The 57671-nt window shown below is 34.8% G+C and carries 43 protein-coding genes and 1 pseudogene (1 of these 44 running past the window's edge); 31 read left to right on the forward strand and 13 right to left on the reverse strand.

The annotated features are described in order from the left end of the window. Positions 1-624 (forward strand): annotated as a pseudogene (locus tag ACUSJC_RS13025) (hypothetical protein); the annotation flags it as partial. A gap of 365 nt (positions 625-989) precedes the next feature. Here ACUSJC_RS13025 and ACUSJC_RS13030 read toward each other — a convergent pair. Next, positions 990-2816 carry a T9SS type A sorting domain-containing protein gene (locus tag ACUSJC_RS13030; protein WP_449270004.1) on the reverse strand — a complete coding sequence of 609 codons (1827 nt, stop codon included), beginning with the start codon at positions 2814-2816 and terminating at the stop codon, positions 990-992. A gap of 314 nt (positions 2817-3130) precedes the next feature. Between ACUSJC_RS13030 and ACUSJC_RS13035 the strand changes: the two genes are divergently transcribed. Both ACUSJC_RS13035 and ACUSJC_RS13040 read left to right on the forward strand, forming a co-directional pair. Further along, the gene (locus ACUSJC_RS13035; RefSeq protein WP_449270005.1) at positions 3131-7759 is read left to right on the forward strand and encodes a GEVED domain-containing protein; all 4629 of its coding nucleotides are present in this window, start codon (positions 3131-3133) and stop codon (positions 7757-7759) included. 253 nt (positions 7760-8012) lie between these two features. Then, complete coding sequence (locus ACUSJC_RS13040; protein WP_449270006.1) at positions 8013-9659, forward strand: hypothetical protein; 1647 nt, start codon at positions 8013-8015, stop codon at positions 9657-9659. Here ACUSJC_RS13040 and ACUSJC_RS13045 read toward each other — a convergent pair whose 3' ends face one another. Further along, positions 9660-9986, reverse strand: a complete 327-nt coding sequence (locus tag ACUSJC_RS13045) for a hypothetical protein (RefSeq protein ID WP_449270007.1) — start codon at positions 9984-9986, stop codon at positions 9660-9662. 27 nt (positions 9987-10013) lie between these two features. Between ACUSJC_RS13045 and ACUSJC_RS13050 the strand changes: the two genes are divergently transcribed. The 3 genes from ACUSJC_RS13050 to ACUSJC_RS13060 all read left to right on the forward strand — a co-directional run bounded on the left by ACUSJC_RS13050 (position 10014) and on the right by ACUSJC_RS13060 (position 12830). Beyond that, positions 10014-10190, forward strand: coding sequence for a DUF5522 domain-containing protein (locus tag ACUSJC_RS13050; protein ID WP_449270008.1), 177 nt, complete (start codon positions 10014-10016; stop codon positions 10188-10190). A gap of 63 nt (positions 10191-10253) precedes the next feature. Further along, positions 10254-12239: a urocanate hydratase gene (locus tag ACUSJC_RS13055; RefSeq protein WP_449270009.1), complete on the forward strand. Its 1986-nt coding sequence runs from the start codon at positions 10254-10256 to the stop codon at positions 12237-12239. Between the two features lie 69 nt (positions 12240-12308). Then, complete coding sequence (locus ACUSJC_RS13060; RefSeq protein ID WP_449270010.1) at positions 12309-12830, forward strand: DUF4136 domain-containing protein; 522 nt, start codon at positions 12309-12311, stop codon at positions 12828-12830. A 53-nt stretch (positions 12831-12883) separates the two neighbouring features. On the opposite strand, the gene ACUSJC_RS13065 is transcribed toward ACUSJC_RS13060, so the two are convergent. The 4 genes from ACUSJC_RS13065 to ACUSJC_RS13080 are packed head-to-tail and all read right to left on the reverse strand — an operon-like array spanning position 12884 to position 16140. Beyond that, entirely contained in the window at positions 12884-14482 is a 1599-nt protein-coding gene (locus tag ACUSJC_RS13065) for a tyrosinase family protein (RefSeq protein WP_449270011.1), read from the reverse strand. A gap of 16 nt (positions 14483-14498) precedes the next feature. Beyond that, the gene (locus tag ACUSJC_RS13070; RefSeq protein ID WP_449270012.1) at positions 14499-14972 is read right to left on the reverse strand and encodes a hypothetical protein; all 474 of its coding nucleotides are present in this window, start codon (positions 14970-14972) and stop codon (positions 14499-14501) included. 10 nt (positions 14973-14982) lie between these two features. Next, a complete protein-coding gene (locus ACUSJC_RS13075) occupies positions 14983-15405 on the reverse strand; it encodes a hypothetical protein (RefSeq protein ID WP_449270013.1) in 423 nt (140 codons plus the stop codon). Between the two features lie 24 nt (positions 15406-15429). Then, positions 15430-16140 (reverse strand): DJ-1/PfpI family protein, encoded by a 711-nt coding sequence (locus ACUSJC_RS13080; RefSeq protein WP_449270014.1) that lies wholly within the window; start codon positions 16138-16140, stop codon positions 15430-15432. 495 nt (positions 16141-16635) lie between these two features. Between ACUSJC_RS13080 and ACUSJC_RS13085 the strand changes: the two genes are divergently transcribed. The 16 genes from ACUSJC_RS13085 (at position 16636) to ACUSJC_RS13160 (ending at position 39000) form a co-directional block, all read left to right on the forward strand. Beyond that, positions 16636-17523 carry a branched-chain amino acid transaminase gene (locus ACUSJC_RS13085; protein WP_449270015.1) on the forward strand — a complete coding sequence of 296 codons (888 nt, stop codon included), beginning with the start codon at positions 16636-16638 and terminating at the stop codon, positions 17521-17523. After that, complete coding sequence (gene ilvD, locus ACUSJC_RS13090) at positions 17523-19199, forward strand: dihydroxy-acid dehydratase (protein ID WP_449270016.1); 1677 nt, start codon at positions 17523-17525, stop codon at positions 19197-19199. Before ACUSJC_RS13085 ends, ilvD begins: the two co-directional genes overlap by 1 nt. 12 nt (positions 19200-19211) lie before the next feature. Next, on the forward strand, positions 19212-20960 hold the full coding sequence (ilvB, locus tag ACUSJC_RS13095; protein ID WP_449270017.1) for a biosynthetic-type acetolactate synthase large subunit: 1749 nt from the start codon (positions 19212-19214) through the stop codon (positions 20958-20960). A 6-nt stretch (positions 20961-20966) separates the two neighbouring features. After that, complete coding sequence (gene ilvN / locus ACUSJC_RS13100; protein WP_109569610.1) at positions 20967-21554, forward strand: acetolactate synthase small subunit; 588 nt, start codon at positions 20967-20969, stop codon at positions 21552-21554. Between the two features lie 27 nt (positions 21555-21581). Then, positions 21582-22625, forward strand: a complete 1044-nt coding sequence (gene ilvC, locus ACUSJC_RS13105; RefSeq protein WP_449270018.1) for a ketol-acid reductoisomerase — start codon at positions 21582-21584, stop codon at positions 22623-22625. Positions 22626-22629: 4 nt separating this feature from the next. Beyond that, the gene (ilvA, locus tag ACUSJC_RS13110; RefSeq protein WP_449270019.1) at positions 22630-23874 is read left to right on the forward strand and encodes a threonine ammonia-lyase IlvA; all 1245 of its coding nucleotides are present in this window, start codon (positions 22630-22632) and stop codon (positions 23872-23874) included. 116 nt (positions 23875-23990) lie between these two features. After that, positions 23991-26924, forward strand: coding sequence for a hypothetical protein (locus ACUSJC_RS13115; RefSeq protein WP_449270020.1), 2934 nt, complete (start codon positions 23991-23993; stop codon positions 26922-26924). A 50-nt stretch (positions 26925-26974) separates the two neighbouring features. After that, on the forward strand, positions 26975-28735 hold the full coding sequence (locus tag ACUSJC_RS13120) for an aromatic amino acid hydroxylase (protein WP_449270021.1): 1761 nt from the start codon (positions 26975-26977) through the stop codon (positions 28733-28735). Between the two features lie 56 nt (positions 28736-28791). Then, complete coding sequence (locus ACUSJC_RS13125; RefSeq protein ID WP_449270022.1) at positions 28792-29100, forward strand: rhodanese-like domain-containing protein; 309 nt, start codon at positions 28792-28794, stop codon at positions 29098-29100. A 263-nt stretch (positions 29101-29363) separates the two neighbouring features. Next, entirely contained in the window at positions 29364-30614 is a 1251-nt protein-coding gene (locus ACUSJC_RS13130; protein ID WP_449270023.1) for a site-specific integrase, read from the forward strand. 76 nt (positions 30615-30690) lie between these two features. Next, positions 30691-31695: a PDDEXK nuclease domain-containing protein gene (locus ACUSJC_RS13135; protein ID WP_449270024.1), complete on the forward strand. Its 1005-nt coding sequence runs from the start codon at positions 30691-30693 to the stop codon at positions 31693-31695. 32 nt (positions 31696-31727) lie between these two features. Next, entirely contained in the window at positions 31728-33008 is a 1281-nt protein-coding gene (locus tag ACUSJC_RS13140; RefSeq protein WP_449270025.1) for an SIR2 family protein, read from the forward strand. After that, entirely contained in the window at positions 32995-34779 is a 1785-nt protein-coding gene (locus tag ACUSJC_RS13145) for an ATP-binding protein (RefSeq protein ID WP_449270026.1), read from the forward strand. The genes ACUSJC_RS13140 and ACUSJC_RS13145 overlap by 14 nt, the downstream gene beginning before the upstream one ends. Continuing rightward, positions 34776-34997, forward strand: a complete 222-nt coding sequence (locus ACUSJC_RS13150; protein ID WP_449270027.1) for a KTSC domain-containing protein — start codon at positions 34776-34778, stop codon at positions 34995-34997. The genes ACUSJC_RS13145 and ACUSJC_RS13150 overlap by 4 nt, the downstream gene beginning before the upstream one ends. Beyond that, entirely contained in the window at positions 34998-36023 is a 1026-nt protein-coding gene (locus ACUSJC_RS13155) for a hypothetical protein (protein WP_449270028.1), read from the forward strand. Positions 36024-36036: 13 nt separating this feature from the next. Next, positions 36037-39000, forward strand: a complete 2964-nt coding sequence (locus ACUSJC_RS13160) for a TOTE conflict system archaeo-eukaryotic primase domain-containing protein (protein ID WP_449270029.1) — start codon at positions 36037-36039, stop codon at positions 38998-39000. A gap of 18 nt (positions 39001-39018) precedes the next feature. On the opposite strand, the gene ACUSJC_RS13165 is transcribed toward ACUSJC_RS13160, so the two are convergent. Both ACUSJC_RS13165 and ACUSJC_RS13170 read right to left on the reverse strand, forming a co-directional pair. Continuing rightward, a complete protein-coding gene (locus ACUSJC_RS13165; RefSeq protein WP_449270030.1) occupies positions 39019-39300 on the reverse strand; it encodes a helix-turn-helix domain-containing protein in 282 nt (93 codons plus the stop codon). Then, positions 39297-39593 (reverse strand): helix-turn-helix domain-containing protein, encoded by a 297-nt coding sequence (locus tag ACUSJC_RS13170; protein WP_185210453.1) that lies wholly within the window; start codon positions 39591-39593, stop codon positions 39297-39299. Before ACUSJC_RS13170 ends, ACUSJC_RS13165 begins: the two co-directional genes overlap by 4 nt. A gap of 344 nt (positions 39594-39937) precedes the next feature. On the opposite strand from ACUSJC_RS13170, the gene ACUSJC_RS13175 reads away from it, so the two are divergent. After that, positions 39938-40432, forward strand: coding sequence for a ClbS/DfsB family four-helix bundle protein (locus ACUSJC_RS13175; RefSeq protein WP_115169824.1), 495 nt, complete (start codon positions 39938-39940; stop codon positions 40430-40432). A 304-nt stretch (positions 40433-40736) separates the two neighbouring features. On the opposite strand, the gene ACUSJC_RS13180 is transcribed toward ACUSJC_RS13175, so the two are convergent. Then, positions 40737-41195, reverse strand: a complete 459-nt coding sequence (locus ACUSJC_RS13180) for a DUF3408 domain-containing protein (protein ID WP_449270031.1) — start codon at positions 41193-41195, stop codon at positions 40737-40739. A 538-nt stretch (positions 41196-41733) separates the two neighbouring features. Between ACUSJC_RS13180 and mobA the strand changes: the two genes are divergently transcribed. Both mobA and mobB read left to right on the forward strand, forming a co-directional pair. Beyond that, a complete protein-coding gene (mobA, locus tag ACUSJC_RS13185; RefSeq protein WP_449270032.1) occupies positions 41734-42168 on the forward strand; it encodes a conjugal transfer protein MobA in 435 nt (144 codons plus the stop codon). 4 nt (positions 42169-42172) lie between these two features. Further along, complete coding sequence (gene mobB / locus ACUSJC_RS13190) at positions 42173-43435, forward strand: conjugal transfer protein MobB (protein WP_449270033.1); 1263 nt, start codon at positions 42173-42175, stop codon at positions 43433-43435. A gap of 5 nt (positions 43436-43440) precedes the next feature. Here mobB and ACUSJC_RS13195 read toward each other — a convergent pair whose 3' ends face one another. Further along, positions 43441-45699, reverse strand: coding sequence for an ATP-binding cassette domain-containing protein (locus tag ACUSJC_RS13195; protein ID WP_449270034.1), 2259 nt, complete (start codon positions 45697-45699; stop codon positions 43441-43443). 48 nt (positions 45700-45747) lie between these two features. On the opposite strand from ACUSJC_RS13195, the gene ACUSJC_RS13200 reads away from it, so the two are divergent. The 4 genes from ACUSJC_RS13200 to ACUSJC_RS13215 all read left to right on the forward strand — a co-directional run bounded on the left by ACUSJC_RS13200 (position 45748) and on the right by ACUSJC_RS13215 (position 50148). Further along, on the forward strand, positions 45748-46170 hold the full coding sequence (locus ACUSJC_RS13200; RefSeq protein WP_449270035.1) for a MarR family winged helix-turn-helix transcriptional regulator: 423 nt from the start codon (positions 45748-45750) through the stop codon (positions 46168-46170). A 75-nt stretch (positions 46171-46245) separates the two neighbouring features. Continuing rightward, positions 46246-47085: an RteC domain-containing protein gene (locus tag ACUSJC_RS13205; RefSeq protein WP_449270036.1), complete on the forward strand. Its 840-nt coding sequence runs from the start codon at positions 46246-46248 to the stop codon at positions 47083-47085. 262 nt (positions 47086-47347) lie between these two features. Beyond that, complete coding sequence (locus ACUSJC_RS13210) at positions 47348-48898, forward strand: type I restriction-modification system subunit M (protein ID WP_078796963.1); 1551 nt, start codon at positions 47348-47350, stop codon at positions 48896-48898. Between the two features lie 47 nt (positions 48899-48945). After that, positions 48946-50148 carry a restriction endonuclease subunit S gene (locus ACUSJC_RS13215; protein WP_449270037.1) on the forward strand — a complete coding sequence of 401 codons (1203 nt, stop codon included), beginning with the start codon at positions 48946-48948 and terminating at the stop codon, positions 50146-50148. Positions 50149-50151: 3 nt separating this feature from the next. Here ACUSJC_RS13215 and ACUSJC_RS13220 read toward each other — a convergent pair whose 3' ends face one another. Continuing rightward, positions 50152-51390 (reverse strand): restriction endonuclease subunit S, encoded by a 1239-nt coding sequence (locus ACUSJC_RS13220; protein WP_449270038.1) that lies wholly within the window; start codon positions 51388-51390, stop codon positions 50152-50154. A gap of 101 nt (positions 51391-51491) precedes the next feature. On the opposite strand from ACUSJC_RS13220, the gene ACUSJC_RS13225 reads away from it, so the two are divergent. Both ACUSJC_RS13225 and ACUSJC_RS13230 read left to right on the forward strand, forming a co-directional pair. Then, positions 51492-52418 carry a tyrosine-type recombinase/integrase gene (locus ACUSJC_RS13225; protein WP_449270039.1) on the forward strand — a complete coding sequence of 309 codons (927 nt, stop codon included), beginning with the start codon at positions 51492-51494 and terminating at the stop codon, positions 52416-52418. A 90-nt stretch (positions 52419-52508) separates the two neighbouring features. Further along, entirely contained in the window at positions 52509-55376 is a 2868-nt protein-coding gene (locus ACUSJC_RS13230) for a type I restriction endonuclease subunit R (RefSeq protein WP_449270040.1), read from the forward strand. A 263-nt stretch (positions 55377-55639) separates the two neighbouring features. On the opposite strand, the gene ACUSJC_RS13235 is transcribed toward ACUSJC_RS13230, so the two are convergent. After that, a complete protein-coding gene (locus ACUSJC_RS13235) occupies positions 55640-56965 on the reverse strand; it encodes a hypothetical protein (protein ID WP_449270041.1) in 1326 nt (441 codons plus the stop codon). After that, positions 56962-57671, reverse strand: the 3' portion of a protein-coding gene (locus tag ACUSJC_RS13240; protein WP_449270042.1) for a hypothetical protein. 598 nt of this gene lie beyond the right edge of the window; 710 of the gene's 1308 nt are visible here — the last part of the coding sequence; its start codon lies beyond the right edge, outside the window; the stop codon is at positions 56962-56964. Before ACUSJC_RS13240 ends, ACUSJC_RS13235 begins: the two co-directional genes overlap by 4 nt.

Raw genomic sequence — 57671 nt, forward strand, 5'->3', positions numbered from 1 at the left:
GCTCTAATCGGATATGATTTAGAAGCCACAAATTCTATTGACAGATTATATGATGCCATGGCTTTAGGTGTTAAAACAAATTTTGAAATATATTCATTATGCAACAATCAAAGACTTTCTATACAGGGAAGAACTTTCGATCAAAGCGACATCGTTCCTATTGGTTTAAAAGCAGATCAGACAGGTATTTACACTATAGCTATTAATGCTGTAGACGGAATATTTTCTGACGCAAACCAAAATATCTATTTAGAAGATCTAAACTTAGGAATAACACACGATTTAAGAAGTACTCCTTATAGTTTTACTGTTGATGCTGCGGGAGTAATTGACAATAGATTTAACTTAAGATATACTTCTAATGATGTTTTAAACAATCAGACTTTTTCTTCTTCTGAAAACGCAGTGAAAATTTACCCATCAGGAAATCTGCTACAATTTGATTCTTCTATTAACAATATCAAAGAAATTGTAATATACGATGTTTTAGGCAAAATACTTTTCAATAAAAACTACACCGAAAAATCAACAACTGTTGATTCTATCACTAAAACGAATTCTACAATTGTAATTAAAGTTATTCTGGATGATAATTCAACCGTTACTAAGAAAGTGATTTTCTAAAGAAACATTGTAAAAAATATTCATACTATAAAAAGAAGCTGTAAATACAGCCTCTTTTTTTTGCTTTACTTTAATTGTATCAATGATAGAACCTAAAAAAAGAAGATTCCATTTCACTCAAAAACCAATATAAACCCTCTTTAAAAATTAAAGAGTAATCATCATTCAAAATAATGCTACCTACACAAATCATATTTTATTAATTCCTGAGCTAAATGACTATCTTTTTAAGATTAGATTCTTTATTCTAGAGAGCACATCTAATTCATTTTCAATCATAATTGCTTTAAACAATAAAAAAACAGGTACAAAAAAAGAAGTCGTTGTAAACAAGGACTTCTTTTATAAAGAATTTTTATTTTTTGTTATCTCATGATAGAGACTTTCTTACTTACTTCTAATCCATCAGCAGTTTTCAACTTAACGATATAAACACCATCTGCCAAACCAGATGTTGAAACCTCTATTCTATCATTTTCCCCTAAATTCTCTTTAGAAACAACTTTCTTACCCGTTACATCATACAAATCCAATAAACTAACTTCTTTTTTAGATGTATTTAAGACAGTTAACATTGCTACTTTATTATTTTGATATACTTCAAAGCTTTCCGCTACCAACTCATTAGTAGCCAAAACAACTTCATTTGTATTTTTAAACGTAATCTCAAAACGAGATCTATTATCTCCAGCAGGCAAATCAATCTCAAAGAAATTATCTTTTACATCAAAATAAATCCCTGTCTGTTTGTCATAAATATACACTTTTTGATTCTCATCAAATCCATACAATGCATCTGTAACCTTTACTTTAAAGTTGGTTTGCACATTATTTCTAAAACCTACAGGTATTCTCTTATTAACATCAAAATCAACTACATCAATAATATATTCATAAGGCATTTGATCTACAACATAATAAAATCCAATAGGACTAGATTCCGAAGCTGAACGCCCATCAAAACCATAATCAAAACCATCTGTCGCATTTTCATCGAATCCTAAAGTAGAAACACTAACAACATTATTATTATACACTGTAGTTACTTTCAACTGCGGAACATACCCTTTCTTTATAGTTGTATAGTCAATATTAGCGACATTAGGAATTGCTTCAAAATATTCGCTCTCACCACCTAAACTATGATTAGGAGAAACTGTTCTAGCAAATTGAGATTGATTAGTCGATCCTTCTTTTCTAAAAACTCTATACGAATTTTTCATCATTACAGAACCATTTGTTACCCCTCTAACCATAAAGCCTTGTCCAACCGGAGCAAATCTTCTTTCTGCTGAAGTTCCATTAGTTCCTAAATTTGTTTCATATTCCCCCGCTCCGCTATAATTCCAAAAAGCTGCAGGAGTGTACCCCACTCCCGGAGTATAAACACCATAACCTCCATCATAATCTGTTACATAGTGAGTAGTAGAGCTTTGCTCCCAGAATAATGCTGTACCATCAATTACCGCATTATTATCCAACAGAAAAGAATTCAAATCTATTGCACTCGGATAAGGATTCCCTACTAACGTCAAATTTCCTGAAGAAACTAAACTTGAAATATTACCATCATTTGGTTTACCTCTAAAATCATAACGTTGAGCACTTCCGGGATTGTTTACTATCCCATCATTTGCATCTGCAATAGTACTGTCTGTACCTGAAGTCCCTTTCATCGTAAAACCCAAACCAGGAGCTATTGTTGATGCTGAACCAATATAATTCCATTGCGCATAAGCATTAGATGTAGTAAAAGTATATATCCAACGTTGTGCGATAGACAAAGTCGACGCAACTCCGTCATAAGAATTGTAAGGCAAAACGTTAGCTACAGTACTAGTTGTTAAACCCGTAGGCCTATTCAACAAAGCAATACCAAAATTAGTATTTCCAAGACTTGAACTAGGTACACCTACAGGAGAACACCAATAGTTATATCTAAAATTATCACTCGTTCCTTCTTGAAACACAGACAAAGAACCTAAACCCGAATTTTGTCCTAACCCTGAAGTTCCTTGCAATAACTGGGACTGATTTCTTAAATAAACATTCCCTCCTGTATTCAATTCAACCGATTGCGTCACATAAATGAATTGATCATTTGAATAAACATAACCTCCGGTTCCCACATAAAGTTGTGCTTGGATTCCAAATCCAGTTAATAGCACCAAAGCAAGTAGAATCTTTCTCATAATTTTAATACTTTATCAACTACAAATGTAAAATTAAATACTTTATAACCATAAAATTATCGACAAAAATATCTTTTCTATTGATAAAATAACTCAAGAAGAAAAAACATAATAGTATTTTTCTTAAAAATATTCCAGATACAAAATCTAAAAAAAACAAAAAAACAGATAATTTAACTATAAATATAAATTTAGTAAAAAAAAACAATTAATACATTATCTTTTTGCTAACAATTAAACAATATTTTGTTTGATTTTAAACAAAAAAAAATACATTTGTAAAAAATTCAATCAACCTCTTTAACTATAAAACCATGAAAAAGAAGCTACTAGATAGCACTAGAAAATCTTTTGCTCAAAAAGAAAAAGTTAACTTTTTGTTAATGCTTTTTTTTATTTTTTTCTCCTTAACAAATAATTTATTTTCACAAGGCACTACATGTGACACAGCAACATCTATCACTATAAACGGAGCATGTATCACTAGCTCAACAGCTAACATTACAGACGCAACCCAAAACACACCAACAGCAACAGGCTGCTCTATTGGCACTTTTAGAAGAGAAGGCTGGTATACTTTTACCATTACAGGCGGACCTTTAGATATTACTATCACAGCAGAATCTAATAATAGAAATCTTTTTCTACAATTAATCTCATCTACATCTGCTTGTACCGGATTGACACAAATTGCTTGTGCTAACGACGATACCGCTAATAATAGTGCACAAACAGAAACTATTACACAAACTTTAAGTAATGGTATATATTATATCAAAGTTTTAAATGTCGGAGGTGACAACAATATGAGACTGAATAGCATATGCGTAACAGGTAGTGCAGCTTCTGGTTATTGTACACCATCTTCAACAAATACTAGCGATTACATATCAAGTTTTACAACTACCGGCGGTGTTACAAATATCAATAATAATAGTGGCGGTTTATCAGGTACTGGGTATGGTGATTTTTATACAACACATTCTACTAGTCAATATCCTGGTTCTTCTTTAAATTTTACAGAAACTTACAATGGCGGAAGCCATGGCTTTAATATCTGGGTAGATTGGAACAACGACGGAACATTTGCTACAACCGAAAAAGTTTTTGCTTCTACCTCTACAGACACAGGACATTCAGGTAGTTTTACAATTCCCGGAGGACAAGCAGCTGGTGACTATAGAATGAGAATAAGAGGCTGGTGGAACAATAACAATCCTGATCCTTGTACTAGTATTTCATATGGTGAAGCTGAAGATTATAAACTTACTGTATTAGCTTTACCTTCTTGCAGTGGCACACCTACAGCAGGCACCACCACAACCTCTCCAACAAACGGAGCCCCGGGTTCTAGTTATACTGTTTCTGCAAGTGGTTTTACCAATGCTTCAGGACTAACCTACCAATGGCAATACAGTACAGATGGCGGATCTAGTTGGACTAATGAAGGAACAACTACCAGTTCGTATTCTAATTATACTGCAACTGCTCCCTCTGCAGGAACAACTGTTACTTGGCAATTAATTATCACTTGTACTGGTAGCAGTCAAACAGCAACTTCTACTACTGCAACATTTACTTCAGTATCTTCAATAAATGTCCCAGCAACCGGAAACAACTCTCTATCTTGTGGAACTAACACATTATTATATGACAACGGAGGGCCTTCTGGGAATTATGCTAATAGCTCTAGCGGCTATACCGTATTACAAGCTGGCGCAGCCGGAATAATCAATATTAGTGGAAGTTATACAACTGAAAGCGGATATGACTATATTCGAATTTATAATGGTACAGGTACAGGAGGGACACTATTAGCCTCTTACTCTGGAACAGGTTCTATAAATTATACCGGAACGGCCGGACAAACACTTACTGTTCAATTTTATTCTGATAGCTCTTCAAACTATTCTGGTTTTTCACTTGCTGTATCGTATGGAGGAGCGTGCACTTTATCTCCTTGTACTGGCACACCTACAGCAGGCACAGTAACAACCAACCCTAACACAGATTGGCCTGGAGCTAGTTATACAGTATCTGCAACAGGTTATTCTCTGGCTACTGGATTAACATATCAGTGGCAATATAGTATTAATGGAGGAACTACATGGATCAACGCAGGAAGCGCTACAAGCTCTTATGCCAATTATAATGCTACAGCTCCTGCTAGCGGGGAAGTTCAATGGCAATTAGTAGTTACTTGTACTAACAGTGGACAAGTAGCAACCTCTGCTATTGGAGTTTTTACAACAATGGAAGTAAGTGATGTTGCTACAGGTTGTCCAAATGTTGTATCTGGCGGTTTAGGCTTAAGCGGTGCCGACCCTAGTCCTTTTAATTGTTCTGATACATCAACATGTGTAGATTTAGAAGCTACCTATTTAGATTTAGGAGACACCACTAGTTACATAGTTGAACCTATAGCATATAATCCTCCATTTGCATTTAACAATTTAGCAAACCCGGTAAGTGTTAATGTAGATGATGTTTGGTCACCAACTGTTAACTTACCATTCAACTTTTGTTTCTATGGAAACACTTACACACAATGTTTAATTGGCTCAAATGGAGTTATTACATTCGACACTATAAATAATACAGCTGGTGGAACATGTAGCTGGTCATTTGACGCTAATTTACCTGTTGCAGGTGATACTGCTTTGGTTGAAAATGCTATTTTTGGAGTATTTCACGATATAGACCCTGGAGTTGGAGGCGAAGTTGGATGGGAATTAATTACATTACCTTCTGGCTGTAGAGCTTTAGTTGCATCTTGGTATAACGTTCCTTTATTTGGCGATAATTCAAAAATTTATACCGGAATGATGGTTTTATATGAAAATTCAAATGTAATTGAAGTATACATTAAAAATAAGCCAATTGATCCGGATGATTGGAACGATAATAATGCTGTAGTTGGAATACAGAACGCTACCGGAACCCTAGCATCGGTAGCTCCAGCAAGAAATGGTTTAGACACTGATTGGGTCACAGCTAATGAAGCATGGCGTTTTGTTCCCAATGGAAATTCAATCGCTTCTTTAACTTGGCATGAAGGATCAGGTGTTTCTGGGCCTGTGATAGGCACAACTGACATCTTAAACGTTTGCCCAACAGTTACAACTACTTATACCGCGGAAATAACTTATACTCTTTGTGATGGAAGAACAATTACCGAAGTAGACGAAACAACTGTAACCGTTAACGGGTCAAAAGTATGGAATGGTTCTGTTAGTACTGATTGGAACAATGATAACAACTGGACTCCTACAGGGAAACCAACAGCTCTTGACTGCGTTGTCATTCCTGACACATCTAACGACCCTATAATCTCTGGTAGCGGATATAACGGTTTAGGACTTAATATGAGCATTCTCAACAACGCTGCTTTAACAGTAAACTCTAACAATGCAGTAACTATAACAGACTGGGTTAACATAAATACTACCGGCAATTTAGTTTTAGACAATGCTGCCAGCTTGGTACAGGTTAACGATATCGCTAATCTAGGATCAGGAACTATGCAAATGGATAGAGGCGTAAACATTCGTAAATTAGACTACGTTTACTGGTCTTCTCCCGTTACATCCTTTACTTCTAGTGCTATTTCCCCAAATACTTTAGGCTATATCTATAAATGGAATCCTACTATTACTACCAACCTTAATGGCTTCGGAAACTGGGTTTCAGGAACAGAAAATATGGTTATAGGGAAAGGATATATTGTAAGAGGACCTAATAATTACACTAGTTCTTTACAAAATTTCACAGCTACATTTACAGGAACCCCAAACAACGGTACATTGACCACTCTTATATCAAGAGGCTCATATACTGGTGCTGATTATACTACTTGTACAACATGTACATTAGCCACCAAAGATGACGACAATTGGAATTTAGTTGGAAATCCTTATCCTTCAGCAGTTAATGCTATTAATTTTTTAACCGATAACACAAACATTGCTGGATTCATAAAATTATGGACTCATGGTACTTTACCTTCTTCTGCCATAGCAGACCCATTCTATGATAGCTATGTTTATAATTATACCCCAGGTGATTATTTAACATATAATATCACAGGTACTTCATCAGGACCTGGCATATTTAATGGTTATATTGCTGCCGGTCAAGGGTTCTTTGTTTTAATGAACGACACAGGAGCTTCTTCTCAAAATATAACCTTTAATAACAATATGAGAGATCACTCTTATAATAATGGTGAGTTCTTCAGAACTTCAAATACTAGATCAACTACTAATAAAAATAGAATTTGGCTCGACTTAGTTTCTCCAAACAATGCTTCTGTAAGAACCCTTATAGGATATGTCGATGGGGCTACCGATGGCGAAGATAGATTATATGATGCTATTACGGATAGAAAATTAGCATTAAACTTATTCTCTCTAATTGAAAACGAAAAAATGTCTATTCAAGGAAGATCATTACCTTTTAACAATAACGATCAAGTACCTTTAGGAATTACCATTCCTGAAGACGGAATATATTCCATTGCTATTGGAACCTTAGATGGACTATTTGAAGAATCTCAAGATATTTATTTAGAGGATTTAGCAAACAATATTATTCATGATTTAAGAGCTGCTCCTTATTCTTTTAATGCAGCCGTAGGAACTTATGATAATAGATTTGTATTACGTTACACTAATACCAACAATAGTACTTTAAGCACTGAAGCTATATCAGATGCTAACAACAATGTCTGGACAATTACTCAAGAGCAACTAAAATTACAATCTAATAATTTTAAAATTAAGTCTGTAAAAGTTTTTGATGTACTTGGACGATTGATAGAAGATAAAAATGATATAAATGATTCAAAAGTGGTTTTTGATTCATTACTAAAAAGCAATACAACTCTTCTACTTCAAATCGAACTTGAAAACGGAGTTAGTATAAACAAAAAAGTAATTTTTTAGACTAATTAAAAACATACTTGTAATAAAAGACTGCTTTTTAAGCAGTCTTTGTTTTTTACACCCAAACAATAACATTCTATTTTACAAATACTTGACATATTACCCATTATTTTAAAGTGTTTTTTTTAACTTTTTATTCACAAAATTATAGGGATAATAAAATTATTTTATACTTTTAACGGCATTTTTATACGACATATCGATTTTTATGTTAATGAAATGTTAACAAAACTTAAATTTAACACTCAACACTATGAAAAAACTATTAACCACGCTAATCATTAGCTTATCAACTATTTATAGTATGGAAGCTCAGGTCGGAGTCGGAACAACAACTCCAAGAGGAGCTTTAGAAGTAAATTCTACAACAAATGGTTTCTTAGCTCCACAAATTGCTTTAGCTAACACTACAACTTCTACCCCTGTTGTAAACCCTCAAGGAGGTGCGCTTCCTGCCGGTACAATTGTTTACAATACTGCAACAGTTGCTGATGTAACTCCAGGTTATTACTACTGGAATGGGACTATCTGGGTTAGAATGGCTACTGCTACATCTAACAACGATTGGTCATTAACAGGAAATTCAGGCACAACACCCGGGACCAACTTTCTTGGAACTACAGATAACGTTGAATTAAGATTAAGAACTAATAATAACGATAGAGTTAGAATCGGAAATACTGGTAATGTTGGTATAAATACAGCTCCTCCAGCTTCATACAAGCTTGAAGTCAATGGAGGTACAGACGATGCCATCTATGGTCATTCTTCAAATGTAGGAGGAATTTTAGGGTATGAATCTAACATCACCTTAGGTTCTCCAACACAAACCTTATCTGGTGCTGGCGTATATGCAAATAACCCTGCCTCTGGATATACTAGTGTATATGCGCAATCTACTGGTGCGGCAGATGTAGCTGCAAATATTGCCTACTCTGACGTATGGATTGCCAGCTATAATTATACCCAAAACGGTTCTGGCACATATAATCCTCCTGCTTCTTACCACCAGCTAAATGTTACTAACAGTTCTCTTGGCGGAACACAAGCCGCTATTAGAGCATATAATAACAGAGGAACCACATCTGGAAACCCAGGTACTTCTGTAGGTGTTCAAGCTACTGCTAATTCAAGAAATCAAGATGCTATTGGCACTATGTCTTCTGCTTATACAGATGCTAACTTAAGTTTCGGAGGTTTTTTTGCAGGTTACCAATACAACACCGTACGATACGCTTATGCTTATGTAGGAGGAACAACCAACGGAAGTACAGCTCGAAAAATAACCGGGACGGGTTCTGTATCAGAAATCATCCCAACTGAAGATCATGGTCGTATTACTTTAACATGTCCTGAATCTCCTGAATACTGGTACCAAGATTACGGAACAGTGGAAATAAAAAATGGAAAAGCAACAATAAAATTAGATCCAATTTTAGCAGATATTATTGTAGTAGATGATGAAAATCCCATAAGAGTTATTTGTACTCCGGTAGGAATGCCTTATTTCAATGGTGTAACTATTATGTCACAAACCAAAAATTCGGTTGAGTTATTAGAGTTAAACGGAGGCGCTCACTCTGGAAAATTACAATATCAATTAGTTCTTAAGCCAAAAACTAATTATGGTGAAGGTAGATTTCCTCAAGCTCCCGGTCCTGCTTACTTAAAATCAGACAAAGAGCCTTTAGCTGCTAAAGCTAAAAATCAACCAAATGACGGTAGAACAATATTTCAATGGCCTGCTGACCATGTTGTTTACAAATACAATCCAGAAGACCACATAGCTCCTGGAGATGTTGTACCTACAGGTCCTAATGCCGGAAAAGTATTTTTAGGCAATGGGAAATATAGTGAGGGAACTCCTGCTACTAACCCAGATAAAAAATCAAAAAAATAACTAAATATAAATTAAGAATCTACAGAAAGACCTCTTCTTTAAATAGTCGAGGTCTTTTTCTTTAGTATAAGCTTCTCGCTCAAAAGAAATATTTCTGTACGCTAAAAATCGATCTTTATATTTCAATAATAAGATTAAATATTCAATACCATACCAAATAAAGAACGGTAACACCAGCATTTCCAACTGCTGTCTGATGTGAATCTTCTCATGATTTAACAAAACGGCATCACCTCTATCCTTTTCATTAACCAAAATAATAAATGGGAAAAGAGTAAGTCCTCTAAACCGCTTTGGCAGTAAATATCTAAATACGATTACAATCATAACTGCAAAGTTGCTAAATTTGTAATTATGAATACAAAAATCGACCCAAATACTTTAAAAGAAGGTGAAGACTTCTATTATACTCCTGAAGGATATAAATGCTTCACCGAAAAATACCACCTCAAAAGGGGATACTGTTGTAAAAGCGGTTGCCGCCATTGTCCTTACGGATATGATAAAAAGACAGGAACTATCAAAAAATAAAACAAGTCAAAACCAAATAATACACGCTTAAGCCTGAACACCTTAAGAAAAAACAAAAACAAAATGACATTTCAAGAACAAATTTTAGAAGGCATTCCTTCTATTTTACCACAACCTAAAGTATACGAAACACAAATCAATCACGCACCCAAGCGTAAAGAAATACTAAACGAGGAAGAAAAAAAATTAGCGCTAAAAAATGCATTACGCTATTTTGAACCTCACCATCACGCTACATTACTTCCTGAATTTAAAGATGAATTAGAAAAATACGGCCGTATTTATATGTATCGCCTTCGTCCTGATTATGAAATGAAAGCGCGTAACATAAACGAATATCCTGGAAAATGCACACAAGCTAAAGCAATCATGTTAATGATTCAAAACAATTTGGATTATGCTGTAGCTCAACATCCACACGAATTAATTACGTATGGTGGTAACGGAGCTGTGTTCCAAAACTGGGCACAATATCGACTAACCATGAAATACTTAGCCGAGATGACCGATGAGCAAACTTTGGTTATGTATTCCGGGCATCCTATGGGCTTATTTCCTTCGCATAAAGAGGCTCCAAGAGTAGTAGTTACCAATGGTATGATGATTCCTAATTATTCCAAACCGGACGATTGGGAAAAATTCAATGCGCTCGGTATTACACAATACGGACAAATGACTGCCGGAAGTTATATGTATATTGGTCCACAAGGAATTGTTCACGGAACAACCATTACCGTTTTAAACGGATTCAGAAAAATCAAGAGAAGTCCAAGCGGAAGCTTATTTGTAACTTCCGGCTTAGGAGGAATGAGTGGTGCACAACCAAAAGCAGGAACTATTGCAGGCTGCGTTACAGTTTGTGCCGAAGTAAATCCGAAAATCACTAAAATTCGTCATGAACAAGGTTGGATTTATGAAGTAATTGAAAACATTGATGAATTAGTTGTAAGAACTAAAAAAGCTTTAGAAAACAAAGAAATTGTTTCTATTGCTTACCTAGGAAATGTGGTTGATGTTTGGGAAAAATTTGACCAAGAAAATCTTCATATCGATTTAGGTTCTGACCAGACTTCATTACACAATCCTTGGGCTGGTGGCTACTATCCTGTTGGTATTTCGTTTGAAGCTGCCAATGAAATGATGGCTAACAATCCGGAACAATTTAAAGCAGAAGTTCAAAAAACCTTGCGTCGTCACGCCGATGCTATCAATAAACACACCGCAAAAGGGACATATTTCTTCGACTACGGAAATGCCTTTTTACTGGAAGCTTCTCGTGCAGGTGCAGATGTTATGAATCCTAATCCAACATTAGGTAGAGAATTCAAATATCCTTCATACGTTCAAGATATTATGGGACCAATGTGTTTCGATTATGGATTTGGACCATTCCGTTGGGTTTGTACATCAAATGATCCGGAAGATTTACAAAAAACAGATAATATTGCTTGCGCAGTATTAGAAGAAATGAAGAAAAATTCACCAGAAGAAATTCAGCAACAAATGGCTGATAATATCCAATGGATTAAAGGAGCCCAACAAAATAAATTAGTAGTAGGTTCACAAGCACGTATTTTATATGCCGATGCCGAAGGACGAATCAAAATCGCAGAAGCTTTCAATCAAGCTATTGCTAAAGGCGAGATCGGACCAGTGGTTTTAGGGCGTGACCATCATGACGTTTCAGGGACTGACTCACCGTATCGCGAAACTTCAAATATATATGATGGTTCTCGTTTTACAGCCGATATGGCAATTCACAACGTTATTGGCGATAGTTTCCGAGGAGCTACCTGGGTATCCATTCACAATGGTGGTGGTGTTGGCTGGGGCGAAGTAATCAACGGTGGATTTGGCATGCTTCTTGATGGAACTACAGAAGCATCAAGACGCTTACAATCAATGCTTTTCTGGGATGTAAACAACGGAATTGCAAGAAGAAGTTGGGCCCGAAACGAAGGTGCTGTTTTTGCTATAAAAAGAGCTATGGAAACGCAACCTTTGTTAAAAGTTACCATCCCTAATATAGTTGACGAAACTATTTTGTAAATTTATAATTGTAATTGTAGATCAATTGATTGCAATTGCAGTTTGCCCAAAATAAAAAAGTTATGAATTATGAAAACAATTAAAGTATTAACTATTCTGTTTATCGCTACTCTAGCTTCTTGTAGTTCCGTTAGAGTCAATGCGGATTACGACAAAAAAGCAAATTTTGATTCATACAAAACGTATGCCTATTTAAAAAGTGGTGTCGATAAAGCTGAAATTTCTGATTTAGACAAAAAAAGAATCCTATATGCTATTGATGATGTAATGAGTAGCAAAGGTTTCTCAAAATCAGACCAACCCGATGTTTTGATTAGTATTTTTACTAAAGAAAGAGAACGTGTTGACGTTTATCAAAATTATGGTTTTGGCTGGGGATGGAATCCTTATTGGGGAGCTAATTATTCTACTGTTTCTACTACTCCGGAAGGAACACTGTTTATTGATATCATTGATGCCAGAACTAAAGAGTTAGTTTGGCAAGGAGAAGGAACAGGTTATTTAACTACGAATACAGAGAAAAAAGAGGAAAGAATTAAAGAATTTGTAAGCAAGATATTAGCTCAGTATCCTCCAACAATAAAGAAATAATTTATAAGAAAAGAAAAAGGTAGGCTATTTTTAACCTACCTTTTTTTAATGAATTAAATAACCTCTACTTTCAAATTTATTGCTGGTTTACCATCACTCTTAAGCAACTTATTATTTTCATTCCCCGACAACAATCCATCACGTCCTTTAATTTCTACATGAATTTGTTCAGAAGTATTCTTTAAACTCTTAAGAGTATTTTCTACTGACACAGGAAGTTTAAAGAAAGCTTTTACTTCTAAATGTGTCTGACAGTTGGCACAATATTTTGTATCCCATCTATTCAAAACAGCTTCTGTTCCTATGTGTTTTTTCTCTCCGTCTACAACCGCAAAAGCTGAAATCAGAAAAGAACCTCTAATAGGAGCTCTGTTGATATTGGACACTTTAATAAGTTTAGAATTATCAACCGCTTTTAACGTTCTTAGTTTTTCAACCTCAACAGAATCTAACGACCCAATGCTATACGTAAATCCTAATTGTTTTTCAATGTTAATACAATCTAATGAGCTGAATGATTTCCCATCTTCTTTCTTAAAAGGATTTAACGGACTCTCTAAAGTTAACCATGAATTAGGAGCCATTCCCGGAGTTGGTCCTTGGCTATCTACAGTATTTGTCCCCGGATACTCTGGTATGATATCCAAATAGTCTGTATAGCCATGTTTTTTTTGCCACACCCAAAACATTCTGTCAACATTGCAATGATGGAAGTAAAAAATAGGATCTAATCCTGCAGTATCATTTTCTCCCATATCACCATTAGCTCCCGGAATTTGAGAAAAATCCCCTTGATTAGGAACATCAAACCCTCCTACGGCTAGGTGAACACTATTATGTGGTGATTCCAAAGGTGTTGTATAGGTATTTCCTATTTTACTATTCCATTCAGCAGAGGATGTTGTATTCGAGAAAACCGTGTAATTTGGTGCCTCTAAACAATCCTGATACTTTTTTAATACTTGACCTGCTTTAGTATTCTCTCCATCAATGATAATTTCATCATTAAGCCAATTAACAATATTAGCATTTAACAAACTAACATTTTTAGCATAATCGGGAAACTGAGCATTATGAGCGGCTGTTGCTTTTCTGTCTGCTTCTGTCCCTACTAATCCCGAAAGCGGATATCTTACCGTTTCATAACCATAAGGTTTTGAGTAATTAGGATTATCTCCATTAATATTATCTGTAATATTCTGAGGAAAAATAAAAGAACGCAAAGGATTAGGAATTTGAACTCCGTCTAAAGTAAAAAACTCTTCTGTTAAAGCCCATGGAATTCCATTTTTTAAAGACTCTTCATTTGTTTCATCCCAATACGGCAACATTACATCCTGACAGCCAGGAATACTTTGAAGAGCAAGCTCTAATTTATACAAATACACTCTATGCCATGTTGGAAAAAGTACGTTACCGTGATTACAATATCCTCCCCAGTACGCGCTATTTCCCCAGCCGGCGCCTCTAAAAGGCTCTCCGTGAAATCCACCCAACATAAAAAAAGAATTAGGATTATTTGGCGGTAATTCTTTAATCCCTTTCCAAGCTCTCATTAAATCTTCTAAAGGCTTTTTATCACCTTTTGTATAAGCATCCTGAAGTTCGATAATTGAAACTCGAACTTTTAATTGATTGTTTGTTTTCATCATGTAAAAAGTTTAGATATTATTGATTTTTTTGTTTAATCATTTGAATTGAGACTTCCTGAAAGCTATTAATCAATGTTCCTGAAACGATAAATAATATGCCTAGAATCAGAATTCCATTATGAGAAGGTAAAAGAGACCGGCTAATTAATATAATCGAAGCACCTATGAGACTTAAAGAAAAAGGCAGATAACCATGTTTTTTAACTCCTTTAAACTGCATGAATAAGTGGAATCCCAAAAAAACAACGAATACAGGCAAAAGCCACTTCATATAAGGTAATTGTGATAAGCCTACACTACCGAACATACTCATATATAAAGCCCAACAAACCGGACATTTTGGGAAAAAAGCAATCAATAAGCTTAAAAATGCTGAACGAAAAACACCAAATATTAGTTTCGATTTACTTGTAGTTCCTTGTTTCTTAACCGTTGGCTCTTCTTCTTTTGAACAGCAACAACAATTTTGTGTAGAATTTTTAGTTTCCATAAGTATAAAATTACATTTGAAGAACAGCATAAAATGAGCAAACAACTCCCGCAGGACTCACTCCCCCTTGACCGTCAGGATGAGGAATAGCTCTGGTAACACTTCCTACAAGTGCAGGAATCTGATTTTCTCCGTTAGGAATCTGAGGAACGACATAGCAGAAATAGTCATAAATCCAAAGTGAGCCGCTAACAATTCCTTTTCCTTGAAACCACAAAGTAGCAGGATTTCCTTGTTGCATAGAACCTTTCAGTTCAAGCTCCCAACCCGTGTCATAGATTTTCCCAGATAAAGTCCCATCAGATTGTGTTTCAATTTTTAAATTGCCCCGTCCAAATTCAAGAGCATTAAAATCCGATGTTAAATCAGGATTATTGAGTAAACTTCTGTAAGTCCATAAACCGGAACCGAGGGTGTAATTAGGCTGTTTCATATTATATAGTTGTATTAAAATTGTTTAGAGTAGTTTATTTACTTCAGCCACCATAGCTTTAGTAAAACCTTCTTGTTGCTTGCGTAAAATTCCTGTTATCTCAATTGGAGCATGAGCCGGATCTCCTGAGTTTACAGGTGGATTAGGTTGGTACTGAATAAAAAGCTGAGTCAATTCTGCTATTTCTTTACCTTTTATTCTCAAAACCAGTTCTAATGCCAGATCAAGAGAAGATGAAATTCCTCCTCCTGTGAATATCTTCTGTTCTTCATCTAGCAAAAAACGAGGATAACCTTTAGGAATCGTCAAATTAAATTTAGAAGCCAGTAATTGTAATGTAGGTATCTGTGACCAATAGGTAGTAGCTAAACAATTATTTAAAATTCCGGAAGCCGCCAAAATAAAAGCCCCGGTACATACTGATCCTTTCCATAACGCCGTTTCAGAAGCCTTACGAATAAAATCCAGATATTCATCATTTTCCATAGAAGCCCCTACTCCATCAGAATTTCCTCCGGGAATAAAAAGAATATCGATTGCGGGACAATCTTCAAAAGTATAGTTAGGTATTACAGAAACTCCTTCTGTCGTTACAATAGCTGCGTCATTATTCGCAATCCAAATCGGTTTAAATCCAAATGGAGCAGCAAATACCTGAGTTGCCCCGGCAAAATCCATTAAAGTACAATTATGATACAATAGGATGCCTACAATCATTGTTTCTGTTCCCTCCATATCTATAGCTTTAAATTTATAAGTATTTTACTACTATAAAGTAATGAGGTAATACGTAAATTAAACAGCGTATTTATACTTGTTTTTTAAAAGAGTAAATTGTACCTGTTTCTATTTAAATCTTATAAAAAGATATATTATAGACATCTTTTACAACAATAATGAATTTAATTTTCTCCATTTATTTACCAAAAACTACTTATTTCAAAAAAATAGCATCCTATTTTTAAGCAAAAAGGACAAAACACATTGTCAAATGAGATAAATTTACGTTTTTAACAAAAATTACATGTTTTGTTCTGCTTTAAGAAACATTTCATAAATTTGTCATATCATCTTTTAAAGAAATAAATGAAAAACTTATTTATCATTATCGTTGTCATTATTGTGATTCCTCAATTGCAGCGGATTGGTATTTAGTTTTCTAAACATAAAAACAACAAACCTTCCGCTAAACCGGAAGGTTTTTTTTTGAAACAAACTAATATGTAATATATGTATTTTGATGACAAAACCATTTTGTATTTTGATGGCCAATTCACAAAAGCTGTAGAAGCCACCACTAACTTATACACACAAACCATGCATTACGGTTATGGAGTGTTTGAAGGTATAAGAGCTTATGAAACTGCAAACGGAACTAAAATTTTCAAAGCAGAACAACATTTTGAACGCTTAAAAAATTCTTGCGAACAAATTCACATTCCTTATAAATACGACAATGAAGAACTCATTCAAAAAACATACGAAGTTCTAAAACTCAATAATCTCACAGACGCTTACATACGTCCTCTTGTTTTCTGTAGCCCTAACATGGGAATCGGTCGCCCACATGAAGTTTCTATTATGATTTGCGCTTGGCAATGGAGTGCATATTTAGGCGAAAAATTATTAAATCTGAGCATTTCATCCTATTGCCGACCTCATCCCCGCTCTACTAAAGTAGAAGCTAAAGTTTGCGGACACTACGTCAACTCTATTTTAGCATCAGTAGAAGCCAAAGACAAAGGTTTTGACGAAGCTTTACTTTTAGATTCTGAAGGCTATTTGGCAGAAGGTCCCGGTTCTAATCTTTTCTTCGAAAAAGACGGTAAATTATTCACACCACAAAGAGGCAACATTCTTCCGGGAATTACTCGTGCTACTGTTATTGAACTTTGCAAAGAATTAGAAATTCCTGTCGAAGAAGGTTTGTATAAACCTGAAGATCTTCAAAATGCTGACAGTGCATTTTTATGCGGAACAGCTGCCGAAGTCATCGGAGTTTCTTCTCTAGATGGTAAAGATTTTCCGGTAAAATGGGAAAACTCTCTAGGCAAAAAATTACAATTAATATATAAGAATTTGGTATTGGAAAAACCATTACTTCAAACACAATCCTAATGATTTTAAATAAACACAGTAGAATAGTAACTCAAGATCCCACGCAACCAGCCACACAAGCCATGCTGTATGGTATTGGTCTAACCGAAGAACAATTGAACTTACCTTTTGTTGGCATTGCATCTATGGGATATGATGGAAACACCTGTAACATGCACTTAAATCATTTGGCTACTTACATCAAACAAGAAGTAAATGAAGCTGAAATGGTTGGACTAATTTTTAACACCATAGGAATCAGCGACGGAATTACCAACGGAACCGACGGTATGCGCTATTCGCTAATCAGCAGAGAAATTATTGCCGATAGTATCGAAAGTGTTGTTGACGGACATTATTACGATGGTGTTATTGCTATTCCGGGTTGCGACAAAAACATGCCGGGAAGCATCATTGCCATGGGACGTTTAAACCGACCTTCAATTATGGTGTATGGCGGAACTATCGCTCCGGGAAAATACCACGGAAAAGATTTAAACATCGTTTCTGCTTTTGAAGCTTTAGGCGAAAAAATTGCAGGTAAAATTACAGAAGAAGAATACAAAGGCATCATTAAAAATGCTTGTCCGGGTGCTGGTGCTTGCGGCGGAATGTACACGGCCAATACTATGGCTATTGCTATCGAAGCTTTAGGAATGAGTCTTCCCTACTCGAGCAGCAATCCAGCGGTAAGTCACGAAAAAATAGAAGAATGTAAACAAGCAGCTCATTACATGAAAATCCTTTTGGAAAAAGATATTTGTCCGAAAGACATCATGACTTTTGAAGCCTTTGAAAATGCGATTACAACTTTAATTGCCTTGGGCGGAAGTACAAATGCGGTACTGCATGTTATTGCTATGGCAAAAAGTGTGGACATCAAAATAACCTTAGAAGATTTCCAACGCATTAGCGATAAAACGCCATTGATTGCCGATTTTAAACCGGGTGGAAATTACTTAATGCAAAACCTTCATGAAAAAGGTGGCGTTCCCATGGTTTTAAAATATTTATTATCCAAAGGAATGTTACACGGCAATTGTCTAACGGTTACCGGAAAAACATTAGCTGAGAATTTAGCAGCAATCGAAGACATTGATTTTGAAGCACAAAACATCATTCGTCCATTAGAAAACCCGATTAAAATAAACGGACATTTACAAATGCTTTATGGTAATCTGGCAGAAAAAGGTTCGGTGGCCAAAATAACCGGAAAAGAAGGCGAATTCTTCGAAGGTCCTGCAAAAGTTTTCAATGGCGAAAAAGAACTGATAAAAGGCATAGCCGATAAAAAAATAGAAAAAGGAGATGTTGTAGTCATCCGATATGTAGGACCAAAAGGCGGTCCGGGAATGCCGGAAATGTTGAAACCTACTTCAGCTATCATTGGTGCCGGATTAGGAAAAAGCGTGGCCCTTATTACGGACGGAAGATTTAGCGGCGGAACTCACGGATTTGTCGTCGGGCACATAACACCCGAAGCGTTTGAAGGCGGAACTTTAGCTTTCGTTCAAAATGGAGACTTAATAGAAATTGATGCCGTCAACAACTCCTTAACGCTTCAAGTGAGCGAATCTGAATTAGCAAAACGAAAAGAGAATTGGGTAAAACCGTCTTTAAGTGTTAACCGAGGCGTACTGTACAAATACGCAAAATTGGTTAAAGACGCATCAGAAGGCTGTGTTACTGACGAATAAAAATCTAAAGTTATGGAAACAATCAAACAACATACCAATACAACAGAAAACCAAAAAGCCCATCAGGCTTCGGGAAGCATTGCAGTAATTGACGCGCTGCTTTCTGAAAACGTAGATACCATTTTTGGTTATCCTGGTGGCGCCATTATGCCGATATATGATGCTTTATACGATCATAGAGATAAACTTCATCACATTTTAGTTCGTCACGAACAAGGTGCTATTCACGCAGCGCAAGGTTATGCCAGAGTAAGCGGAAAAACCGGAGTCGTTTTTGCGACCAGCGGTCCGGGTGCAACAAATTTGGTTACAGGTTTAGCAGATGCTATGATCGATTCGACACCTGTAGTGTGTATTACGGGACAAGTTTTCGCTCACCTTTTAGGTACCGATGCTTTTCAGGAAACCGATATTGTAAACATTACATCACCAGTGACCAAATGGAATTATCAGGTTACGGATGCTAATGAAATTCCAGAAGTTTTAGCCAAAGCTTTCTACATCGCCAAATCAGGAAGACCAGGCCCGGTTTTAATTGATATTACCAAAAATGCACAACTTCAATTATTTGATTACAACGGTTATAAATCGTGTATTCACGTTAGAAGTTACAGACCAAAACCTGTTGTTAAACCGGAATATATTCAAGCAACTGCCGATGTAATTAATCAGTCAAAAAAACCACTTGTTGTTTTCGGTCAAGGTGTAATTTTAGGCAACGCCGAAAAAGAATTTCTTCAATTTATTGAAAAAGCCAATTTACCAACGGCATGGACCATTATGGGAATGAGTGCTATTCCAACCGATCATCCGCTTGGTGTAGGCATGGTGGGCATGCACGGAAATTACGGTCCGAATTATTTAACTAACGAATGTGATGTTCTAATTGCTATTGGAATGCGATTTGACGACCGAGTGACCGGAAGATTGGACAAATATGCCAAACAAGCTAAAATTGTTCACTTAGATATTGATCCGGCTGAGGTGGACAAAAACGTACTTACAACCGTTCCGGTTTGGGGCGATTGCAAAGAAACGCTTCCGCTTCTAACCGCTCTTTTAGAACCAAAAGAACACAAAGCTTGGATGCAAGAATTTCAAGATAAAATGCAGTATGAAGAAGAAGTCTTGATTAAGAAAGAGCGCTTCCCGGAAAGTGAAGAACTAACTATGGGCGAAGTTTTATTTGAACTTAACGAATTAACTCATGGCGATGCTGTTATGGTTAGTGATGTAGGTCAACATCAAATGGTGGTTTGCCGTTATTCTAAACAAAATCAAACCAGAAGTAATATTACCAGTGGTGGTTTAGGAACTATGGGATTTGCTTTACCGGCAGCCATTGGAGCGAAATATGGAGCTCCCGAAAGAACTGTTGTAGCAATCATGGGTGATGGAAGTGCGCAAATGAATATACAAGAATTGGGAACTATTATGCAATTCCAACCCAATGTAAAAATCATCATTCTGAACAATCAATTCTTAGGAATGGTTCGCCAATGGCAGGAATTATTTCACGAAAGAAGATATTCATTTACGGATATTACCAGTCCCGATTTTGTTCAGGTAGCCAAAGGATATCACATCAAAGGTCAAAAAGTAGCCGAACGTTCCGAACTTAAAAAAGCTTTAGCAGAAATGCTGGCTTCAAACGAATCGTATTTACTTGAAATTATGGTAGCCAAAGAAGACAATGTGTTCCCAATGGTGCCACAAGGAAAAGGAGTTTCAGAAATTGTATTAAGTAAAGACCAAATTTAAGAACTCATGAAACAGGAATATACTATAACCGCTTATACAGAAAACCAAGTTGGGATTTTGAATAAAATTGCCATCATGTTTTCCCGAAGAAAAATCAGTTTGGAAAGTCTGAACACTTCTCCCAGCGAAGTTGAAAACATCTACCGTTTTACGATCGTAGTTAAAGAATCGGAATCCGTAGTGAAAAACTTGGTAAAACAAATCGGTAAAATCGTTGATGTTCTTAAAGTATATGTCAATACCAATGATGAAATCATTTGGCAACAAATTGCACTATACAAAGTTCCTACCGAAATTATTATGAAAGAGGCAAAAGTGGAACGTTTATTAAGAGCTTACGGAGCCAACGCAGTAGTGATTCGAAATGATTATACGGTTTTTGAATCCACAGGTCAAGATGAAGAAATCAACAAATTATTATCCGAATTACACAAATACGGCTTAATCGAGTTCGTTAGAAGTTCAAGGATTGCCATTATGAAAGCCAGCGAAGGTATTCATAAAAGCATTTTGGAACTCGAAAAAAATGATCCTACAAAAGATCCGATCAACAATGAGTTCTTAAGCTTAAAGAGCAAAATATTTCAAATGTAATTAACAAACCAATAAAATAAATAAATTATGGCACAAATCAATTTTGGAGGCGTAGTAGAAAATGTAGTAACCAGAGAAGAATTTCCGTTAGCAAAAGCATTAGAAACCTTAAAAAACGAAACCATTGCAATTATCGGTTATGGGGTTCAAGGTCCGGGACAAGCTTTAAACTTAAAAGATAACGGTTTTAAAGTAATTGTAGGACAAAGAAAAGGCGGAAAAACTTGGGACAAAGCAGTAGCTGACGGCTGGGTTCCGGGTGAAACATTATTTGAAATTGAAGAAGCTTTAGAGAAAGGAACTATCATCCAATATTTATTATCGGATGCCGGACAAATTGAACTTTGGCCAACAGTTAAAAAATATTTAACTCCAAGCAAAACTTTATATTTCTCTCACGGTTTTGGTATCACTTATAAAGAAAAAACAGGAATCATCCCTCCTGCTGACGTTGATGTTATCTTAGTAGCACCAAAAGGTTCAGGAACTTCATTGAGACGATTATTTTTAGAAGGAAAAGGATTGAATTCTTCTTTTGCAATCGAACAAGACGCAACCGGAAAAGCGCGCGAAAAAGTAATTGCTTTAGGAATTGGAGTTGGTTCGGGTTATTTGTTTGAAACTGATTTTTATAAAGAAGTAACTTCCGATTTAACAGGAGAACGTGGCACATTAATGGGGGCTATCCAAGGAATTTTTGCGGCTCAATACGAAGTATTACGCGAAAATGGTCATACGCCATCTGAAGCTTTCAATGAAACGGTGGAAGAATTAACGCAAAGTTTAATGCCTTTAGTTGCTGAAAACGGTATGGATTGGATGTATGCCAATTGTTCGACTACAGCGCAAAGAGGTGCATTAGATTGGTGGAAACCATTCAAAGAAGCTACTAAACCGGTTTTTGAAAAATTATACAGCGAAGTAAAAGCCGGAAATGAAGCGCAAAAATCTATTGATTCGAACAGTAAACCGGATTACCGTGAAAAATTAGAAGCCGAATTAAAAGAATTAAGAGAAAGTGAAATGTGGCAAGCCGGTGCAACAGTTCGTCAATTGAGACCCAAAAAATAACAACATGAACTTATACAATGAAATTCTAAAAGCCAAAGAACAACTTAAAGATGTTGTACCATCGACACCTTTAAGTGAGAACATGAATTTATCAGAAGAATTTCAGACTAAAATTTTATTAAAAAGAGAAGATTTACAAATTGTGCGCTCCTATAAAATCAGAGGAGCGTACAATAAAATCAAATCGCTTACTGAAGCGGAAAAACAAAATGGAATTGTATGTGCTAGTGCCGGAAATCATGCTCAAGGTGTTGCCTATTCGTGTAACTTATTGAAAATTGAAGGTCGCATTTACATGCCTAAAACCACTCCGAAACAGAAGATCAAACAAGTACAGTTATTTGGGAAATCATTTGTAGAAATCATTTTAACAGGCGACACTTTTGACGATGCGTATGCAAGTGCTAAACAAGACGCCGAAGAAAATTGCAAAACATTCATCCATCCATTTGATGATGAAAAAGTTATTGCGGGACAAGGAACTGTTGCCTTAGAAGTTTTGGAACAATATAAAGAACCTATTGATTATGTTTTTATCCCGATTGGCGGTGGCGGATTACTTTCGGGTGTGGCAACGTATTTAAAAACAGTTAGTCCGAATACTAAAATTATCGGCGTGGAACCTCTTGGTGCTCCTTCCATGAAAACTGCCATAGAAAAAGGTGAAAATGTAGCTTTGGAAAGCATCGATAAGTTTGTAGATGGTGCTGCAGTGAAACAAGTGGGAAGCTTGACTTACGCAATTAGTAAAAATTTAGTTGACGATATAATTTTGGTTCCCGAAGGAAAAGTGTGTTCTACCATTTTACGTTTGTACAACGAAGAAGCAATGGTTGTAGAACCCGCAGGTGCATTATCTATCGCTGCATTGGATTTTTACAAAGAACAAATTAAAGACAAAACTGTCGTTTGTATTGTCAGCGGAAGTAATAATGACATTTTAAGAACCGAAGAGATCAAAGAACGTTCGCTTTTATACGAAGGTTTGAAACATTATTTTATGATTCAGTTTCCACAGCGTCCGGGCGCTTTAAAAGAATTTGTCAACGAAGTTTTAGGCGAAGAAGATGATATTACTTATTTTCAGTTTGCTCAAAAAAACAACCGCGAAACCGGACCTGTAATCGTAGGATTGGAAATTAAAAAGCAAGAAGATGTGGTTCCGTTAAAAGAACGAATGCTTCAAAAAGGTTATCAATATCGTTATTTGAATGAAAAAGAAGATTTGTTTACTCAATTGATACGTTAACCGGAAGAGGCTTTTTAGCCTCTTTCTTTTATTCGGTATTTTTAATAAGCTTAACTAAATTTTTAAATTTTATCCTCAGGTTAGTCGTACATTTGCATTTTAATTTCGAAATTTCAATGAAACTATCCAAAGAAAAAATAATCAAAACTGTAAAGATTTTAGGTGTCGTTTTTGCAATTTTATTGGCTTTTGCTTTAACTGTTCCTTTTATTTTTACAGAGACTATTACTCAAAAAGTAAAAGCAACGGCAAACAAGCATTTGGATGGTGAACTGAATTTTAAAGATACTAACTTATCTTTTTTTAAACACTTTCCGTCTTTAACACTAACGCTAAACGAGCTAAATTTAAATGGCTCTAAACCTTATCAAAAAGAATCTTTAATCAATGCTAAAGAAGTCGCTTTAGGAATAAATGTCTTTAGTTTAATTTTTAGCAACAAAACAAAAATCGATGAGATTTATCTGAATAATGCTAAAATAAATATTCAAGTCAATCGATTGGGAGAGGCTAATTACAACGTGTATAAATCCAATGAAGCAGATACTACTTCATCTTCTGAAACACAAATAAAACTGGAACGCATTATAATAAAAAATAGTGAACTTGTTTATTTTGACCGATCTGCAAAAATTGAAATCAATTTGAAAGGACTGAATTATAGAGGAACCGGTGACTTGCAAAATTCTAATTTCGATTTAAAAACCAGAGCCCAAATAGATCAGCTTTCCTTAACCTATGATAAAAATGAATATCTAAAAGACAAAAAAGTTAAAGCCAATTTAATTACCAAAATCAACACCAATTCATTATCGTTCATTTTTGAAAAAAATGATTTAGTTGTTAACAAATTACCTATAGAATTCAGCGGATTTTTCGACTTCATTTCTAACGGTTACAAAATGGATTTTAAGGTTAAAACTACTAATAGTAATTTGGAAGACCTATTCTCTGCTTTGCCACCGGAATTCGGGGATTGGATTAAAGATACCAAAACCAAAGGAAAAACAGATGCAACTTTTAATTTAACCGGCGATTATATCGTTTCTGAAAACAAACAACCGGAAGTAGATTTTACTATTAAAGTTCGCGACGGTTATGTAAAACACAAAAAAGCTCCGTTCCCTATTGAAAATCTGTATTTGAATTTGGAGACCAAATTACCAAATCTGGATCTCGCACAATTACAAATCAAATTAGATTCTTTATATTTCGACGTCAATAAAAACAACTTGAGTGCTATTTTAAAATCAAGTGGTTTCGGCGATGTAATGCAAATAGATTCCAAAATCAAATCGAACTTAGATTTAGGATTCGTTTCTTCTGCTTTGCAAATTCCGAACTTTGAATTAGGCGGAAAATTAAACGCCGATGTGGTTGCTAATGGAAATTATGACACCAAAAAACGTTTGTTTCCAAAAGCCAAAGGAACTTTTAATTGGGAAAACGGAAGTATTAAAACAGCCTATTATCCAAACGCTATTCAAAACATTCAGTTACATGCTAAATTAGATAACCCAAGTGGTTACTTTAAAGATGCTTCATTAAATATAGCTAAAACCCATTTTACTTTTGAAAAAGAACCTTTCCAACTTAGTGCTAGTTTTCAAAATTTTGATGATGTAGTTTATAACATTGCTGCAAACGGGACGTTGAATGTTGGTAAAATATATCGGGTTTTTAAAGTCGATGGAATTGATGTAAACGGGAAAGTAACTGCTGATGTTCATTTGAAAGGAAAACAAAGCGATGCTACCAACGGAAATTACGCAAATCTGGAAAACAGCGGAACGCTTTCAGTCCAAAAGATTGCAACTAAAACCTCATTTTTCCCTTTGCCTTTTGTTATTGAAAACGGAACTTTCACTTTTCATCAAGACCACTTAAACTTTGACAATTTTATTGGAAAATATGGCACCTCAGATATTAACATGAATGGGTATTTCCAAAACGCCATCAATTTTTTCTTAGCTGATAAAGAAGTTCTAAAAGGTAATTTTAATTTGAACTCTTCTTTATTAAACACCAATGAATTCTTTTTCACCAAAGAAATTCAATCCCAGAAAGAAGAACAAAAAACTGTAGAAAGTAGCATCAATCAAGTAATGGAAGTTCCGACAAACCTAGATTTAGGATTTGATTTAGCAGCCCAAAAATTGATTTATGAAGATATTAATGTGGAAAATATCTCCGGAAAAGTTACTATTCAAAACGGAAGAATAACATTAACTAACGGGAAACTTAACATCCTTGATGCCAGTGCACTGATAAACGGTTCGTATGAAAATATCGGCACGCAAAAAGTCAATTTTGATTTCAAAATGAAAGCTGCCGAATTTGATATTAAACGAGCGTACAATGAGATCAAAATGTTCCGAGAATTAGCTTCCAGTGCCGAAAACGCTGAAGGAATTATAGGAATGGATTACGAAATCAAAGGAGTTTTAAACAATAAAATGGAACCTATTATGGCTTCATTAGAAGGTGGCGGAACGATTTCGGTTAAAAAAGTAAAAATGAACAACTTTAAACTGATGAATGTTGTTTCCGAAAAAACAGATTACAATAGTTTGAAAAATCCCGATTTATCAGAAATCACTATAAAATCAACTATTAAAAACAACATCATCAATATCGAGCGCTTTAAAGCAAAAGTGGCGCTTTTCCGTTTGCGTTTTGAAGGACAATCTAGTTTTGATGGCAATTTAAACTTAAAAATGCGTATAGGTTTGCCACCATTGGGAATTATTGGAATCCCAATTAAAGTAACCGGAACTCAAGACGATCCCAAAATTCAATTGGGTAAAAAATCTAAAGATTTAGAAGAAACCATTTATGATGGAACTACCGAAGGCGATACTTCAAGTACTGCTTCTTCATCAAAAGAAAATACTGTAACCCCTTCTGATTCTACTATTGTTGCAAAACCAGTTATAAAAGATACGGTTTCCTCAAAAAATATTAAGGTAGACAGCACTAATTTACCAAAAACACAAATTGACAGCGTTAAAACTGAAAATACGACAACCCAGCCAGAGAAAACAGAATAAAAGTCACAAATAATTCGTAGCTTTACGGAAACAAACACGACCATAAAACTATGAACACTACTTTTGAAAGTAACCCTTTGATAGACAAACTTCCTGCTCATTTGAAGCAGTTTATCAAACCACAAAATTATGAAGAATACACGCCTATAAATCAAGCAGTATGGCGCTATGTGATGCGTAAAAATGTAGACTACTTATCTAAAGTAGCGCACGAATCGTATGTAGAAGGGTTGAAAAAAACAGGTATTGCCATTGACAGTATTCCTAGTATGTATGGCATGAACCGCATTTTAAAAGAAATTGGCTGGGCAGCTGTTGCTGTAGATGGCTTCATTCCTCCTAATGCTTTTATGGAATTTCAGGCTTACAATGTTTTGGTTATTGCATCTGACATTCGTCAATTAGAACATATTGAATATACACCTGCACCCGATATCATTCACGAAGGTGCCGGTCACGCTCCTATTATTGCCAATCCGGAATATGCAGAATATTTGCGTCGTTTCGGAGAAATTGGTTGCAAAGCCATTTCATCAGCACGTGATTACGAAATCTATGAAGCAATTCGTTTACTTTCTATTTTAAAAGAAGCCGAAGATACTCCGGAAGAAGAAGTTAAAGCTGCAGAAGATCGTGTCGACTATTTACAAAATAATATGGGCGAATTATCGGAAATGGCGCGTATTAGAAATTTACACTGGTGGACAGTTGAATATGGTTTAATCGGAACGGTTGAAGATCCGAAAATTTATGGTGCCGGTTTGCTATCTTCTATTGGAGAAAGCGCTTGGTGCATGACCGATGCTGTTCAAAAAATCCCATATACTATTGCTGCTGCCGACCAAAGTTTTGACATTACCAAACCGCAACCGCAATTGTTTGTTACACCTGATTTTGCTCATTTAAGCATGGTTCTGGAAGAGTTTGCCAATAAAATGGCTTTACGTACCGGCGGACTTTCGGGTATTAAAAAATTGATTGCATCAAAAGCATTGGGAACTATTGAATTGAGTACCGGCTTACAAATTTCCGGTGTTTTTACCAACGTTTTAGAATACGAAGGAAAAACGGTTTACGTTCAAACTACTGGAAAAACGGCTTTAGCGTATCGTGAAAAAGAATTAGTTGGACACGGAACTGAATATCATGCAGAAGGTTTTGGTTCCCCCATTGGTAAACTGAAAGGAATTAACCTAGCCATTGAAGACATGAGTCCGCGCGATTTAAGTGCGTATGCTATTTATGAAGGCGAGCAAGTGACTTTAGAATTTGAAGGAAATATTAAAGTAACCGGAGAAATCATCACCGGAACGCGAAATATCCAAGGTAAAATTTTATTAATTAAGTTCAAAAATTGTACGGTAACCCAAGGTGACACCGTATTATTCCAACCTGAATGGGGAATTTATGACATGGCAGTTGGAAAAGAAGTAATTTCTGCTTTTTCCGGTCCTGCTGATGTTGCTAGTTTCGATATGGTAAATCACGTTCCATCGACTCAAACCATCAAACAGAAAAAATCACCGGAACGCGAAGAATTAGAAAGTTTATATAAAAATATCCGTTTAATCAGAGACGGAAAAACTGCAGAAGTTACTTTAAAAGAAGTCTTCGGAGCCGTTTCCGGAAATCATCCGAACGATTGGTTATTGTCTGTTGAAATCTTAGAATTAGCATATCAAGAGCAAAATGAAGACCTGATTTCGAAAGTAAAAAATCACTTAGAAAATGTAAAACAGCATCGTCCGGAAGTTGCTCATTTAATTGACAACGGAATTAATTTGATTGTAGAAAACGAACATGCATCGTAACTTTTGTTACAGATTTTGAACGCTATTCGCATTACCTTTGACAAAAAAAGAAGATTATGGGAATTTTAGATGTTTTAGGCTTTGGAAATAAAGCTAATGAAGTTCAAGAATATGTACAAAAAGGCGCTATTATTCTTGATGTGAGAACTCCTGAAGAATTTGCAGAAGGACACATAAAAGGTTCAAAAAATATTGCGCTTCAAGTATTGAACGGAAAAGTTTCGGAAATAAAAAAATGGAACAAACCGGTAATCGCTTGTTGCAGAAGCGGGATGAGAAGCGCTCAAGCTACCGCAATTTTGAAACAAAACGGAATTGATTGTATCAATGGTGGCGGTTGGAATTCCTTAGAAGGCAAACTTTAAAATAAATTTTCAGTAAAAATACATCAAAGATTAATAACAGGGAAAACGATTGTAAATAAAGGCTTTACAATCGTTTTTTGATTTTTTGGTAATGATGTAAAAAGCAGAAAAAAGCGAGGTCAGGCAAAAGGAAGGTTACTAAAACGTTACTTTCAAGCATTATAAGCAACCGCTTTAAAATACTGTAATTCAGCCTTCTGCATAGTTTTTCATATTGTTCCGTAGCTCACATAGGTTTAATTTTATCATTAAGAATTGTGAGTATGGAAATGACAAAAAAATCAACGTTTAAGGTTCTTTTCTACCTTAAAAAGAATGCCCCGAAGAAGAACGGGAAAGTTACGGTTATGTGCAGAATTACTGTAAACGGTAATCAGTCTGCATTCAGTGCCAAGTTGGATATTTCCGCAACAAATTGGGATTTGAAGTACGGCAGGGTTTTAGGTAAAAGCCGAGAAGCCCAAGAAACAAACAGCAAACTTGACAAAATCCGTTCAGGTATTGAGGAATGCTATTCCAAAATTCTGAAGAACGATGGGGCTGTAAACAGTACTAAACTTAAAAATGCCTTCCTCGGTATGGAAAGCGGAGAAATTACCTTTTTCAAGTTTTATGAACAGTTCTTATCCGACTATGAGAAAAAGGTCAATAGCGGACTTCGGGTAAATGGAACACGAAGTAAGTATAAAACACTATTAAGACATCTTCGAAATTTTGTACTTACAAAATACGGTTACTCCGATGTGTCTTTTAACGACCTTACTCCTGATTTTGTACAGGAGTTTGATTACTACCTGCGTGACGATAAAAGCTTGACACACAATACGATTTGGCTGTATATGATTGGCTTTACCACGCTTTGCCGTTTGGCAATGAGCAGAAAGCATCTTGCTTTCAATCCGTTCAGCGAGTATAAGAACACCAAAAAGGACAAAGACAGAGGTTATCTGCTACGGAATGAATTAGAACAACTTGTAACTTTCAACTGCGATAAAAAGAAAGACGAATTGGTTAAAGACCTGTTTGTTTTCAGTTGCTTTACTGGTCTTTCCTATTCAGATATGAAAGGGCTTAGAAACAGCAATATTCAGGATTTCTTTGACGGTAACCAGTGGATTATCATACGTAGGAAAAAAACAGCCACATCGTCAAACGTGATGCTGTTGGATATTCCAAAAATGATTATCGAAAAATATGCAGGATTTTCAAAAGACGGAAAGGTATTTCCTGTACCATCAAATACAGTCTGTAATGATAGCCTAAAGAAAATATCACAACTGATTGACTGCCTGAAAGAAAAGAAAGTAACCTTTCATTTGGCACGCCATACGTTTGCTACCTTGTTTTTAAGTGAGGGTGTTCCGTTGGAGAGTTTAAGCAAGATGTTAGGACATAAGAATATTGCTACCACGCAGATTTACGCCAAGATACTCAATGAGAAAGTTGGAAAGGATATGCAAAAGGTATCGCACAAATTTAAAAGTATGGAGCGGTCTTTTGTTTCGCAACTATGACAATATTAATAAGACTAATCAAAAGCAGTCGTACATTATAATTTGTATCTTTGTTGGATAGATGAATAGTAAAATTATGCTTGTAAACCAATCTGTTATAACAGACATAAAAGCCATTATAGCCCAATCAAAAGAAAGGGCTATACGTGCTGTTGACCACGAGCGAACCCTAATGTATTGGGATATTGGCAAACGTATTTTTGAAGAAGAACAGCAAGGTAAAGACAGGGCAGATTATGGAAAACACCTTACTGAATACATTGCCAAAGAGTTAGAACCTGAATATGGCAGTGGATATTCCAAAAGGCAAATTGAGTTGTTCCGGCAGTTCTACCGCACTTTCCCAATTACGAATACACTGTATTCGCAATTGAGCTGGAGTCAATACAAACTACTCATAAGGCTTGATAATCAGAATAAAATAGACTTTTATATTGCCGAAACGGTAAAAAATAATTGGACGGTACGTCAATTGGAACGGCAGATTTACAGCAGTTTGTATGAACGACTTTTGTTGAGCAATGATAAAGAAAGTGTTTTAGCAGTTGCTAAAAATGAAAAGCAACCATCCGATGCCAAGGAAATTATTAAAGACCCAATGTATCTGGAGTTTTTGGGATTGAAAAGAGAAGCATCTTATTACGAAAAGGACTTGGAAAGTGCCATTATCACACACTTGCAAGAATTTTTATTGGAGTTAGGCAATGGTTTTTCCTTTGTAGCAAGGCAGAAAAGAATACATATTGAGGGCGATGAGTTCTTTGTGGACTTGGTATTTTACAACCGTATTTTACAATGTTTTGTAATCATTGAAATCAAAACCACTAAACTAACCCATCAGGATATTGGACAGTTACAAATGTATGTGAACTATTATGACAGGATAGAAAAACTGCCACACGAGAACCCGACCATTGGAATTTTACTTTGTGCCAATAAAAATGATGCAGTAGTAAAATTCACATTACCCGAAAACCAAAAACAAATCATCGCAAGCCAATACGAATTGTACCTACCAAGCGAACAGCAATTATTGGAAGAAGTAAATAAGGAATTGGAGAGCTTTGGGGAGAAAGGATAACTATTAAAATGAATTAAAAAACAGTTAGAAATATGAATATTAATACTCACGACCCATCAGAATATATCAGAGGGATTCAACAAATATTAATTTCTGATAAAAAGAAGATAGGCTTTCTTTTCGGAGCAGGAAGTTCGTTAGCCACAAAGAATGAAACGTCTCTTACCGTTCCTGCAATTGGAAAAATGACATCAGAAATTGTGGACGAGGTTGGGAAACTTGATGGTAAATATAAAACCGCATTAGAGGAGATAAAAGAAGAGCTTGGGGAGAAAAGTTTCAACATAGAAACAATATTGTCAAATCTTGAGCAGAAAGTATTATTTATAGGAAAAGGAACATTAAATTCTCTTAACAAAGATGAGTTTGCACGATTGATTCAAGAAATTAAGAAAGGAGTAAGGAAAAAAGTAAGTGTTCATAAAAAAGAAGATGAAAAAATTGTAACAAAAGATATAGTAAGTGAATTAGTCCAAACAGATTTTGCCAATTGGATTGGTCAAGCTGAAAGGAAATTTCCTATTGAAGTTTTTACTACTAATTATGATTTTCTATTCGAGCTTGGTTTAGAACACAAAGAAATTCCTTATTATGATGGGTTTTGTGGTAGTCTTAGGGCGTTTTTCAATCCTGAATCAGTTGAAGATTTTTCTTTTCTACCAAAGCAGACAAAACTTTGGAAAATTCACGGTTCTTTAGGTTGGCATTATGATATGGATACAGAAAAGATATTAAGAGTTAGTCCTGATGACGATGATATTTTGATTTATCCTTCTACTCTAAAATATAAAGAATCAAAAAAGCAACCTTACGAAAGTTTGATGGATAGATTGTCAAACTTCTTAAAGCAGGATGATGCAATATTGATTACTTGTGGATATTCTTGGGGAGATGAGCACATCAATTCACGTATTATTTCAGCATTGAAAACAAATACAACATCACACGTTATAGGGCTAATATTTGATAAGTATGATAAAATAGATGATAAATCCAATGTTTCAAAGATAGGTTTGGATAATCCTAAAGTTTCTATTTATGCTTCACGCAGTGCGGTAATCGGTTGCAATTATGCCGAATGGAAATTAAAATCAGAACCTTCAAAAGATGATACAGTTAATCTTAATCTATATTTTGATGAAGATGGAGCTATAGATTCAAATGAAGAAAAAAATAAAGAAACAAAAGGCGAAGAGGTTTGGACGGGCAAAGGAGAATTTATATTACCTGATTTCGGTAAACTCGCTACATTCCTGAACTCTATGGTAAGTGATAACGAAATCAAAAAGCTCGGAGAAAATGTCAAAAAATAGAATAACAGAAATTGGCGAAATAGATAGTATTAGCGGGAATAGTATTTCTGTTAAACTGTTTGACAACATTAAATCCAATATGCCTGTCATAGATGGCGTTGTTTATCGTGTAGGACAAATAGGTTCATTTGTAAGAATCCCTTTGGGCTACGCAAACCTCTACGGAATTGTAACACAAATAGGTTCAGCCGCAATTCCTGAAAGTTTAAGAGAGGCGGTAGCTAAGGATTATGACGTTTTGAAAAATACAAGATGGATAAACATAGTGTTGGCAGGAGAACAGGTTGGGAAAAAGTTTGAAAGAGGAGTTACACAATACCCGACAACAGGAGATAAAGTTCATTTAGTAACAATCAACGACCTTGATGTTATCTATGGTGGATATGAAGACGCCAATTCAATTACTGTTGGAAATATTAGTGTATCAGAAAGTTTAGATGCCAAAATTGATTTGGATAAACTCATTTCAAGACATTGTGCTATTGTAGGTTCAACAGGTAGTGGTAAATCAAATTCTGTTTCGGTATTGCTTCAATCCATAGCTAATAGGGAATTTCCAAGTTCAAGAATTTTGGTAATTGATCCTCACGGAGAATATAATGATGCCCTTTCAAAACATTCAAAAGTAATAGAAGTAAACTCTTCAGATGATGAGAACAAATTACAAATTCCATTTTGGGCATTGCCTTTTAATGAGTTGATGAAAATATTTTCAGGGAACTTGACAGACCAAAATAGAGAATACATCAGAGAGAAAGTTGTAGAGGCAAAAATCAAAAGTGCTGAAGATAATAAAATAGAAGTCGCAAGGGAATCTATTACAGCCGATTCCCCAATTCCTTTTAGTGTAAAACGACTATGGTTTGAATTAACTGATTTTGAAAAACAAACTTTTACAGACACAACAAGAACCACATTAAGTGCATTAACAGTTACGGGAGATGCTGAAAAGTTAATCTCTAATGAATATACTCCTGCAGGAATGGGGAACAGTGCACCATTTTTAAATCAAAAAGCTAAAGGCTTGTTGAGCTTTTTGGATAGTATGAGAAACAAGCTAAATGACAGTAGTTATAGCTTTTTATTTTCTCCAGGTAAACTAACTCCCGACAAGGATGGTAAGACAGAAGATGATTTAGATGCGATGTTTTTGAAATGGCTTGGTAACGAATTACCAATAACGATTTTGGATTTGTCAGGTATTCCAAGTGAAATAACATCTTCTATATCTGGCACACTTCTGAAAATTATTTATGACGGGTTGTTTTGGGGTGTCAATACAAAAGTTGGAGGGAAAAACCAACCATTGCTAATTGTTTTAGAAGAAGCTCACAATTATTTAAAAGCAGGCGAACATTCAATATCTTCACGAACAGTTCAAATGATTGCAAAAGAGGGGCGAAAATATGGAGTAGGATTATTACTCGTTACACAAAGACCATCAGAACTGGATGAAACCGTATTAAGTCAATGTGGGACTATGATTGCGTTACGTATGAATAATTCCAAAGACAGGGGACATATTCGTTCCGCTGTTCAAGACGAATTACAAAGTATGGTAGATTTATTACCAAGTTTGAGAACTGGTGAAGCCCTTATTTCGGGAGAAGCAGTGAAGATACCATCACGCGTAAAATTCTATAAGATTGCAAACGCTCCTAAAAGTTCAGACCCTAAAGCATCAGAAAAGTGGTTAGAAAAAATTGATGATGCACAAAAAGAATACAAACAATTATTAAAATCTTGGCGTAATAAAAATTATAAAATATGAGTTTACCAGAAATGACCCCAGTAAGTTCGTCAAATATTAGTAGTATTGGTTATGATGAACAAAATCAAGAAGTCTATGTTAGATTTCTGAACGGAAGTCTTTATGTTTATAAAGGTGTTCCTGCACACGAATATCAAAATTTGTTGGAAGCACCTTCTCACGGTTCTTACCTGAATAGAAGTTTTAAAAATGTTTATCCTTACGAAAGAATAGAATAAATGCTAAACTTAAATCAACAGTTAAAAAGAGTAGAAATAAAAGAGTTCGAAATTGAGAACCAAATAGTGTTTAATTATTTCGATAATCTTCCTGCATCAGAAAGGGACGAGAAACTGTTACGGGCTATATACATTGGAGTTTTGGCTTTAATGGAAGACCGTATTTCTGCATTCCTTTCTAAAACAACCAATGAATTGGGTACAGAACTCGAAAGTCTGAAAATGATTTTTGAGATGAAGAAAGAACTCTTTTATAAATCTACAATCAAAGGAGTATTGGCTGAAGACGAAATAGCCGATTTTCTAAACCTTTACTTCCAAGAAAAAAAGTTAAAAGACAAAGCGTTTTTAACAGGAAATGTAGCGGGGAGTATTCCCAAAAATAAAACTGGAGATATTATTTGTGAAATAGACGGTAATCCTAATCTTAAAATTGCTATTGAATGTAAGTTCGATAAAAGCATCCGTTTTGGGGAAATTGAGAATAAAGAAATTTTTACACGAAAAACAGATACGGCTTGGAGCCAATTAATAGAATCTCAGGCAAATCGAGATGCAAAAGTTAGTTTAATCGTTTTTGATATTTCGTTGGTTGATAATTCTATTCTCAGGAATTTTGAAAATGTCGGATATATACCAGGAATTGGTTTTGTTGCAATTATCAATTCTCAAAAAGGAGATTATTCCAATTTGGCAATAGCCTATATGCTTGCAAGAGATATTGCTTTAAATGCCAAAGAAGTTGAATTGGATAAAGATTTATTAGTAATACTCGTAAATAGAATTATCAAGGATATTAACGAAATTACGTCCATCAAAAATTTGGTTCAAAACAATATTGAAAACAATAAATCCATTCTTAAACAATTGGAAAAATCTATTCTTTTAATGGAATTTAATCAACAATATCTTAAGAAGTTTTTAGAAGACGGAACACTTACCAAAAAAGATTTATTGGATTATTATTATGGAGAGGACGTTAAGGCTAAATATAGAATAGTCGAAAAAGACATTTCTGATTTGTAATATTTTTCAGAAAATGGATGAAACTTCCCCTAAAAATATAAACACATTCCGTTCCTTATTCAAAGGTCGTGAAGACGTGTTTTCTGTTCGTTGGGAGAAATTAGGAAAGTCGGGCTATATGCCTGCTTATCAGTATGACCCATATCACTATCGGGCACACAAAATGAATGGCGGAACATTTGCAAATTATCCGCATAAAACCTATTTACCGCTTACCGATAATGAAATTCAAAAACAATTAAATGGTGTACAGCAAATCGGTATTTATCCTTTATTGCAAGACAATACTTCTTGGTTTTTAGTAGCGGATTTTGATAAGCAAAACTGGAAAGAAGAAGCTGTGACTTTTTTGAATACTTGTAAAAAGAACAATATCCCAGCCTATTTGGAACGTTCCCGTTCGGGAAACGGTGGACACGTCTGGATATTTTTTAACAAACCTTATCCTGCAATCCGAAGCAGAAAAGTTTTCATTTCCATTTTAGAGCAATCGGGAGTGTTTTCAATGTTTGACAAAAGTTCAAGTTTCGACCGATTATTTCCAAATCAAGATTTTCTCTCTGGAAAAGGTTTGGGAAATCTGGTTGCACTTCCATTTTTTAAGCCGGCATTGGAGAATGGAAATAGTTGCTTTATCAATCCCGAAACATTTGAACCTAATACAGACCAATGGCAGTTTTTAAAAGAAACCGAACGAGTTTCGATTGATATTTTGGAAAAGTTATTTCAGGAAATTTCAACAATACAAAATTTACCAATTGCTAAAAACCATAATGGCAAACTATCTATTACACTTCAACAAAATATTCTCATTCAAAGAGATGGGTTAACAACTCCACTAATCAACTTTCTGAAAGAGGAATTGAATTTTGCCAATTCAGAGTTCTTTATCAAGAAGAAATCGGGCAAAAACACTTTTGGCACAGAACGATATTTTAAACTCGTTGAAGAAACGGAAAATGAAATCATTATTCCGAGAGGATTTATTGGAAAATTGCTTCGATTTTGCAAAGAACAAAATCTGGAATTTGATTTTCAAGACAACCGAAAACTTAAAGAAGAAATCCCATACTCGTTCTATGCTACGTTGAGAAATCATCAGCAAAAAGTTATTGAAACAATTTCAAAAAAGGTTTTTGGCGTTATCGTTGCTCCGCCTGGTTCGGGTAAAACGATAATGGGGTTGAAGATTATTGCAGACAAAAAGCAACCTGCCCTAATCGTTGTACATCGTAAACAATTATTGGAACAATGGCAAGAACGTGTTCAGGCTTTTCTTGGAATTCCTAAACACGAAATCGGCATTATTGGTCAAGGAAAGGCAAAGATTGGAAAGCAGATTACGATAGCGACTATCCAAAGTTTACCGAAACAAATAGAGCAAATCCAAAATCAATTTGCAACTATTTTAGTGGATGAATGCCATCATATTCCTGCCGAAACTTTTCGTAATACCATTGAGAAATTAAACACATTTTATCTCTACGGATTGACGGCAACTCCTTTCCGAAAATACAATGATGACAAACTGATTTTTGCTTTTCTTGGAGAAATTATTTCAGAAATTAGTAGCAACCAAATTGAAAACTTCAAACACGCTCAAATCATTGTCAGAAATACGAATTTGGATATTCCTTTCAATTCCAAAACGGACAATTTTGAAACACTTTCAAAAATATTGGTTTACGATTCTGAACGGAGCAAACTTATTCTGAATGACATCAAAAACGAACTTTCCAAAGGAAAACGAATTGTCATTATTACCGAAAGAAAAGAACATATCGATACACTTTACCTTTTTCTGAAACAATCTTACGAAGTCGTTACGTTAAGCGGAGATGATACTGAAAGCAACAGAAAATCCAAATGGCAAACATTACAACAAGGCAATTTTCAGGTATTAATTACCACAGGACAATATTTTGGAGAGGGTTCAGATTTATCCAATATCAGTTCTTTGTTTTTGGTATATCCGTTTTCTTTCAAAGGCAAGCTGATTCAGTATATTGGACGTGTACAACGTTCAGAAATCAATCCGACAATTTATGATTATCGAGACATCAAAATTGATTACCTCAATAAACTGTTTTTAAAACGAAATGCTTATTATCGACAGATAGCCAGACAAGCAAGCCTATTTGACGAACCAACCGAAATTATTCCGGAAAGACAGAGTTTCATTTTAGAAAAGCAAATAAAAATAGCCATAGAAGATTTGGATTTCAGGTACGGCAATATTGGTTTTGAACACATTGATAAAGAAAGTAACCAACGATTTGATTTTGAAATCGAAAATGAAGAATTCAGACCAGAATTTGAAGTGTTGAAACCTTATTTCATCAAGGTTTTGAAATCAAAATTTGTTATGGTTGATATTTGTGCTGAAATAGAAAATGGAGTGATTTTGTCACAATTAGCGATTTCTGTCGATATTGAGAACATCAATAAAGAAATCGTCGAAAGTGTAAAGTTTCAGTTTCTGAATAAGGGTTTTATAGGTCAAATTCCGACATCAAAACAAAATATTCTTACAACCAACGAGCTTCCTGAAAATCAAAATGTTTACACTAATGTTGAAAATATTTTAGAGGACTTATTGAAAGGAAAGCAGTACAAACATTCGCAACACATTCAGTTGTTGGCTGAAAGGCACGAACGGAATGTAATGAAATTGCGGTTTGTTCTACAGCCATTTTCATTCGTCTTTTTGTTGGCAGGAGAAGAAAATTACCATATCATTTTAGAAACATTAGATACAGAAGAAGCGACCTACATTTGGCATATAGAAAAGAGCAAATCAGTTCTTATTGACACCATAAAACAAGTTGATAAAGAACTAAACATCATTAGAAAAAAAGGACGGCAAGCCTATTTGGAAACCAATCCACAAAATTTTTCAAGAATTGTTCACGATTATTCTGATGACAATAAAGGGCTCACAATTTGGAAAGGGTTATTGGAAGAAAGGCTGATTTAGAGATATGACCACAATCAGCTAACGCTGATAGTTGTCTTCCAACACCTTGATAATATCACTTTCTCGAAAAAGGATTTTCCGTTCGAGCTTGATAAAAGGTATTAGTCTGTCATCTCTGTACTGTTGCAACGTCCGTTTGCTGATATGCAACATCTTGCAAACCTGTTCGCCTGACAGATAAATTTCCCCTTTTAAGAGTGGATGAAAATATTCCCTGATATACAGCAGTTCATTTTTGATGCCTACCACAGCTTCGAGCAAAGCAAGCATATCCTCGTTTGAATTTGCAATCTGTTTCATTTCTTTTGCTTTTCTAATGATCGCTCTCCCTGCATAAGTAATTCCACTTCGGATAATCTGAAATATGTTTTCCGATTGATTTGCGTTGCCCCAAGAATGCCCTTTGCCCTGTACGTCTGCAAAGTTCTTTTGCTAATGTTTAGTAGTTGACAGGCTTCCTGTTGGTCGAGCCATTTTGTTGCCTGTTGCAATGCTTTGTAGGGTGCGGTCATTTCCGCAATTAGATTGGAAACTTCCTTTACTTCCCTATGCAATGCTTTTAAAATCTGAATGTCTAAAACTGTTATTTCCATATCTGCATCATTTAAACCTCGAAAATAAAAGCTATTTACATAGGCCATTCCAATGTTGCCGTCAGAGGTAGCGTTTGGCGTTCAGATGTAAAATACTCAGCTATAATCCCAACTTTGGTTTGTTGTTTTTAAGCGTGTGCCTTTGCATTTTTTCCTACGCAAAAAATACAAGTGGGTCGGGCTTTCTGTTTCAATCTTTTGTTCCGCTACGCTACAAAAAAAGGATTTCCACTGCACGCAAAGCGTGACGGTATAAAAAACAATGTCTTTGAAATTATAACAGGAGGATATTTGTGTAAATTTGTATGATTAATTGAGATAAACTGTTTAACCGAATAGCTAGAATGTCCAGACCGACAAATAAAGAACAACTGATAAAATTAAGTCGAGACAACTTCAATAAGTTATTTGACTTGATTAATAATATGGCTGATGAAAACATAGAGTTTCCAAAAGGCACAATGAATAGGAACATCCGAGATATTTTGTCCCACATACACCATTGGCATTTAATGATGGTAAATTGGTATAATGTCGGAATGAAAGGCGAAAAACCAGAAATGCCTGCCAAAGGTTATACTTGGAAAGATACTCCTGAACTGAACAAAAAAATTTGGGAAGACTACCAAAGAGTTACTTTAAAAGAAGCTAAACACTTGCTTAACAAATCTTATATTGATGTTCAGAATATCATTGAAAAGCATACCAATGAAGAATTATTTGAGAAGAAAAGATACAAATGGACAGGCACAACTTCACTTGGATCATATCTTATTTCTGCAACATCAAGTCATTATGATTGGGCAATAAAAATTATTAAGAAATCTCTAAAACCATAATCCCTCTAAAAAAGAACAAAAAGGTAGCAAAGGTAAGGCGGACACCAACCGCACCGACCGACCAAAAGCTTACGGCATAATGACAGGGCAAATAAGGTGGCTTCGCCGAGTTGCTCAGTTGCCCTGCCACCCTTCGGGACTTATTCCGTTTCCTTTTGGTTTTCCGCTTTTCCGCCTTGATTAAATGGCTTTCTTTTTTTTCTGTTTTTTTGTTTTGAAAACAATTTTAAAAGGAGTTACGCATCCTGACCAAAGGATGGTTGTCAAAACAACGGTTTGTGCTTATCGTTATAGATTTCCTTAATTATAACTCCCCGAACTCCTGAAAGTGGTACTCGATAATGTTGTCCAGATAGGCATAAATCGTCAGTTTGTCGATGCCAATATGGGTAAGCCTGTTAAATGTTTCGTGGTGTTCCTGCCGTACATACACCGATTTACCCCTGCTTGCAGTACTGTTCGGAATTTTAAAGACCTGTCCGCAGTAGTCCTCTTTGGTCAGCTTCTTTGGCTTGGGGGTACTTTTTTTCGTACTGTTCGCTGACGGTTTAGTTTGTTCCGTTTCTGTTGCTATTTCCTCGGGGTCTTCTCCTGCCATTACACGCATAATAGCTTCCTCATCCACATCGGGTTTTGCAAAGTCTTCCCGATGTGTTATTCCTTGTTGTTTCATCAAAGGTTGTTTCTTTTCATCAGTTAGGAAATTTTCAATAGAAAAATACTCTTTTTCGGGTTGCTGATTTTTGTTTTCTTCGTGTATCATATCTCTTATTTTTAATATTATATCCAATTAGCTGTTTGGTTAACTAAGCAGTCAGTTGTATGTACGATTGCACCTATGTAACCAACTATCTACCTATGCACATGCATACCCTTAATTAGCTGTTTCGTTAACTGAAAAGTGTATAATTCGTCTGCATTCAATCACGCAGATTTGCTGTCGGGATTTATGCCGATTGGCTATATAGATAAGGTTATAACCAATCAGCCAGATAACCAGTTACAAAGGAAATAAAAGCAATTCCAATCCCCATAAAGGTGGTAGTATTTGGCGTTTATTGGCTTTGTTTGGCGTGATTGTAAGTTGTTGTTATTCAAATAGTCTTATCGAATTTTGTAATGGAAGCGACTGCTTTTTTTCGGCTAACTCCAATCCGTTTGCAAAACGGATTTTTCTGAACTCCTGTTCAGAGCAAGTTATCTCTTGAGGTCCTCGAAATAAATTTCCGCACCTCAAGAGCACTTGCCCTTGCAGGGGGCTGGAAACGGCTCCGAAGTCGCTCGTTTGTTTAAGATTTATTATGGAAGAGAAAGACAGAAAACAGATTAAGAAATCAGGAAGAAAACCAAAGATTGACCCTGCGGTTCATCGGTATTCCATCAACCTGAATGCACAGGATAATGCCAAGTTTCTTGCTCTCTTTGATCAATCAGAAATCAAAGTCATTGCTCATTTTATAACAGCCTGTATCTTTCAAAAAACGGTAAAAACCATAAAAATTGATATGGATGCTATCGAATATCACGAAAAGTTGACCCGATTTTTCAGCCAGTTCCGATCAATCGGAACAAATTATAATCAGATTGTGAAGATATTATACCGAAATTTTTCAGAGAAAAAAGCAGGAACATACCTTTTTAGATTGGAAAAGGAAACCATAGAATTGGTACAAGTTACTAAAGAAGTTATCCGTTTGACACAAGAATTTGAAGAAAAACATCTGAAAAAAGAGTAAAGTTATGATTGCAAAAATTGGAAAGGGAAGCAATATGTATGGAGCGATTTTGTACAATCAACAGAAAGTAGATAAAGAAAACGGAGCGGTTCTGCTCTTGAACAAGATACCCGACACAGTTGACGGTAAGTATTCCGTAGCCTATTTTAATAAATGCTTTGAGCCATATTTGTCGGCAAACATCAAAACGGAAAAGACGGTACGGCATATATCCTTGAACCCAGATCCTGCGGATAAGGTCAACGATGAGCAGTTTACCGAAATGGCTCAGGAATATATGGAGCGTATGGGCTACGGCAGTCAACCTTATATTGTTTTCAAGCATACGGACATTGACCGCACACATATACACATTGTTTCAACTTGCGTAGGTATTGACGGAAAGAAAATTCCCGATGATTACGACCATCCACGTTCAATGGCTATCTGTCGGGATTTAGAACAGAAATACAACCTGCACAAAGCAACCGAACAAGAGCAGAAACAGGACAATAAAGTTTTTAAACCTGTGGATTATCAAAGTGGCGATATAAAGAGCCAAATTGCTTCGGTAGTCCGCCATCTTCCAAAGTATTACAGCTTTTCAACTATGGGTAGCTACAATGCTTTGCTGTCACTTTTCAACATTACAGCTGAAGAAGTTAAAGGAGAGCGGAACGGACAGCCCGTAAACGGATTGGTGTATGTGGCATTGGACGAGAACGGCAACAAGGCAAGCAATCCGTTTAAGGCATCACTATTTGGGAAAGATGCAGGCGTTGCACAACTGCAAAAACACTTTGAGCAGTCCAAAGAGAAAATGAAAACCACGCCTGTAAGGTCTGTTCTGAAAAACACGGTTGAGCTTGCTATACATACTACAAGCAAAGAAATGGAGTTTAGAAAGCAATTGACCGAGCAGGGTATCAATACCGTTGTCCGTAGGAACGATAACGGACGGATTTACGGTATAACATTTATTGACCACGAGAGCCGTAGCGTTTGGAATGGCTCACAATTAGACAGAAATTTGTCGGCAAACGTATTTAATGATTGGTGGAATAATGGAAATAAACCCGAATTGAAAATACAGGATAACTCTGTTTCCAATACCAACACGATAGACCACCAACCAACAAAAGACCTTTTTGAGTTTCTTTCACAGGAGCATTCGCCTAATTTTGGTATTGGCTTGTTCAGCTTGTTACCTAATGCACAGGGCGAGGATTACGAGGAAGAACAGTTTGCCAACCGAATGAAGAAGAAAAAGAAACAAAGAAAGTTATGAGGCAACTATTCCACCTTACACAGATGTTGCCGTAAACATTCTGCCGTTACCGAAACATTGTCTTTCAATAAATCAGAAACCGTTCCTGTAAACACAACATTTCCACCATATTTACCAGCTCCAAGCCCAATATCTATAACCCAATCGGCTTGAGCAATTACGTCAAGATTATGCTCTATAACTATTAAAGTATTATTGTTGTCAACAAGCCCATTTATAAAGTGCAATAGCTTTTCAGTATCGCTTGGATGTAAGCCTGTGCTTGGTTCATCGAGAACAATTATTTTATTGGAATTTTTCAATTCTTTGGTCAGTTTTAAGCGTTGTCTTTCCCCACCCGAAAAACTGTCTAATCTTTGCCCCAAAGTAAGATACCCTAAACCTAATTTAAGTAACATATCAAAAGATTCACGATAGAGTTTGTCAGAGAAAAAATCAAAGGCTTCTTCTACGGTCATATCCATTACCTCAACAATATTTTTATGGTTATAATGATATTTTAGAACCTGTGGCTTAAAACCCGAACCACCACAGACTTCGAAAGGTTGTTCAATATCATCCATAAATGCTAAATCAATTTTTTCCACACCTATACCTTTACAGTTTTCGCACGCACCCTCACTATTTCTACTAAAAAGTTTATCGGATACATTATTCGCTTTTGAAAACCGTTTTCTTATATCATCAGATAAGTTTAGATAGGTGAGCAAATTGGAGCGTACACCTGTGGTAAATAAAGATTGGTCAATAATGGTTGTTTCGGGATAAAATTCAGGCAATACTTTGTTAATCAATGTACTCTTGCCCGATCCTGCAACTCCTGTAATTACTGTCATTACGTTTTGGGGAATGTTTACATTGATGTTTTTAAGATTATACAGGTTAGCATTCCTGATTTCCAAATATCCTTTTGCAGATCGTGGGTTATTGTTGATTTCAGGTGTCTTTGCAAAGTACGCACCTGTTTTTCCTTTCGATTTTTTCAATCCCTGAAATGTGCCCTCATAAACAATTTTTCCGCCATTCTTCCCTGATTGTAATCCCATATCAATAACCCAATCCGCAATTTTTATTAAATCGGGATCGTGTTCAACAATCAAGACAGTATTGCCTTTATCACGTATCTGCTTAATAATTGTAGCGATATTTTGCAAATCCTTTGGATGAAGTCCTATGCTTGGCTCGTCAAAAATATAGAGCAAATCCGTAAGATTGTTCCCGAGATTTTTCACCATTTTTATTCTTTGGCTTTCTCCACCCGACAACGAGTCTGTTCTTCTGTCCAATGTCAAATACTGTAAACCTATGTTGACGATGTTTTGAAGTTTCTTTTTCAGTTCAGTAAGAATTATATCAAAAGTTTTGGATTGTAAAGAACCAACAAATTTTAAAAGTTCATCTATCGAAAGAGCCGTACAGTCCGCAATATTTTTACCGTTTATTTTACAAGACAAAATCTTGTCGTTCAATCTTTGCCCGTTGCATACAGGACAAGGTTTGGTAATGATAATATTTTTTAAAGCCTCTTTTCGGGTGATAATTTCTTGTGACTGCTTTTTTAAGAATGCGTTTTCAATTCGAGGGATTATACCCTCGTATTTTACCGTTTTCCCCCATTCTTTATCAGGGTTCTTCGGTTTGTGTTCTGCGGCGTCCAAAAGTATATCCCATTCTTCCGTAGTATAATCTTTTAGTTTTTTATCATTATCAAAATAACCTGATAATGTGTATCGTGTCAAACGCCAACCGCCTGGCTGAAAAGTCGGAAAGATTATTGCACCCTCGTTCAAAGATTTTTGTTTGTCTATAAGAGCATCTGTATTTACGGCCTGTACAATGCCAAGTCCTTCACACTCTTTGCACATTCCCAAAGGGTTATTGAATGAAAAAGCGTTGGAATATCCCACAAACGGCTTTCCCATTCGGGAAAAAAGCAATCTCAAAGACGCATAAACATCGGTGGCAGTCCCAACCGTTGACCTTGCGTTTCCGCCTAATCTTTTTTGGTTGATAATAATAGGTACATTAAGATTTTCTATTTTATCCACATCAGGAACGCCGATATGTTGCAGGCGGTTTCTGATAAAACTGCCTTGTGTTTCATTGAACTGTCTTTGTGCTTCAGCTCCTATCGTTTCAAATACTAAAGATGATTTACCCGAACCTGAAACACCTGTAAAAACAGTAATTTTATTCTTAGGTATCTGTACAGAAATATTCTTCAGATTATTTTGCCTTGCATTTATGATGTTAATATGCTTCATATTAATTAACTTTGGAAATTATTAACAAAGTTAACTATTTTACATTCTATGAACAAAGCTGAAAAGAAATTTTATGAAGTATTTACAGATTTACAATGCTTCATCTTGGCGAATATGAATAGGAGTGATATAAATGGAGTAACAGCAACTCACTATAACATTATCGAATACATTTACCGCAATGATAAATGTATAGTAAAGGAAATTGCTAAAGCGTTTAACATAAGTCCGCCTGCTATTTCCAAACAGCTCAAATTTTTGATTGAGCATAATCTCATTAAACAGCAACAGTCATCACTCGATCGTAGAATTTTCAATTTGAGTGTAACGGATAAAGGCAAATTCATTATAGATAATTCTGAGAATTTTAGGGAGACAGTAGCGAAAAAAGCTTCTAAAACCTTAACTAAAGATGATTTAAAAAATCTAACTGAATTGCTTAATAAAGTGTTGGCAGAGATAATGAAGTAGAAATAAATGATTATAATATTTAGTTAATCACTCAATACAATGTGCTAAAGAATGCTTCTTAAATAATAAATAGAAATGACATCTTCATTAAATCATATTATCTCAAAGATACAGCGAAAAGAAAATGCTATTTCGCTGTCTGCACCTAATGCAATTGATGAAGCATATCAAATGACTATATACCTAAAAGAATACTTATGGTCTATACGAGAGGATGTTACAAAGCAAGGTTTTAAAAACCATTGGGAGGAGATCAATTTCTTTCGCAATATCAAGCCATATATTCTCTCCAAGCTCATTTACCACAATAAGATATTTCGCATACAGACAGCTTGCCCTGTTGATGGAGGGAAAATGTATGCGAGTTATTTTTTGGAACAGTTGAAGGAATTAAAACAGGAATACAGGGAGCATATCTACAATTCAGATTTTTACAGATATTACCGTTCAGGAAGAACCGACCGTGATGAAACTTACTTTAGATTGGGTAATATTAACTTCCACGACGGTTTGAATAGTTTTGTATTTGAAATTGATCCTCTATTTTCAACTTATTACGATAACAAAGTGGCTCGGATAATAGCCAATGAACTACTCTATACCTACATTCTCCAAAAAATCAATGATGATGAAATGGCAGATTTTTCTGCGAGGGATATATCTGATAGCATCCTTTGGACAGATACCAAAAATGCCTTGATAGAACTGATTTATGCTCTTTACGCAAATAGCTCTCTTTCTAATGGTAAAATAGGAATACGCAAAATCAGTTTGGCTTTAGAAAGAATGTTTCAGATTTCCTTAGGAGACTTGCATCATTCTTTCCATCGAATGAAATATCGAGCCAGTTCCAGAACTGCTTTTTTAGACCAACTGAAATCTTCTTTAGAAGAATATATGGATAAAGATTTGTAAAAAATACTTCTAAGATATCCTTGTCAAAAACAGATGAATAAAACGAAAGAGAAAAAATGTTCTTTAAATTCTTATAGAAAGAAATAGCTGATTTCTTCTAGTATTACTTGTAACAAATGCATTTTCAAAATTTTCTAAACCAAATTTGTCTATTCAAACAACCACCTTTTTTACAGCCTAAATAATGTTTAGTAGCTAAAAGTTTACTATTTTAGTGGATTCTTAAGGATTAAAAATTCCTAATCAAATAACGCTTGTTTCAATGTCAGAAGAACAGAAGAAAATATTAGAGCAACAGCTCTGGAATATAGCCAATACGTTACGTGGAAAAATGAATGCAGATGAATTCCGAGATTATATTTTGGGATTTATTTTTTATAAATATTTGGCTGAAAAAATGGAAATTTATGCGAATTCCATTTTGGAAGAAGATCAAATCCAATTCAGAGATATCAAAGAAGATACGCCTAAAGGTTTAGAATATATTGAAGCTATTCGAGAAGAAGCTCTGGAAACATTGGGTTATTTTTTAAAGCCTTCTGAACTATTTAGCGAAATTACCAAAAGAGGTGATAACAATTTCATTCTTGAAGATTTACAAAAAATCCTGACCAATATCCAGCTCAGTACAATGGGAACACAAAGTGAAGAAGACTTTGAGGACTTGTTCTCTGATATGGATTTGAATAGTAATAATCTGGGTAGAACGGCTGATGCCAGAAATACACTTATCGTAAAAGTTCTAAAGCATCTCGATGAAATTGACTTCAAATTGAATGATACAGAATTAGATGTATTAGGTGATGCCTATGAGTATTTGATCGGTCAGTTTGCCAGTGGAGCTGGAAAAAAAGCAGGTGAATTTTATACCCCTCAGGAAGTTTCTAAGATTCTCGCAAAGATCGTTACAACTGGCAAGAACCGTCTAAAATCAGTATATGACCCAACTTGCGGTTCGGGATCATTATTATTACGTGTAGCAAGAGAAGTAAAAGATGTCAATAATTTCTACGGACAAGAAATGAACCGCACCACCTACAATCTTGCTCGAATGAATATGATATTGCATGGAGTACATTATCTGAAATTTGATATTAAGCAAGAAGATACTCTGGAACATCCGCAGCATCTAAACGATATGCCATTTGAAGCAATTGTCGCAAATCCTCCTTTTTCAGCGAAATGGAGTGCCAATCCATTATTTTTAAATGATGACCGTTTTAGCCAATATGGAAAATTAGCACCATCAAGCAAAGCTGATTTTGCATTTGTGCAGCACATGATCTATCATTTGGCAGAGAACGGAACAATGGCTATTGTTCTGCCTCATGGTGTATTATTCCGAGGAGCAGCAGAATTGCACATCCGTAAATACCTGATCGAACAGAAAAATTATTTGGATGCGGTCATCGGCTTGCCTGCCAATATTTTTTATGGAACAAGTATTCCGACTTGTATTCTGGTATTTAAAAAGTGTAAAGAAGATCCTGACCATATCTTATTTATTGATGCCAGCAAGGAATTTGAAAAGGTAAAGAACCAAAATATGTTGCGGGAAGAACATATCGATAAGATAGTAGAAACCTACCGTAACAGAACGACTATAGAGAAATACAGTCACTTAGCTACCCTAAAAGAAGTTGAAGAGAATGATTATAACCTCAACATTCCTCGCTATGTGGATACGTTTGAAGCTGAAGAAGAAATCGATATCCAATCCGTAATGCAGGAAATTAAATCTTTAGAAGCAAAACGAGCGGAACTGGACAAAGAAATTGATGTGTATTTCAAAGAATTGGGACTTGTTTTTTAATTTTTTACATCCTTAATGTTTTTACTAACGAAAATTGAATCATCGAGATGATAAATAAAAAATTAAAAGTAGGTAAGGTTCCTAATTTGAGATTTCCTGAATTTACTGAGGAATGGGAAACTAAGAAGTTGGGGGAAATTGGAGAAATTGTTACTGGTTCTACACCACCAACTAATGATGAATCATATTATGGAGGAGAATACTTATTTGTGTCTCCTGCAGATATTCAAACAAATAGATATGTCAATAAGAGTAAAACTACTTTAACCCTAAAAGGCTTCGGAAAAGGACGAAAGATAAAGAAAGGAAGTTCTTTGTTTGTCTGTATTGGTTCAACGATAGGAAAAGTTGCACAAGCATGGGAAGATTGTGTTACAAATCAACAAATTAATGCTATTGTTTCATTAGAACATAATGCTGATTTTGTTTTTTCTTTATTAGAATTTAGCTCTAAAAAAATAAAATTGTTGTCTGCAGAACAAGCTGTTCCAATCATAAACAAAACAACTTTTTCAAATATCCAAATTAATATTCCATCACTTTCTGAGCAAGCTAAAATAGCATCATTCCTTAGTATTATCGACGAAAGAATCCAAACCCAAAACAAAATAATTGAAAATCTAAAAACCCAAATGTTGGGATTGCAAGAAAATATTTTCAGACAAAAAGTAAAGTTAAAAGACAGTAATGGAAAATCTTTTCCGTTATGGAGCTTCAAAAAAGGAGGTGAATTGTTTGAAAGTATTTCTAATAAAAATCATTATTCTGATTTACCAATATTAGCAATAACCCAAGATAAAGGAGCTGTTCCACGAGATTTAATTGATTATCAAATCACAGTTACTGAAAGAAGTATTGAAAGTTATAAAGTAGTGGAAATAGGTGATTTTATCATTAGTTTAAGAAGTTTTCAAGGAGGTATTGAACATTCTGATTATACAGGGATTTGTAGCCCTGCATATATTATTCTTAGAAACAAGATTGAAATCGCCCAGAATTTTTATAAATACTATTTTAAAACACCTGATTATATTAAATTGCTTAACAGAAAACTAGAAGGAATCAGAGACGGAAAGATGATTAGTTACAGTTATTTTGCTGAAATAGAGCTTCCATTCCCTACAATTGAAGAACAGAAACAAATAGCATCTTTTCTATCTAAAGTTGACCAAAAAATTCAAATTGAAAAAGCAACTTTAGAACGGCTTGAAAATCAAAAAAAATACCTGTTACAGCAAATGTTTGTATAGAATTCATACAAACATTTGTTGTAGTAAAAACTTTTTCTGTTCTTCTAATTTATTCAAAAATTGGGTTTCTATATCTACTTTCAGATCAATAGAGGAAAGGTAATCAGCTATCTTTCTTTGTTCTTCGACGCAAGGTAAATCAAATTTAATTCTCGCAAAATTTTCGTAGAAAAGATAATCCCTTACTCCTCCTTCGACATTTCTTAGAACTTCTTTATTAAAAAAATCTGTTTTTAGATATTGAAATAGAAAATTATCATTTACAAACTCCTCTGTTTTAAAGCAAACATATAATGAACTGATAATAATATTTTCCAAATTCCCACTGTAACCAATAGAACCAACATTTATTCTTGCAGGATTATATGCAAAGGTGTTCTTATCAATTATTTTGTATAATGTAATATCGTAACCTCTATCTTCGCTATCAACTCCCTCAAACTGCTCACTTTGCGGAACGAATCCTAATTTGTTATTTATAGAATAAACAGATAGTTTTTCGTTACTTTTATTTCTCTTATTTATTAGAGTCGTCACATCTCCCAATTTCTTTGTCTTCCAGTCTTCGTAGTTGGTTCCACCAGCATTTTTAAATCTTAACTGACCAGAAAATATTTTTTTGGTAATAGTAGTTTTTAATACGTTTAATTCCTTAATTATTTTGTTTTGGGTTTGAATACGTTCATCTAACAAGCTCAGTAAAATAGTGATTCTTTCTTGCTCATTTACAGCGGGAAATGATAATTCGATTTTTGAAATCCTTCCAACATTGATGCTTAAAACCTTTGATCCTTGGGATTCTTTTTGAATTTGGGTTCTGACAAAATTAGATTTAAACAAATAGCCTTTAAAGCCCAAATGAAAAATACTTGCTTTCGGTCTTGCTAATAAGGTATGTAATCCTGATAACAATTTTTCGCCATTAAGATTTATAATTTCGATACTTTTACCTACATCATTTAAATCTTCGGAAGCATCTGCAAAAATCATATCTCCTTCTCTGCAATAATTTTCATCAGAAATCCTATCAATATTTATTTCTTCATTTATGAAAGAAACAACTTCTTTAGTAATATCAAATAAGGTTTGAAATTTAGTATGAATATCTCCGTAGTGGATATTTTTTACAGTTCCTACTTCGTAATTCAAATTTTCACGGGAAAAGGAATTGGTTACTTTGAAGTCCATAACTTCTCCTAACTTCTTAGTTTCCCATTCTCCTTCAAAGCTCGAAAATCTCAAATTAGGAACTGTACTTACTAAAAAGTAAAAATCTCAAATCCGAAAGATTAATAATCCTTAATCTTCAATTGCTTTCCTTTGAGATTTAAAATTTAGATATAATGAATGTACAAAAACAACTATCAGAAGTGATTAATTTATGGAAAACAGACAAAAAAAACTATGTAAAAAAATCAACATTTTCGGCTTATGTATTATTAATCGAGAATCATTTATTGCCAACATTTGGTGATAAACAGGAAGTTCCAGAAGTTGACGTTCAGAACTTCGTTCTGCAAAAGTTAGCATCAGGTTTAAGCCAGAAAACCATTAAAGATATTCTGATCGTTTTAAAAATGGTGTTGAAATTCGGCGCAAAAAACAAATGGATTACATATGAACCTTTTGAAATTCAATATCCGACTGTTCGTGAAAGCCAGCATATTGAAGTGCTTACTAAGGCTGATCAGAAAAAAATAATGAACTATATACAAGAACATTTTACATTTCGGAACTTGGGAGTTTATATATGTCTGAGTGCTGGCATGCGTATTGGAGAAATATGTGCCTTAACCTGGGAAGATATCGATACAGATAATGGAATTATCAGTGTTAACAGAACAATCCAACGTATATATGTTATAGAAGATGGAATTCGTAAAACAGAATTGATTCTGGACACCCCGAAAACCAAAAATTCTATTCGTGAAATTCCAATAAGTAAAGACCTATTACGAATATTGAAACCCTTTAAAAAAATTGTGAATCCTTCCTTTTTTGTATTGACAAACGATGCGAAACCTACGGAGCCAAGAACCTACAGAAGCTATTACAAGAACTTAATGAAAGAATTAAAAATGCCTGAACTGAAATTTCACGGTTTAAGACATAGTTTCGCCACAAGATGTATCGAAAGTAATTGTGATTACAAGACTGTAAGTGTACTGCTGGGACATTCCAACATCAGCACCACGTTAAATCTTTATGTACATCCTAATATGGAACAAAAGAAGAAAGCTATTGAGCAGATGTTTAAGGCTCTTAGATAAGTTTTAGATTATGGATTAGGAGAACATTTTATTTTGTTAAATTTGTACATAGATGAAAAGAATAAGATAAACTCCTAATTCATAATTATTTTGAGCAAACAGTCCGAACAAATTCTAGAAGAGCAACTCGTTGACCAATTACAGAAATTGGGATATAAATACGCTTTTATTGCTGATGAAAAAGCTTTACTGGCAAACCTGAAAATACAATTAGAAAAGCACAATCATATACAATTTAGCGATCGTGAATTTGAAAAAGTATTGAATATACTCAATAAAGGTTCTGTGTTCGAAAAAGCCAAAGTATTGCGTGAAAAAAAACATCACATAATTCGGGATAATGGTGATAACCTGTATTTTGAATTTCTCAATGTAGAACATTGGTGTCAGAACGAATATCAGGTAACCAATCAAATTACGCAAGAAGGAAAATATGAAAATCGTTATGATGTAACCTTACTGGTGAATGGGTTGCCTTTGGTACAAATTGAGCTGAAACGAAGAGGCTTGGAAATGAAAGAAGCATTTAACCAAATCAACCGCTATCAAAAACATAGCTTTGGTGCTGGAAAGGGTTTGTTCCATTTTGTACAATTATTCGTTATAAGTAACGGTGTAAATACCAAATATTTTAGCAATTTTGGAACACATAAGCAGGAATATCTTCAGACTTTTCATTGGACAGACGAACAAAATAATCCATTAAATAATATTTTAAACGGTTTTACCGATTCTTTTTTAGAACCTTGTCATATCAGTAAAATGATTTGTAAATACATCGTTCTGAATGAAACTGATAAACGTCTGATGGTACTTCGTCCATATCAATATTATGCGGTGGAAAGCATTATCAAAAAGGTAAAAGAAAACGAAATACTGAACGGTTATAATATAGAAAAAAATGGCTACATCTGGCATACAACAGGAAGTGGTAAAACCTTAACCAGCTTTAAAGCCAGCCAGATTCTATCCAAAATTCCAGCTATTAAAAAAGTGGTTTTTGTGGTAGATAGAAAAGATTTAGACTATCAAACCAATCAGGAGTATGATAAGTTTAGTAAAGGATCCGTAAGTTCAGCAACGAATACAGATGATCTGATTAAAAAGTTCAATAATCCAAATGATCGAGTTATCGTTACCACTATTCAAAAGCTAAATAATGCGATTTCAGGCAGAAACTTATTGAAAATGAAATCCATTCAGCACGAAAGGATGGTTTTTATCTTTGACGAATGCCATCGTTCGCAATTTGGTGATACCCACAAAAACATCGTCAATTATTTTACCAATATTCAATTATTTGGCTTTACAGGCACTCCCATTTTGGCAGAGAATGCAGATGGAGAAAAAACAACCGCAAGCTTGTTTGGAAAATGTCTGCATAAATATGTAATTACAGATGCCATACGTGATGAGAATGTATTGAAGTTTTCGGTAGAATACATTCAGACTTTCAAACAGAAAGAACATATCATTGATTTAAAAGTAGAGCAAATCAATGAAACTGAAGTTTTTGAAGCTCCTGAACGAAAGGAAGCCATTGTAGATTACATCATTCAATACCACGATCAGAAAACCCAAAACAGGAAATTTTGTGCAATGATGTGTGTACAGGATATTGATTCGGTCATTCAATACTATGAAATTTTCAAGCGTAAAAAACAAGAGGGACAGCACGATTTAAAAATAGCGACTATTTTTAGCTTTGCTCAGAATGAAGAGGAAATGGAAGATGCCGTTTATTCCCAATTAGGGATGGTTGCTGAACCACGAGCAGAATACGGTTACAAACCCCATCGTAGAGAGTTATTAGAAACGTATGTGCAAGACTTTAATGAATTATTTGGAGAGCAACAGAACGTAAAAGATACCGAAGGATTTTACAATTATTACAATGCGGTAGCAAAGAAATCAAAACAAAATGAAACCGATATTTTGTTAGTTGCCAATATGTTTTTAACAGGATTTGACAGTAAGTATTTAAACACCTTATACGTTGATAAGAATCTGAAATACCATGGATTAATACAAGCATTTAGCCGTACCAATCGTATTTTGGATAAGAATAAAACACAGGGAAATATTGTGTGTTTTCGAAACCTGAAAGACAAGACAGACGAAGCTATTGCTTTATTCAGTAACAAAGAAGCAATAGACGAAATCATAGTTGAACCATACGAAGTGTATGTAGAAAAGTTCAACGAAGCTACGCAGAAATTATTAGAAATCGTTCCAGAAGTAGTATCTGTTGACGGCTTATATTCGGAAGAAGATCAGCTACAGTTTATTTTGGCTTTCCGTGCCATGATGCGTTTACATAAGAAGATGAGCCATTACACAGAGTTTACTTGGGATGATTTACAGATGGAAGAACAGCTTTTTGCAGATTACACGAGCAAATATTTGGATTTAAAGGAAAGACTTGATCCTACTGACCCGTCTAAAAAAGCGTCTATTCTTAATGATATAGATTTTGAATTGGAATTGATTAGGCGTGATACAATCAATGTAACTTACATACTTCAGTTATTGATTAAATTCAATTCGAAACATAGTGCAAAAGACAAAGAAAGTATTGAAAAAGACATATTCAATTTACTGAACACCGAAGTGTCATTAAGAAGTAAAAGAGAATTGATTGAGAAATTTATTCAAGAAAGTTTACCCCATATTGAAGATACGGATACCATTCCTGAAGAGTTCGAAAAATTCTGGAATGGAGAGCAAGAAAAAGCACTTCAGGAACTAGTCAAGACAGAAAATCTTTCTGAAGAAAAAACAGAAAGACTTATAGAGAATTATTTGTTTACAGAACGTGAACCTTTGCGAAAAGAAATTTTAGATTTACGGAAAGAAGGAAGACCGAGTGTATTAAAATCTAAGGAAATCGGAGATCGTATTCTAAATAAGATCATTGGATTCGTAGATACTTTTGTTAATGGGATATCAGGAAATTAATGTTTTATTCTAGTAGGTATTCATAAGAATCAAAAATATTTAAGAGTGATAAATAAAGGATAGGTTTTAATTTTCCTATCCTTCTATTTTTGTATATTTGCCTTGAGCTAACGGAAGCACGTTGAAAAACAAAGCAGTAAGCACCGTTACCAAATCGTTACCTGACTTTTTTGATAATCTTTATAAAAGCTTAGTATTCAACCGATACAGCTTTTTCCTGAAAACTTTAAAATAAAAAAACGCTGATTATAAATCAGCGTTTTTCATTGCTTCCTTTCTAACAACTGATATAAAACTCCTGATTTTACATCGTCTATATTTTTAATCCAGTACTGCTTTCCGTTTTCATCTGTTATAAATAAATGTTTTCCTGAATTATCTGGTTTTGATGTAAAATGATCTCCGTTTAAAAAGATTCCATCTTTGTAGAAATAGACTTGAAAATCATCGGATTTTATCCAAAAAATGCCACTACTTGATTCTAATTTATGTGCTTCATACCATTTGTAAAAACTATTTTTTTCGGTATAAAAATCTTGAAAATAATACGTTTTCTTATCAATTGTATTATAGAGTATCAAACTTAATTCATCTGGAGTTTTAAGCTGTTTGGTTACTTGCAAATAATCGTTTTCAAAAGCATCTAAAACTTCAATATCCGAATCATTTTTAAGAATGTTTAAGTAATTCTTTTTAGGATAATTCAACTTTTTATAAGCATTTACTAGCGAATCTTTTTGTCTAAAAACAGGATTATATTTTTTAACGAAATCATAATCAATAATTGTGCTACCTGATGTTGTTCCGTTATTGTAGGTCAGTTTCACAAATGTAAAGGCGTTATCATTTGGGTAAGCACTACTCCATTTCGCTATTTTTATACGGTTATTGTTTTTATCCAATTCATAATAAAATTCTATTTTAGAATTATCGTCGTACACTTGGCTTAAAATGTTTCGGAACTTATCATACGTATAAGTAGTTGTCCAATTGAAATCGCCCGAGTAATTTTCGCTAAATTTCAACAAGCCCTCTTCATAAATTTCTTTAGTAAAATTTGGAGAAGATTCGTCGGTCTTATTTATTTTAGTATAGTTTTTAGAACCTTTATAATTGCTGTATTCGGTAATTTGAAGCAATTCGCCTTTAAGATCTTTTTGAATTTCTTTACTTAAAAATCCTTGTGCATTGTATTCATAAAAAGTATTCGACAAGTTTTCTACAAGCATTTTACTTACTTTTCCGTTTTTGTATTGAAACTGGACTTGAATAGGATAACCCCAATTTTCAGTAATGGGTTCATAGTTAATTGCTTTTAAAGTTCCATCTGTATCATAAATGTATTTATACTCGCCCGATAATTTTTTATCTGCAATAATGGAAGAAACTATCTGGCTTTGAAACTTAGCATCCTTTGCTGTAGTTACATATTCGCTTGATAATACATAATCATTTTGGGTTTCATCAAATTGATATAACGCTTCCTGAATTTGAACTACATCAGATGAATAACCGAAATCGGTTACTTGAAAGTTTTGTTGAGCAAAAGCAACTACCGAAAATAAAAGTAAAAAACAGTGTTTCATCATTTAGAAATTAATTCGATTGGATAAATCATCAAAGCTTGTAAATTATTCAGATTAGGCAAAAAATACTTTTCTTGTCCATTTTCTGTGATAACTAAAGTATTGCCATCCATTCCTTTTTGAAGTTTAAATGGTTTAGAATCTATAGCGTTCCCTTTTTCTAGAATATAAAACTGCCAATCAGAATTTATTACAATATACTTTCTTGTTGGTGAATTATAAGTTACCGTTTCATACCATTCGTTTGATTTAAAAGCATCTGTAAACAATCCAAACAACACAACTGTTTCATTGTTTTTTACATCATAGAAAAACATATCTTTTTCTTGAAAAATCATGCTTTCATTGGGATTAATTGGCACCAATTCTCCTTTACTGTTTTTTACATCATAATGAGTCGGACTCGTTTTATTTACCTTATATTTTTCTTTTGGATGTCTATTCCTATCCATTTCGGAAACCAGTTTTTGAATACCAATTGTAAAATACGGTGCAAAATCTGTACTGCCCGAAGAAGTTCCGTCTTTAAAAGTAACTTTAGAAAATTTCGATATAAGCGCGGTTCCGTCTCCGCTTCTCATTTTTAAAACATTACCTTTTGCATCGTAACCTAAAAAATAGTTTTGAACATCATCCGTTCCATTTATAGTTCGGATGATATTGTTATTTAAATCCAAAAGATTTTCATAAGAAAAAACCAAATCGCTAT

The sequence above is a fragment of the Flavobacterium sp. U410 genome (assembly GCF_053570605.1).

Excerpts from the sequence above, each read along its gene's own strand:
- ACUSJC_RS13165 (WP_449270030.1), bottom strand. The coding sequence starts at position 39,300 with ATGAAACAGATTGCAAATTCAAACGAGGATATGCTTGCTTTGCTCGAA.
- ACUSJC_RS13135 (WP_449270024.1), top strand. The coding sequence starts at position 30,691 with ATGCTTGTAAACCAATCTGTTATAACAGACATAAAAGCCATTATAGCC.
- ACUSJC_RS13075 (WP_449270013.1), bottom strand. The coding sequence starts at position 15,405 with ATGAAACAGCCTAATTACACCCTCGGTTCCGGTTTATGGACTTACAGA.
- ACUSJC_RS13080 (WP_449270014.1), bottom strand. The coding sequence starts at position 16,140 with ATGGAGGGAACAGAAACAATGATTGTAGGCATCCTATTGTATCATAAT.
- ACUSJC_RS13050 (WP_449270008.1), top strand. The coding sequence starts at position 10,014 with ATGAATACAAAAATCGACCCAAATACTTTAAAAGAAGGTGAAGACTTC.
- ACUSJC_RS13215 (WP_449270037.1), top strand. The coding sequence starts at position 48,946 with ATGATAAATAAAAAATTAAAAGTAGGTAAGGTTCCTAATTTGAGATTT.
- ilvC (WP_449270018.1), top strand. The coding sequence starts at position 21,582 with ATGGCACAAATCAATTTTGGAGGCGTAGTAGAAAATGTAGTAACCAGA.
- mobA (WP_449270032.1), top strand. The coding sequence starts at position 41,734 with ATGGAAGAGAAAGACAGAAAACAGATTAAGAAATCAGGAAGAAAACCA.
- ACUSJC_RS13200 (WP_449270035.1), top strand. The coding sequence starts at position 45,748 with ATGAACAAAGCTGAAAAGAAATTTTATGAAGTATTTACAGATTTACAA.
- ACUSJC_RS13045 (WP_449270007.1), bottom strand. The coding sequence starts at position 9,986 with ATGATTGTAATCGTATTTAGATATTTACTGCCAAAGCGGTTTAGAGGA.
- ACUSJC_RS13030 (WP_449270004.1), bottom strand. The coding sequence starts at position 2,816 with ATGAGAAAGATTCTACTTGCTTTGGTGCTATTAACTGGATTTGGAATC.
- mobB (WP_449270033.1), top strand. The coding sequence starts at position 42,173 with ATGATTGCAAAAATTGGAAAGGGAAGCAATATGTATGGAGCGATTTTG.
- ACUSJC_RS13150 (WP_449270027.1), top strand. The coding sequence starts at position 34,776 with ATGAGTTTACCAGAAATGACCCCAGTAAGTTCGTCAAATATTAGTAGT.
- ACUSJC_RS13170 (WP_185210453.1), bottom strand. The coding sequence starts at position 39,593 with ATGGAAATAACAGTTTTAGACATTCAGATTTTAAAAGCATTGCATAGG.
- ACUSJC_RS13060 (WP_449270010.1), top strand. The coding sequence starts at position 12,309 with ATGAAAACAATTAAAGTATTAACTATTCTGTTTATCGCTACTCTAGCT.
- ACUSJC_RS13225 (WP_449270039.1), top strand. The coding sequence starts at position 51,492 with ATGAATGTACAAAAACAACTATCAGAAGTGATTAATTTATGGAAAACA.
- ACUSJC_RS13085 (WP_449270015.1), top strand. The coding sequence starts at position 16,636 with ATGTATTTTGATGACAAAACCATTTTGTATTTTGATGGCCAATTCACA.
- ACUSJC_RS13175 (WP_115169824.1), top strand. The coding sequence starts at position 39,938 with ATGTCCAGACCGACAAATAAAGAACAACTGATAAAATTAAGTCGAGAC.
- ACUSJC_RS13120 (WP_449270021.1), top strand. The coding sequence starts at position 26,975 with ATGAACACTACTTTTGAAAGTAACCCTTTGATAGACAAACTTCCTGCT.
- ACUSJC_RS13205 (WP_449270036.1), top strand. The coding sequence starts at position 46,246 with ATGACATCTTCATTAAATCATATTATCTCAAAGATACAGCGAAAAGAA.
- ACUSJC_RS13040 (WP_449270006.1), top strand. The coding sequence starts at position 8,013 with ATGAAAAAACTATTAACCACGCTAATCATTAGCTTATCAACTATTTAT.
- ACUSJC_RS13140 (WP_449270025.1), top strand. The coding sequence starts at position 31,728 with ATGAATATTAATACTCACGACCCATCAGAATATATCAGAGGGATTCAA.
- ilvB (WP_449270017.1), top strand. The coding sequence starts at position 19,212 with ATGGAAACAATCAAACAACATACCAATACAACAGAAAACCAAAAAGCC.
- ACUSJC_RS13065 (WP_449270011.1), bottom strand. The coding sequence starts at position 14,482 with ATGATGAAAACAAACAATCAATTAAAAGTTCGAGTTTCAATTATCGAA.
- ACUSJC_RS13195 (WP_449270034.1), bottom strand. The coding sequence starts at position 45,699 with ATGAAGCATATTAACATCATAAATGCAAGGCAAAATAATCTGAAGAAT.
- ACUSJC_RS13235 (WP_449270041.1), bottom strand. The coding sequence starts at position 56,965 with ATGATGAAACACTGTTTTTTACTTTTATTTTCGGTAGTTGCTTTTGCT.
- ACUSJC_RS13145 (WP_449270026.1), top strand. The coding sequence starts at position 32,995 with ATGTCAAAAAATAGAATAACAGAAATTGGCGAAATAGATAGTATTAGC.
- ACUSJC_RS13160 (WP_449270029.1), top strand. The coding sequence starts at position 36,037 with ATGGATGAAACTTCCCCTAAAAATATAAACACATTCCGTTCCTTATTC.
- ACUSJC_RS13055 (WP_449270009.1), top strand. The coding sequence starts at position 10,254 with ATGACATTTCAAGAACAAATTTTAGAAGGCATTCCTTCTATTTTACCA.
- ilvA (WP_449270019.1), top strand. The coding sequence starts at position 22,630 with ATGAACTTATACAATGAAATTCTAAAAGCCAAAGAACAACTTAAAGAT.
- ACUSJC_RS13210 (WP_078796963.1), top strand. The coding sequence starts at position 47,348 with ATGTCAGAAGAACAGAAGAAAATATTAGAGCAACAGCTCTGGAATATA.
- ACUSJC_RS13180 (WP_449270031.1), bottom strand. The coding sequence starts at position 41,195 with ATGATACACGAAGAAAACAAAAATCAGCAACCCGAAAAAGAGTATTTT.
- ACUSJC_RS13070 (WP_449270012.1), bottom strand. The coding sequence starts at position 14,972 with ATGGAAACTAAAAATTCTACACAAAATTGTTGTTGCTGTTCAAAAGAA.
- ilvN (WP_109569610.1), top strand. The coding sequence starts at position 20,967 with ATGAAACAGGAATATACTATAACCGCTTATACAGAAAACCAAGTTGGG.
- ACUSJC_RS13130 (WP_449270023.1), top strand. The coding sequence starts at position 29,364 with ATGGAAATGACAAAAAAATCAACGTTTAAGGTTCTTTTCTACCTTAAA.
- ACUSJC_RS13155 (WP_449270028.1), top strand. The coding sequence starts at position 34,998 with ATGCTAAACTTAAATCAACAGTTAAAAAGAGTAGAAATAAAAGAGTTC.
- ACUSJC_RS13035 (WP_449270005.1), top strand. The coding sequence starts at position 3,131 with ATGAAAAAGAAGCTACTAGATAGCACTAGAAAATCTTTTGCTCAAAAA.
- ACUSJC_RS13125 (WP_449270022.1), top strand. The coding sequence starts at position 28,792 with ATGGGAATTTTAGATGTTTTAGGCTTTGGAAATAAAGCTAATGAAGTT.
- ilvD (WP_449270016.1), top strand. The coding sequence starts at position 17,523 with ATGATTTTAAATAAACACAGTAGAATAGTAACTCAAGATCCCACGCAA.
- ACUSJC_RS13115 (WP_449270020.1), top strand. The coding sequence starts at position 23,991 with ATGAAACTATCCAAAGAAAAAATAATCAAAACTGTAAAGATTTTAGGT.